At 63.2% G+C, this 56,295-nt stretch carries 54 protein-coding genes and 1 tRNA gene (1 of these 55 only partly in view); 21 read left to right on the top strand and 34 right to left on the bottom strand.

The genetic code is table 11. The annotated features are described in order from the left end of the window. The 3 genes in view from BJ122_RS10615 to BJ122_RS10605 are tightly spaced (each overlapping or abutting the next) and all read left to right on the top strand, a layout consistent with a single transcriptional unit that may run on beyond the window. A protein-coding gene (locus tag BJ122_RS10615; RefSeq protein WP_110781005.1) for a type I restriction-modification system subunit M crosses the window boundary here: on the top strand, positions 1 to 582 show its final stretch. It extends 876 nt beyond the left edge of the window; the window shows 582 of its 1,458 coding nt (coding positions 877-1,458); its start codon lies beyond the left edge, outside the window; the stop codon is at positions 580 to 582. Then, positions 579 to 2,288, top strand: coding sequence for a restriction endonuclease subunit S (locus tag BJ122_RS10610; protein ID WP_110781004.1), 1,710 nt, complete (start codon positions 579 to 581; stop codon positions 2,286 to 2,288). Before BJ122_RS10615 ends, BJ122_RS10610 begins: the two co-directional genes overlap by 4 nt. Next, entirely contained in the window at positions 2,285 to 3,235 is a 951-nt protein-coding gene (locus tag BJ122_RS10605) for a GIY-YIG nuclease family protein (protein ID WP_110781003.1), read from the top strand. The genes BJ122_RS10610 and BJ122_RS10605 overlap by 4 nt, the downstream gene beginning before the upstream one ends. Before the next feature lie 197 nt (positions 3,236 to 3,432). On the opposite strand, the gene BJ122_RS19610 is transcribed toward BJ122_RS10605, so the two are convergent. From BJ122_RS19610 to BJ122_RS10575, 9 genes are all read right to left on the bottom strand, one after another. Beyond that, on the bottom strand, positions 3,433 to 3,936 hold the full coding sequence (locus BJ122_RS19610; RefSeq protein ID WP_245407693.1) for a hypothetical protein: 504 nt from the start codon (positions 3,934 to 3,936) through the stop codon (positions 3,433 to 3,435). Between the two features lie 295 nt (positions 3,937 to 4,231). Continuing rightward, the gene (locus tag BJ122_RS19265; RefSeq protein ID WP_181418929.1) at positions 4,232 to 4,408 is read right to left on the bottom strand and encodes a hypothetical protein; all 177 of its coding nucleotides are present in this window, start codon (positions 4,406 to 4,408) and stop codon (positions 4,232 to 4,234) included. A gap of 29 nt (positions 4,409 to 4,437) precedes the next feature. Continuing rightward, the gene (locus tag BJ122_RS10595; RefSeq protein ID WP_110781002.1) at positions 4,438 to 7,731 is read right to left on the bottom strand and encodes a bifunctional DNA primase/polymerase; all 3,294 of its coding nucleotides are present in this window, start codon (positions 7,729 to 7,731) and stop codon (positions 4,438 to 4,440) included. Beyond that, positions 7,724 to 8,161 carry a hypothetical protein gene (locus BJ122_RS19015; RefSeq protein WP_146227181.1) on the bottom strand — a complete coding sequence of 146 codons (438 nt, stop codon included), beginning with the start codon at positions 8,159 to 8,161 and terminating at the stop codon, positions 7,724 to 7,726. Before BJ122_RS19015 ends, BJ122_RS10595 begins: the two co-directional genes overlap by 8 nt. Before the next feature lie 70 nt (positions 8,162 to 8,231). Then, complete coding sequence (locus BJ122_RS19890) at positions 8,232 to 8,432, bottom strand: helix-turn-helix transcriptional regulator (RefSeq protein WP_103011107.1); 201 nt, start codon at positions 8,430 to 8,432, stop codon at positions 8,232 to 8,234. Between the two features lie 357 nt (positions 8,433 to 8,789). Next, the gene (locus BJ122_RS19260) at positions 8,790 to 8,948 is read right to left on the bottom strand and encodes a hypothetical protein (RefSeq protein ID WP_181418928.1); all 159 of its coding nucleotides are present in this window, start codon (positions 8,946 to 8,948) and stop codon (positions 8,790 to 8,792) included. Next, positions 8,935 to 9,159, bottom strand: a complete 225-nt coding sequence (locus BJ122_RS19010) for a helix-turn-helix transcriptional regulator (protein WP_037267671.1) — start codon at positions 9,157 to 9,159, stop codon at positions 8,935 to 8,937. Before BJ122_RS19010 ends, BJ122_RS19260 begins: the two co-directional genes overlap by 14 nt. 121 nt (positions 9,160 to 9,280) lie before the next feature. Continuing rightward, a complete protein-coding gene (locus BJ122_RS10580; RefSeq protein WP_146031308.1) occupies positions 9,281 to 9,766 on the bottom strand; it encodes a hypothetical protein in 486 nt (161 codons plus the stop codon). Then, entirely contained in the window at positions 9,763 to 11,097 is a 1,335-nt protein-coding gene (locus BJ122_RS10575) for a tyrosine-type recombinase/integrase (protein WP_103011104.1), read from the bottom strand. Before BJ122_RS10575 ends, BJ122_RS10580 begins: the two co-directional genes overlap by 4 nt. 512 nt (positions 11,098 to 11,609) lie before the next feature. Here BJ122_RS10575 and BJ122_RS10570 point away from each other — a divergent pair. The 4 genes from BJ122_RS10570 to BJ122_RS10555 all read left to right on the top strand — a co-directional run bounded on the left by BJ122_RS10570 (position 11,610) and on the right by BJ122_RS10555 (position 15,327). Further along, positions 11,610 to 13,133, top strand: coding sequence for a helicase HerA domain-containing protein (locus BJ122_RS10570; protein WP_110781000.1), 1,524 nt, complete (start codon positions 11,610 to 11,612; stop codon positions 13,131 to 13,133). Positions 13,134 to 13,500: 367 nt separating this feature from the next. Then, complete coding sequence (locus BJ122_RS10565; RefSeq protein ID WP_146227180.1) at positions 13,501 to 13,908, top strand: hypothetical protein; 408 nt, start codon at positions 13,501 to 13,503, stop codon at positions 13,906 to 13,908. Between the two features lie 248 nt (positions 13,909 to 14,156). Further along, positions 14,157 to 14,555 (top strand): hypothetical protein, encoded by a 399-nt coding sequence (locus tag BJ122_RS10560; protein ID WP_245407692.1) that lies wholly within the window; start codon positions 14,157 to 14,159, stop codon positions 14,553 to 14,555. Positions 14,556 to 14,646: 91 nt separating this feature from the next. Continuing rightward, on the top strand, positions 14,647 to 15,327 hold the full coding sequence (locus BJ122_RS10555) for a ParA family protein (RefSeq protein ID WP_110780998.1): 681 nt from the start codon (positions 14,647 to 14,649) through the stop codon (positions 15,325 to 15,327). Positions 15,328 to 15,619: 292 nt separating this feature from the next. Here the strand turns inward: BJ122_RS10555 and BJ122_RS19885 are convergent, their stop codons facing one another. The 3 genes from BJ122_RS19885 to trxB all read right to left on the bottom strand — a co-directional run bounded on the left by BJ122_RS19885 (position 15,620) and on the right by trxB (position 17,712). Then, on the bottom strand, positions 15,620 to 15,754 hold the full coding sequence (locus BJ122_RS19885; protein WP_181418927.1) for a TilS substrate-binding domain-containing protein: 135 nt from the start codon (positions 15,752 to 15,754) through the stop codon (positions 15,620 to 15,622). Positions 15,755 to 15,820: 66 nt separating this feature from the next. Further along, positions 15,821 to 16,744: a LysR family transcriptional regulator gene (locus BJ122_RS10545; RefSeq protein ID WP_181418926.1), complete on the bottom strand. Its 924-nt coding sequence runs from the start codon at positions 16,742 to 16,744 to the stop codon at positions 15,821 to 15,823. 2 nt (positions 16,745 to 16,746) lie between these two features. Continuing rightward, positions 16,747 to 17,712, bottom strand: coding sequence for a thioredoxin-disulfide reductase (gene trxB, locus BJ122_RS10540; RefSeq protein WP_110780995.1), 966 nt, complete (start codon positions 17,710 to 17,712; stop codon positions 16,747 to 16,749). Positions 17,713 to 17,950: 238 nt separating this feature from the next. Between trxB and BJ122_RS10535 the strand changes: the two genes are divergently transcribed. Continuing rightward, positions 17,951 to 18,430: an Lrp/AsnC family transcriptional regulator gene (locus BJ122_RS10535; protein WP_110780994.1), complete on the top strand. Its 480-nt coding sequence runs from the start codon at positions 17,951 to 17,953 to the stop codon at positions 18,428 to 18,430. Positions 18,431 to 18,595: 165 nt separating this feature from the next. Here BJ122_RS10535 and greA read toward each other — a convergent pair whose 3' ends face one another. From greA to BJ122_RS10520, 3 genes are all read right to left on the bottom strand, one after another. Then, complete coding sequence (gene greA / locus BJ122_RS10530) at positions 18,596 to 19,069, bottom strand: transcription elongation factor GreA (RefSeq protein WP_110780993.1); 474 nt, start codon at positions 19,067 to 19,069, stop codon at positions 18,596 to 18,598. Positions 19,070 to 19,278: 209 nt separating this feature from the next. After that, entirely contained in the window at positions 19,279 to 22,608 is a 3,330-nt protein-coding gene (gene carB, locus BJ122_RS10525; RefSeq protein WP_110780992.1) for a carbamoyl-phosphate synthase large subunit, read from the bottom strand. 219 nt (positions 22,609 to 22,827) lie between these two features. Continuing rightward, positions 22,828 to 22,902 (bottom strand) — tRNA-OTHER (locus BJ122_RS10520). A 296-nt stretch (positions 22,903 to 23,198) separates the two neighbouring features. Here BJ122_RS10520 and msrA point away from each other — a divergent pair. Continuing rightward, entirely contained in the window at positions 23,199 to 23,912 is a 714-nt protein-coding gene (gene msrA, locus BJ122_RS10515; RefSeq protein WP_110780991.1) for a peptide-methionine (S)-S-oxide reductase MsrA, read from the top strand. Between the two features lie 66 nt (positions 23,913 to 23,978). Next, entirely contained in the window at positions 23,979 to 24,392 is a 414-nt protein-coding gene (gene msrB, locus BJ122_RS10510; RefSeq protein WP_110780990.1) for a peptide-methionine (R)-S-oxide reductase MsrB, read from the top strand. Positions 24,393 to 24,847: 455 nt separating this feature from the next. On the opposite strand, the gene BJ122_RS10505 is transcribed toward msrB, so the two are convergent. Next, entirely contained in the window at positions 24,848 to 25,444 is a 597-nt protein-coding gene (locus tag BJ122_RS10505; RefSeq protein ID WP_110781065.1) for a DUF4112 domain-containing protein, read from the bottom strand. Between the two features lie 84 nt (positions 25,445 to 25,528). Next, complete coding sequence (locus tag BJ122_RS10500; RefSeq protein WP_110780989.1) at positions 25,529 to 25,774, bottom strand: hypothetical protein; 246 nt, start codon at positions 25,772 to 25,774, stop codon at positions 25,529 to 25,531. Between the two features lie 221 nt (positions 25,775 to 25,995). On the opposite strand from BJ122_RS10500, the gene BJ122_RS10495 reads away from it, so the two are divergent. After that, positions 25,996 to 26,184 (top strand): hypothetical protein, encoded by a 189-nt coding sequence (locus BJ122_RS10495; RefSeq protein WP_146227179.1) that lies wholly within the window; start codon positions 25,996 to 25,998, stop codon positions 26,182 to 26,184. Here the strand turns inward: BJ122_RS10495 and BJ122_RS10490 are convergent. After that, entirely contained in the window at positions 26,158 to 27,132 is a 975-nt protein-coding gene (locus tag BJ122_RS10490) for an alpha/beta fold hydrolase (protein WP_110780987.1), read from the bottom strand. The genes BJ122_RS10495 and BJ122_RS10490 overlap by 27 nt on opposite strands. A 239-nt stretch (positions 27,133 to 27,371) precedes the next feature. Here BJ122_RS10490 and BJ122_RS10485 point away from each other — a divergent pair, with 239 nt between their 5' ends. The 3 genes from BJ122_RS10485 to BJ122_RS10475 are packed head-to-tail and all read left to right on the top strand — an operon-like array spanning position 27,372 to position 30,518. Continuing rightward, positions 27,372 to 28,625, top strand: a complete 1,254-nt coding sequence (locus tag BJ122_RS10485) for an efflux RND transporter periplasmic adaptor subunit (protein WP_245407700.1) — start codon at positions 27,372 to 27,374, stop codon at positions 28,623 to 28,625. Next, positions 28,622 to 29,848 carry an ABC transporter permease gene (locus tag BJ122_RS10480; protein WP_110780986.1) on the top strand — a complete coding sequence of 409 codons (1,227 nt, stop codon included), beginning with the start codon at positions 28,622 to 28,624 and terminating at the stop codon, positions 29,846 to 29,848. Before BJ122_RS10485 ends, BJ122_RS10480 begins: the two co-directional genes overlap by 4 nt. Next, complete coding sequence (locus BJ122_RS10475; protein ID WP_110780985.1) at positions 29,841 to 30,518, top strand: ABC transporter ATP-binding protein; 678 nt, start codon at positions 29,841 to 29,843, stop codon at positions 30,516 to 30,518. The genes BJ122_RS10480 and BJ122_RS10475 overlap by 8 nt, the downstream gene beginning before the upstream one ends. Before the next feature lie 146 nt (positions 30,519 to 30,664). On the opposite strand, the gene BJ122_RS10470 is transcribed toward BJ122_RS10475, so the two are convergent. From BJ122_RS10470 to BJ122_RS10440, 6 genes are all read right to left on the bottom strand, one after another. Continuing rightward, positions 30,665 to 31,045, bottom strand: a complete 381-nt coding sequence (locus BJ122_RS10470) for a NifB/NifX family molybdenum-iron cluster-binding protein (protein ID WP_110780984.1) — start codon at positions 31,043 to 31,045, stop codon at positions 30,665 to 30,667. Next, positions 31,042 to 31,938 (bottom strand): ATP-binding protein, encoded by an 897-nt coding sequence (locus BJ122_RS10465; protein WP_210205448.1) that lies wholly within the window; start codon positions 31,936 to 31,938, stop codon positions 31,042 to 31,044. The genes BJ122_RS10470 and BJ122_RS10465 overlap by 4 nt, the downstream gene beginning before the upstream one ends. Then, positions 31,935 to 32,828 (bottom strand): nucleotide-binding protein, encoded by an 894-nt coding sequence (locus tag BJ122_RS10460; RefSeq protein ID WP_110780983.1) that lies wholly within the window; start codon positions 32,826 to 32,828, stop codon positions 31,935 to 31,937. The genes BJ122_RS10465 and BJ122_RS10460 overlap by 4 nt, the downstream gene beginning before the upstream one ends. Then, the gene (locus BJ122_RS19450) at positions 32,825 to 33,571 is read right to left on the bottom strand and encodes a DUF134 domain-containing protein (protein WP_283808446.1); all 747 of its coding nucleotides are present in this window, start codon (positions 33,569 to 33,571) and stop codon (positions 32,825 to 32,827) included. The genes BJ122_RS10460 and BJ122_RS19450 overlap by 4 nt, the downstream gene beginning before the upstream one ends. A 544-nt stretch (positions 33,572 to 34,115) precedes the next feature. Next, positions 34,116 to 34,514 carry a translational machinery protein gene (locus BJ122_RS10445; RefSeq protein ID WP_110780982.1) on the bottom strand — a complete coding sequence of 133 codons (399 nt, stop codon included), beginning with the start codon at positions 34,512 to 34,514 and terminating at the stop codon, positions 34,116 to 34,118. A gap of 105 nt (positions 34,515 to 34,619) precedes the next feature. Beyond that, a complete protein-coding gene (locus tag BJ122_RS10440; RefSeq protein WP_110780981.1) occupies positions 34,620 to 35,897 on the bottom strand; it encodes a GGDEF domain-containing protein in 1,278 nt (425 codons plus the stop codon). Positions 35,898 to 36,234: 337 nt separating this feature from the next. On the opposite strand from BJ122_RS10440, the gene queD reads away from it, so the two are divergent. After that, positions 36,235 to 36,591: a 6-carboxytetrahydropterin synthase QueD gene (gene queD, locus BJ122_RS10435; RefSeq protein WP_110780980.1), complete on the top strand. Its 357-nt coding sequence runs from the start codon at positions 36,235 to 36,237 to the stop codon at positions 36,589 to 36,591. Positions 36,592 to 36,661: 70 nt separating this feature from the next. Here the strand turns inward: queD and BJ122_RS10430 are convergent, their stop codons facing one another. Then, on the bottom strand, positions 36,662 to 37,249 hold the full coding sequence (locus tag BJ122_RS10430) for a hemerythrin domain-containing protein (RefSeq protein ID WP_110780979.1): 588 nt from the start codon (positions 37,247 to 37,249) through the stop codon (positions 36,662 to 36,664). A gap of 181 nt (positions 37,250 to 37,430) precedes the next feature. Next, a complete protein-coding gene (locus BJ122_RS10425) occupies positions 37,431 to 40,202 on the bottom strand; it encodes a heavy metal translocating P-type ATPase (protein WP_110781061.1) in 2,772 nt (923 codons plus the stop codon). Between the two features lie 68 nt (positions 40,203 to 40,270). Between BJ122_RS10425 and BJ122_RS10420 the strand changes: the two genes are divergently transcribed. Then, a complete protein-coding gene (locus tag BJ122_RS10420; protein WP_027276543.1) occupies positions 40,271 to 40,546 on the top strand; it encodes a metal-sensitive transcriptional regulator in 276 nt (91 codons plus the stop codon). Here BJ122_RS10420 and BJ122_RS19880 read toward each other — a convergent pair. The 6 genes from BJ122_RS19880 to BJ122_RS10390 all read right to left on the bottom strand — a co-directional run bounded on the left by BJ122_RS19880 (position 40,527) and on the right by BJ122_RS10390 (position 46,513). After that, a complete protein-coding gene (locus tag BJ122_RS19880) occupies positions 40,527 to 41,300 on the bottom strand; it encodes a hypothetical protein (RefSeq protein ID WP_110780978.1) in 774 nt (257 codons plus the stop codon). The genes BJ122_RS10420 and BJ122_RS19880 overlap by 20 nt on opposite strands. A gap of 169 nt (positions 41,301 to 41,469) precedes the next feature. Then, positions 41,470 to 41,772, bottom strand: coding sequence for a preprotein translocase subunit YajC (locus BJ122_RS10410; RefSeq protein WP_110780977.1), 303 nt, complete (start codon positions 41,770 to 41,772; stop codon positions 41,470 to 41,472). A 248-nt stretch (positions 41,773 to 42,020) separates the two neighbouring features. Then, positions 42,021 to 43,370: an oxygen-independent coproporphyrinogen III oxidase gene (hemN, locus tag BJ122_RS10405; RefSeq protein ID WP_110780976.1), complete on the bottom strand. Its 1,350-nt coding sequence runs from the start codon at positions 43,368 to 43,370 to the stop codon at positions 42,021 to 42,023. 30 nt (positions 43,371 to 43,400) lie between these two features. Then, entirely contained in the window at positions 43,401 to 44,123 is a 723-nt protein-coding gene (gene bchJ / locus BJ122_RS10400) for a bacteriochlorophyll 4-vinyl reductase (RefSeq protein WP_110780975.1), read from the bottom strand. Between the two features lie 10 nt (positions 44,124 to 44,133). Continuing rightward, complete coding sequence (bchE, locus tag BJ122_RS10395) at positions 44,134 to 45,804, bottom strand: magnesium-protoporphyrin IX monomethyl ester anaerobic oxidative cyclase (RefSeq protein ID WP_110780974.1); 1,671 nt, start codon at positions 45,802 to 45,804, stop codon at positions 44,134 to 44,136. A 280-nt stretch (positions 45,805 to 46,084) separates the two neighbouring features. Then, positions 46,085 to 46,513, bottom strand: coding sequence for a hypothetical protein (locus tag BJ122_RS10390; RefSeq protein WP_110780973.1), 429 nt, complete (start codon positions 46,511 to 46,513; stop codon positions 46,085 to 46,087). A 289-nt stretch (positions 46,514 to 46,802) separates the two neighbouring features. Between BJ122_RS10390 and BJ122_RS10385 the strand changes: the two genes are divergently transcribed. Then, on the top strand, positions 46,803 to 47,543 hold the full coding sequence (locus BJ122_RS10385; RefSeq protein WP_110780972.1) for a metallophosphoesterase family protein: 741 nt from the start codon (positions 46,803 to 46,805) through the stop codon (positions 47,541 to 47,543). Positions 47,544 to 47,545: 2 nt separating this feature from the next. Next, the gene (locus tag BJ122_RS10380) at positions 47,546 to 48,997 is read left to right on the top strand and encodes a serine/threonine protein kinase (protein WP_110780971.1); all 1,452 of its coding nucleotides are present in this window, start codon (positions 47,546 to 47,548) and stop codon (positions 48,995 to 48,997) included. A gap of 60 nt (positions 48,998 to 49,057) precedes the next feature. On the opposite strand, the gene BJ122_RS10375 is transcribed toward BJ122_RS10380, so the two are convergent. Next, positions 49,058 to 49,708: a BON domain-containing protein gene (locus tag BJ122_RS10375; protein WP_110780970.1), complete on the bottom strand. Its 651-nt coding sequence runs from the start codon at positions 49,706 to 49,708 to the stop codon at positions 49,058 to 49,060. A gap of 666 nt (positions 49,709 to 50,374) precedes the next feature. Here BJ122_RS10375 and BJ122_RS10370 point away from each other — a divergent pair. After that, positions 50,375 to 50,848 (top strand): response regulator, encoded by a 474-nt coding sequence (locus BJ122_RS10370; RefSeq protein WP_245407698.1) that lies wholly within the window; start codon positions 50,375 to 50,377, stop codon positions 50,846 to 50,848. Positions 50,849 to 51,162: 314 nt separating this feature from the next. Here BJ122_RS10370 and BJ122_RS19600 read toward each other — a convergent pair whose 3' ends face one another. Beyond that, on the bottom strand, positions 51,163 to 51,315 hold the full coding sequence (locus BJ122_RS19600; protein WP_245407691.1) for a hypothetical protein: 153 nt from the start codon (positions 51,313 to 51,315) through the stop codon (positions 51,163 to 51,165). On the opposite strand from BJ122_RS19600, the gene BJ122_RS10365 reads away from it, so the two are divergent. Next, a complete protein-coding gene (locus BJ122_RS10365; RefSeq protein ID WP_245407690.1) occupies positions 51,316 to 53,115 on the top strand; it encodes a methyl-accepting chemotaxis protein in 1,800 nt (599 codons plus the stop codon). Positions 53,116 to 53,783: 668 nt separating this feature from the next. Beyond that, entirely contained in the window at positions 53,784 to 55,934 is a 2,151-nt protein-coding gene (locus BJ122_RS10360) for a methyl-accepting chemotaxis protein (RefSeq protein ID WP_110780967.1), read from the top strand. Positions 55,935 to 56,295 lie beyond the last annotated feature (361 nt).

Genomic DNA, 56,295 nt, shown 5'->3' with positions numbered 1-56,295 from the left:
ACCTTCCGGACCAAGGAGACCGCCGATCTGTTCCTGGCGCTGATTGTTCGGCTCTTGAAGCCCGGCGGACGTGCCGCCGTGGTTCTGCCAGATGGCACCCTGTTCGGCGAGGGCATCAAGACTCGGCTCAAGGAGCACCTGATCGAGGAGTGTAACCTCCACACCATCGTCCGGCTGCCCAATTCAGTATTCAAGCCCTATGCCTCCATTGGCACGAACTTATTGTTCTTCGAGAAAGGCGCGCCGACCAAGGACACCTGGTTTTACGAACACCGCGTGCCAGAGGGCCAGAAGGCCTATTCGATGACCAAGCCGATCCGGCTGGAGGATCTTCAGGGCTGCATCGATTGGTGGGGCGGCAAGGAGCGGAAGGGCCGCAAAGAGACTCCACAAGCTTGGCGTGTCACCGCTGCGGATGTGAAAGCCCGGGGTTACAACCTCGACATCAAGAACCCGCACACCGTGGCCGACGATCACGGCGACCCTGAAGCGCTGCTAGCCGACCTCACCGCCGCCGAGGCGGAGACCGCGCGTTTGCGAGACCAATTGAAAGCGATCCTTGCCGAGGCGCTGGCACGATGAATGCAGATCGTTTGATGGAGCGCTATGAGCAGATCGCCGATGCTCCCGATGCTATTGCACGGCTGCGCCGCTTCATTCTCGATCTGGCTGTGCGCGGAAAGCTGGTGCCGCAGGATGCGAACGACGAGCCGGCGTCGGAGCTACTAGAGCGCATCGCAAAAGAGAAGGCGCGGTTGGTAAGGGCGGGAGAGATCAGGAACGAGAAGCCGCTCGCGTCGGCAGAGGACGATGCTCCCTTCGATATTCCGGGGAGCTGGCGGTGGACGCGTTTAGGGATGGTGACGTCTTACATTCAGCGCGGAAAGTCGCCAAAATATGCGGCGTCAGATGGCTCTCTTGTCGTCTCGCAGAAGTGTGTTCAATGGCGCGGGCTCGACCTCTCCGTAGCGAAACAAGTCACCATAGAATCATTAGCCGACTACGAGGAAATCCGTTTTCTCCGCGACGGGGATCTGGTGTGGAACTCTACCGGAACGGGAACCATTGGCCGCGTTGTTAGGCTCGTTGATACGCCTGAAAAGCTCGTTTGTGATAGTCACGTCACCGTCGTCAGGTGTTTAGAGGTCGATCCCGAATACATTCGCACTTGGCTTCGGTCCGACCATGTATATGCGCTGATCGAAGAGCGCGCTGCCGGCTCAACTAATCAGGTTGAGCTAACGACAAAAATGGCTATTCATCAGGTCGTCCCCCTCCCGCCGTTTGCCGAGCAACACCGCATCGTCGCCAAGGTCGACGAACTGATGACGCTGTGCGACCGGCTGGAGGCGGCGCGGGCAAACCGCGAGGCCACGCGCGACCGGCTGACGGCGGCGAGCCTCGCGCGGCTCAACAAGCCGGATCCCGAGGCGTTCCAGTCCGATGCGCGCTTCGCCCTCGACGCGTTGCCGGCCCTCACGTCGCGGCCCGATCAGATCAAGCAATTGCGCCAGACCATCCTCAACCTCGCGGTGCGCGGTAAGCTCGTGGCACAGGACGCGAATGAAGAACCTGCATCGGAATTGCTGAACCGGATCGCGACAAAGTTCGAGCGAGCTGTTCGAGATGGCGTGCTGAATAAGCCTAAGCCCGTTAAGCCAATCTTTGACGACGACCAACTCTTCCCGCTTCCACCTAGGTGGGCGATTGCTCGCTTTAATCAGGTCGCGTCAATCCAATCGAACTTGGTTGATCCCAAACGGTATAGGGAAAAGCCTCACATTGCACCGGACAACATCGAAAGTTGGACTGCTAGGCTTCTGCCTTATGTCTCGATTGGCGAGGCGGGTGTCTTTAGCAGCAAGCATCTCTTTTCATCCGGTGCCATCCTGTATTCAAAAATACGTCCAAATCTGGCGAAGGTGACGAGGGTTGAATTTGATGGCCTTTGCAGCGCGGACATGTATCCCATCCATGCGCTGATCGACGCTGATTTCCTCGTGAAGTTCATGATTACTCAGGCATTTGTCTCGCAGGCCGTAAGTGAGGACAATCGCGTAGCCATGCCAAAAATTAATCAATCGGCATTGTCGGACATCCTTGTGCCCGTTCCACCACTCGCCGAACAACGCTGCATCGTCGCCAAGGTCGATGCGCTGATGGCGCTCTGCGACCAGCTGGAGGCGAGCCTCACCGCTGCTGCCGAAACCCGACGCCGCCTGCTCGACGCCCTGCTGGCTGAGGCGCTGACACCGGTCGAAGATCGCGAGATGGAGGCGGCGGAATGAGCGACCTGCCAGCCAAACCTCGTCGCATCTGGCTTCGCTCGTTCTACGGGTTCAGCCCTGAGGAAGATGGCTACATCGGCTGGACCGAGGAAGGCCCACGGGACCGGATGCTTGGTTTGATCGAGGACGACGATCTGTTCATGATCTACGGCGCATCGAGTGCCGAGACGGATAAGTCCCATCGCCACAAGGTGCTTGGCTTCCTTCAGGTTGAGGCGCGCGCGATCCGGGATAGGGATAAGGCCTCCAGCGTTGGGATGCAGCGAAAACGCGACAATGGCTGGCAGGATAAGTGGACCTACGCGATCCCAGTGAAACGAGCATGGCGGGTCGACGAGCAGATTCTCTTGGAGAGGATCGCGCCGACGACCTATCGGCCCGAGGCAGGACAGGCGATTGCAGTGTGGAATCCGCCCCTGGAAGCGGACGAAGTTGACCGGGCGTTAAAGATTAGGGTGACCGAAGTCGCCGTCTTCGGCGAGCCTCCATTGTCCGAAGGAGGTCTATTGAAAGGCATCTTGGCTCGAGTCTTCCACCCCTCCCGTGCTTTCCCCGGCAGCTTCGGCGAAAGAGTCGTCACGTACGAGGACGGACCGACGCGGCTTTACTTGGCGCATTTCGAGGGTGATGGCTTTGCGCTCCGAGGAAAGGCCAAGCCGCAATTCGACAAATCTGTGTTGCTTAAGATCGGGGTGTCGAACGATTTGGGGCGGCGGGTTTCCGAACTCAACGCCGGCTTCCCGCCCGCGGCCGTTGGCAAATGGTCAATGGTGCTCGAATCAGAACCGTACGTTGATCGGAAGTCGGCTGAAGCCGCCGAGCAGGCATTCAAAGACCGGGCATGTAGGGAAATGGAAAGCCTGGGTGGAGAGTTTTTCCAGGGCCAGATTTCGACTGCTCAAAGCATATTTGCGTCGATACCAGGTGTCTCACGATTTGGACGCTAAAAGAAAGATTGATGCCGTAGGATTTCCGCGTGGAGTGGTGAAGAGAATGAGCACGATTGATGCGTGCTAACGGAGGGCTTCCGAGCCCGGGGACAGAGTTGACGGCGCTCGTAGAAGCGACAGCCCATCACGATGGCTGCAACACTCGTCAGAGGAAGGAGTGATTAGAGACCTTTGGTGAGGCTATTTGATTAGTGCTAGTGCATGTTGCGAAGCGCTGGCTGTTCGGCAGCCTGCGCAACGCCTCCTTCGACGATCTCGGCGCGCGGATGCGCTGGAAACCGATCATGGATGCCGGTGACGATCTCGATTAGTGCGGCGACCGTCTGCGGCATGGTCAGACTGAGCTTGTCAGCGATCGGCTTCAGCTCGGCGACGACTTCCTCCGGCAGCGCCTTCGCGCGTGGCACGGCGATGAAATCCCAGCCGAGGAAGCCGAGCACGGCTTCCAAGCTTTCGAGCCCTGGCCGGTTCTTCTTTCGCCATGCCTTCATGCTGGCGCGACGAACGCCGCTGCCTTCTTCGACCTCATCATAGGTGAAGCGAAGCCGCGCCATTTCAGCGAAGACGAGCTTGACGTGCGGCCCGACGCGCTCCGGCATAGTGACGGTGCGCTTCTTGCGGTTCGGCCGTGCCGGGCGTGTGGGACGATACAGCGGGCCTCGGACAGGGTCGTGAAGGTAGTTTGAGGGATCGGGCATTGCGGCGGCCTTTGGTTTATCGGATGCCGCGATCTTCGGTTTTGGGGCTGCTATCTATGAGCCCATTGCAATCGCCCTTTGTGTTCGAGTTGCTCCCTACGATTGCGGAAACGCACACGCTGAAGGGGTGCGCAATAATGTGTTAAAAAACAACAATCTTTTGAAAGTTTGCATCTAGCGATATGTCGGGGTCGCGCGTCACCCGCTACCGCTACCCCGTTCACAGTACCTTTTTACCTAGATTGAATGGCCTTTTGCGAAAGAGTCTCGAATGGTGAAATGGCGGCGACTTCAATCATGCCGCGACGAACATCATGCCAGCGCCGAACAGCGCCGCGCCGGCAACCATGCCACCGACAGCAAACGGCCAAACATTGAGTGCTTTCGGCGCCCGCGCGCGCTGTTCGGCGACGAACGCGCGGGTCTCTTCCTGAGCGCGCTCGATCCGCGCAATCTGCTCTTGCTGATCCATGCTGCGGCCCCTCCGGCGGAGATCGTAGCTCAATCCACGGCGCGCTCAACGGTCGCGGCTGCGTCGTCTTTCTCGCTGGCGACCTCTTCGATCAGTCGCGCGGCGTTCGCAAAGATTGATCGGCCGTAAGCGGTATCCATCGCCCGGGCGCGCTCGATTTCGAGCACCGCAAGCTTGGTCCCGAGCTTGGTTTCCAACAGCTCCCGAACCGCCGCCGGTCCGCCGGTCATTACATGGGGCAGCAGCACGCCATTGTTGATCCGATTTCGCGCACCAGCCTTCCGGTATCGGATGCGGCACGTTTTTGGCCTTGATCGATTATCGGTCAGGTTTGTGTGAGCGGTATTCGGTGCAGATGTCCAGATTTCTCTATGGAGAACCCTCTTAGAGAAATCGGGACAACTGGAAGCCCCAGACGTGGCCGCTTGTTCCGCTTGATGCTTCTTCAAACCGAAGACCAACCCCACGTGCCGGCTGTTCTCCAATACCAGCCCCGCAGCCATCATGACGGCCAACGCACCCGGTGCTTTCCAATCGGCCGCGACGAGGCCGGGCAAATCGAGAGCCACGTCGTTGATGATCTCAAGCCAACACGGGGCGGCCCGGCGGTGCGGGCGCAGCCGGCCGACCGCTTGCAACAACCCGCCCTCAGTGATCAGCCATCGGAGCGCGTCAACGGTGGGATCACGGTGGCGATCAACCGAAACGTTGCGTTCGCCGATCTTCGCGCGGACCTTTTCAAAGCCGGTCGGTGCCACGGGGCGCCCGAGCCATACACCGGCATCGTACTCCATGGTGCTGTGCCATGGCATATTGCGGCCTACCACGATCAGGCCGGCCACGTCCTGCATGTTGTTCAGTCCGGCGAGTTTGCCGAAATGCAGGGGGCTGACGTTCGCCGGCAGATCGTCCCGGATGACGTCCAAAAGCGGCTTCTCCCCAATCAGCCCGATCCGATCGGGGGCGGCCTCAGCCGCCCGCATCTGAACGTGCCGGACGATGTCGCGAACATTTTGCTTTGCGAGCTTCTGACCGGGACGCAGTCCCAGTTTATTCTTTGAGACTGGCGCTCCCAGGTACTGCCGCACGGCAATGTGTTTAGGCCACTGTGCCAACACATCAGCCGCGATCTGCGCGGTGCCGTCCGGCGCTCCGAACGCCATATCGATCAGGCGCGTATCGGGTGGCGGGGTCGCGTCAAGCGCCAGCGTCGGAATGTGCCAGTCACGATGCACAGGCGTAAGACGGGTCAAGATGATCTCCGAACCGTCGATCCTGATGCGGCCCGAGGAGTCGTGATCCTCCAGGCGGAATAGCTCGATTTCGTTCCACAGGTCGGCCAGCATCCCCGCGAGTTTGTTCGCCACACCGCGCTTTTTGGCCGCGTTTCGCAAGGCTGCCGGCGTCATTCCCGGTGTCAGATCGCTATCGTCAATCCTGCGGCGCTCAAGCAAGGCGAGATAACCGGCGTGGTCGCCATCCAAAGCGCGGTGATTCAGCTCGGCGCGCAACAACCACCCGCCTTGCCGCTCGCTTTCAAGGCAAGCTTCAAGCAAATGCTGCCGACCGCGTTGCAGCGCCGCGCGTTCCGCAACGGAATAGCATGAGCCATCAACCGGGCCGACCAAATCGGCGAGTGGAATCTTGATCGTTTTGGCGACGCAATTTCCGATGAAGGACTCATCGATCACCAGCGCGTCAAACTCGGGAATGAAATCCGGCCGGGGGAGCGTCAACATCGCTGCCGGGAGGACCCAATGCCGGGGGCGTAGTTTGCGCTGTCGTTCCGCACCACATTCATCCGCAAGAGGGCAGCGACGCAAAATGCCTTCAATACGGCGCTCGCAAATGGTCGAACGGATGCTGACGCCCAACGCCCGCGCGGCTTCGTAGGCAGGGCCGTTGCGACACATCTTTTGGTCCGGCGACAGCGGGTCGCGCTGCTCAAAGCCACGGTAGACTTCAATGCTCACGCCCCGAGCGCGCAAACCCGCAGCGGTTTGTTCAGCCAAATCATGGCTTGGTACGAAAATCGCGGCGGGGCGCTCAAGCACAGAAACTACTTCCGCCAACTCGTGCGATTTACCGACACCGGTTTCGACCTTCAGCACACAAATAGGCATTGCCGGCACCCACAACGGAAAGCGCCCTTCACCCATACGTGCGAGGGTGCGTTCATTGTCGTAGCAGCGCCGGGCGGCAATCGCGGCCGGAACGGCATCAAAGAAATCTGCGATGACTGATCGGACCGCGCCACGTGCCTCCGGCAGCGGCTTGCGCGCATCCTTCGAGCCGTTGCGCAGGCTGATCGGCGCAGGCGGAGCGATACCGAGTCGGCTGCAAAGCCAATCGGATGCTTCCGGCCAGGATAGGCGAAGCGCGTATTTGACAACCTTGGTGGGTGTATAGCCTTCGTTTGCGCCGAAATCCTTGATGCCGCTCGGTGAGATTGAAAGGTTCGCGGCGCGCGCGGCGGTGTCGCGCCCCGAGCCAGAGTTGCGCCACCACGCGACGCCGCGAAATGCTTGCCCTTGCCAATGCCCCTTGGGCAGGTTGAGCCCTTCAACCCACGCCGGAAGATTGGCGAGCGCTGCCGCGTTCACTTCGTCGATGAATGCAAATTGGTCAGCTACGTCCGAATGCCAACTAGAACGCGCAGGTGCAGGCACTGGCGACGGTTGGTGCTTAGGCTTGTCCTGCCAACCGAACGTCTTCAGAACAGCTTCAATCGCGTCCTTGTCGGCTTGCGTGAGTGTCGGTAGCTGATCAATCGACGTGTCGAGCAGCGTCCGCTCAGTGATCCACTCGTAAGGCAGGCCGGTGTCTTTATGGACCGTGGGCGGTAGCACTGTCTGCGAGCCGCCTGCGAGGAAATCGAGCAATCTCCGCCCATCGGCGTCGTCGTATGCCTTCGTAGGCCACACCTCGGCACCCCGGTAGTAGGCGGCGAAGCCCTTCTTCCCGCGCCGAGCGACCATGAAGGTCGGCAGTACCTTACGGATCGGCTCAATCAATGCCTCATGGTCAACGTCGATGGCGATCAGATTGCGATACCCGCACGCCACGCCAATGCCGCCACCGTGCGCGTTGATCATCCGCCCCCAAGCGTGAGCTTTGTGAATGGACGCAGGCGCAGCGCAATAGTGCTGCCACTCTTTCAGCAGGAACCAGCGAACGGCGCCCGTCTCGGGATCGACGCCGCCATAAACGCCGGGGGCTTTGCCAAAACCAGGTCGGTCGGTTGGATATAGGTGGCGGGAAATCGGTAGCGGGCTGAAGCCGTTCGCAAGCAGTTGCTCGAAATACGTTTGACTGTCAGGCATGAAAGCGAAGCGAGCTAACGAGATCGGGAGCGTTACGAATTACGCGGTGACAATCGCGCAAGGCGAGGCGGCGGAGAGTTCGCCGCAACCGATTGATTGGTGTGGCGCTTCGAAACCATTGCACCGTATCGAAAAGGTCGTAGCTATCACCGCTCATTTCCCCACCGCCACGGCTGACGTAGCGCCAGTGGAAGTAATCGTGGCTGATCTGCTGGACGGTAAAGCGCCCCCGCGCATGGGGGTAACTGGCGAAGTATTCTGCGTCTGTATAGCCGGTAAAGATCAATCGCCATTGCCCTTGATGGCGAATAGCAATCGCCGCAGGCTCTCCGGGCTTCGGCGTGTAACGGCACAGTTTTCCATCGATAAGGATGAAGTATCGGCGGCTATCAGAATGAACCTGTTGGCGCGGCTTGTGAATGTTACGCATTAGCTACCATCTTCCTTCATCTAGACTTCGGCCCGACAGGCTTACTCCTGCCGGGTCTTTCCTTTTTTGGTCACGCTCTCGCGGTCGGGTCCACTCGGTTGGCTTGTAGCCACCGGCTGAAATCTTCGCGGGGATAGCGGGGCGTTCGCCCAATCCGTACAAACGCGGGTCCAGTGCCCTTACGTCGCCAATCGGCCAACGTGCTTTTGCTCCGCCGCGTGACGGCGGCAATGAAGTCCTCGTCGAGCAGTTCGTCCTCAAGTATGTGCATTTAAGGCTCGTCGGTTGCGCTCGGTTGTCGTTGAGGCAGATTGAGAGATACAGAGACCTTCAAACAGGTCATTTGAATCTCCCGTTACCTCGCCACCTACGCCGCCGCCTCCGCATGTACAGCCAAACCGGCCTCACAGCGAACAGACCGGAGAGGCTAGCAACGGCGGGATCAGAGATGCCGAACCCTTCGGCGGCTAGTTGAAGGATGGCCCAACGGTCGTTGAAATTGGCCTGCGCGACAGGGAACTGCCGCACATCTTCCATCCCGCCGCAGGATTGCCCGTGCCTTCTCTGACGCATCTGCGCTAGCTTGGCCTCGGGGCTTCCGGGGGGGCAGCGCCGTGGCGGCGCTGGATCAGGGCGTTACGTTGTCCAGAAGCGCCGCGTAATGGCGAAGGGTATTGGCGGCCAACCGACAGTCGGTCGGGTCGAGCGTCGTTTCGTCGGCACTCTCAAGAGCGGCAGCGAGGGCTGCGGCGTGATCGGCTTCGGTGGCAATCTCAAGCGGCGGCATAGTCGGCCTTCCGCGTGTTGTCGTTGGCGGCTGGAGAGGTCGTCGGTTGCGACGCCAACCATGCATCGATCTCATCCAAATCGAACCGGCGCATGCGTCCGACGTAGATCGGCCGGGGAAAGGTCGGGTCGTTGAGAACCCTGCGGTCCAATGTGGATCGGCTGATGTCGAGATACGTGAGAAGGGTGTTTGCCTTTGCGTAACGCGCCACGGTAACAGCTCCTTGATGCTTGGTGACGCATCAAAACTAGCGTGGATGGCGGAGGGCATCAGCCCATTTAAGTCCCCCACTTCGCCGGAAACCATCCGTCGCTGTCCGTCGCTTGGATCGCCTACAGGGCGTCCAGTTCGTCGGTCCCCATGTAGCGAATATCGGCGTGCAGCTTCATGGCATCTTGCACGGTGGTTTTGCTGACGCCATGCCGTTTGCAGATGATGGTAACGGCGTGAGACGCCGAAGAGCCGGCGCGTCTCAGCCGTTCCACCGCAACCGCGATGTCATAGTCCCGCCGCGCCCTAAAGGCCGCACCACCGGAATCTCGGTTCTTGTGATTTTTCCAAATTTTCCCGACCGTCTCGTTGTCGATCGTCGCTTTATGGTCGCCCTGGTGCGCTCGTTCGGCAATAGCCCCAACTGCCTCTGCAAAGCGATCGATTTCGGAATTGATGGATTCGGGAAGCTCACATCCGTACTTCCGCGCAAGTGAGAATGCGCGCCACGCCGCCGAAACATCGCCTTCGCGCTCGAAGATTTCCACCATAACTGCGATTTCACCGCGTGCGATTTCTTGTGCTGAAGGGAGTTTGCTCACTTTCACGCCTCAGTCTTGAACTGAACGACATTCGATTGCCTTGGGGCGGTTAAGCCCGAAAGGTGGTCTGCCCACAAGTTCAGGGCGTGGCGCTTCTCCGCAAAGAAATCATGCCGCTGGTAGACACCAACAATGCCGGCGAATGTGCCTGACACATGGTTCATCACCTTTTCTGCAACAGACACGCTGACCCCAAGTTCAGCCATTCCTGATGCTATTGAGCGGCGGAAATCGTGGAGGCGCCACGGTGCGATAACTAGCGGTCGGATGCCCAACTTCTCCGCTTCTTCGCAGGCAATTTTGCGCATATCTGCGTCCAACCGCTCCTTCGCGTTGGAAAAACCTGAGATTGGCGTTTTGCCTGTGGTCGTGAAAACGAAGGGGGACTCGAAAAGCTTTCCAGTCTTTGAGTCGAGCACATGAACGCGATCGATGCTGGACAGGATGGCTACAGCTTGCGGGGGGAGGGGGATGGCGTGTTCCCTGCCGTTTTTCGATCGCGTCGCAGGCAGCACCCACACAGGGTTAGTACTGGCTAGGTCGAGCTCCTCCCAGTTCATCCCGGCAACTTCATCTCGGCGCTGCCCGAGGATGAGCAGAAGCCGGAAGAACGGCCGCCACGGCCAATCCATCCGGTCAATTGCAAGCAGTAAAACCCGGAGTTCCGGATCAGAGAGGGTCCGGTCGCGCGGCGTTTCCGTAGCAACCGGCTTCGTGCGCTCAAACGGGTTCTCTTCAATAAGCGCTTTATCGATGCACCATCCGAAAAACGTCCGGGCTGCGGCGCGGGTCCGATTCGCCAGCACCGGTGTTCCTCGATCCTTTATGGCGTCGATCAGCCTGATCGCGTCTGCGCGCGAAATGTCGTCAACGCGCCGTTTCGACCAAACACCAAGCTCCTTAGACAAGAGGCGCTTCAATTCCCCGGCGGATTTCATGCCATTCACTTTATCGCGGTAGTAGCGATCTAGGACTAGTGCAACCACATTGTCTCGGCGGCGCGCCTCTTTTTCTTCGGCTTCGATCTGCGCCATTTTTGCTGCGCGCTCAGCCCGACGCGTCGCAGCTGGATCGTCGCCGGTGGCACGTTTTCGGCGCGCGTCGCTTGCCAAATCGCGCGCTTGGCTCAGGGTAATCGCGCCCGGTCCGGCGGCGGGGCCGAGTGTCAAGGTCACGTCCCGGCCAGTGTCGGGCCGTTTGTAGCGGAATGCGAACGACTTCTCGCCGCTCGGATAAACTAGCAACCTCAGTCCTGGATGCCCCACGTCTGTGATGGCATAGCGCTTCGGCTTCGGCTTCGCGCCGGTAATCGCAACCGCCGACAGCGGCTTTCTCATTATCTTGCACCTTCTCAAAGTCCCACTTCAAGTCCCACCTATATGTTGACTGGTGGTGATGTGCAATGAGGCGTTAAGAGGCGCGGAACTAAAATAAGTATCTGAAAAAAGACGATTTTGTTCTTTTGCTGAGTGCTTCTGATAGTGCCTGATTTGGTGGAGCGCCTGTCTGTGGAACAGGAGGTCGGTGGTTCGAACCCACCCAACTGTACCACCCTCATTCCACCCTCTTCACCTCACCGCCTTCATTCCGCCACCCGCCAAGACGATGCCCTCGCTCGCGTCAGCGATGCGCGGACATGCGTTGCGGTTTTGGGCCGACTCGGCGCTTGATGCAGCGCGCCGGCGCGAACAGCCCTTGATGCCAACAGGGCTCGCGGCCGCGGCGCAGCACTCGTGCACAGCAACATCACCGTACCCCCGCGCCGCACACAGCAACGTGCGCCGCGGGTGCTCGACGCACTGCGGCCGGGTTGATAAGCCCGCATCCCACAAGGAGATTTTGAGAGCAGATGACCGTTGCCATCGAGATGGGACAGACGACAGCAGGCGCTGCGGCGACGCTGGATCTTGAGGAACTGCTGGCAACCCGGCTTCTGGTGCAAGGCAATTCAGGCTCCGGCAAATCCCATCTGCTGCGCCGGTTGCTGGAACAGAGCGCCCCCTGGGTGCAGCAGGCCATCATCGATCCGGAAGGCGACTTCGTGACGCTCGCCGAGCGGTTCGGCCATCTGGTGATCGACGCCGAGGACCATACCGAGCGCGGCCTGCAGGTCGCCGGCGAGCGCGCCCGCATTCACCGGGTGTCGACGGTGCTCAATCTCGAAGGGCTGGACGCCGAGAACCAGATGCGGCGCGCCGCCGCCTTTCTGGGCGGGCTGTTCGACGTCGCCCGAGACCATTGGTACCCGATGCTGGTGGTGGTCGATGAAGCGCAATTGTTCGCGCCGGCGGTGGCGGGCGAAGTGTCGGACGAAGCGCGCAAGCTGTCGCTGAGCGCCATGACCAATCTGATGTGCCGCGGCCGCAAACGCGGCCTGGCCGGCATCGTGGCGACGCAGCGGCTCGCCAAGCTCGCCAAGAACGTCGCCGCCGAGGCCTCCAATTTTCTGATGGGCCGCACCTTTCTCGACATCGACATGGCGCGCGCCGCCGATCTGCTTGGCATGGAGCGCCGGCAGGCCGACGCGTTCCGCGATCTGGAACGCGGCCAGTTCATCGCGCTCGGGCCGGCGCTGTCGCGCCGCCCGCTTGCGCTGCGGATCGGCCCGACCGAGACCAAGCCGCGCAATGCCACGCCGCGGCTGATGCCGCTGCCGGAAGCCACGTTGGAAGACGCCCGCGCCGTGGTGCTGGCGGCGCCGCCGCCTGAGCCGGTTCGTGCGCCGCGCCGCACCGTGGCGCCAGACCTGCTCGGCCAGTTGATGGCGGCGAAATCCGCGGCCGCGGCGCTGGAGCCGGCGGCCGAGGCCCCTGAACAGCCGCAGCTCAGCGCTGAACAGATTGCCGAGCGGCGCGAGCGGATGGACAAGATTTTGGCGGCGGTGATGGCGCAGCCCGACGCCGGCTTTCAGGCGATCGGCGTGCTGTATCAGGAGTTTGGGGTGCGGTGCCGGATCGAGGGGCTGGCCGCCGCGGTGCCCGACCTCACCGAGTTCCGGCGCATGCTGACCCGGGCGCGCGCCGGGCTGGGTTCGGCCGACATGGCCGACAATGACGAATGGCAGGACGTGATGCTGCGCGCCTCGATTCTGCCCGAGGACATGCAGGGCCTGTTCCTGATGATCGCTCGCGCCGCCAAGGAGGGCTGGCCGTGCCCGAGCGATGCCACGCTGGCCCGCGCCTATGGCTCGCGCTCGCTGCGCCGCGCGCGGCGACTGCTGACCTATATCGAGGAACAGGGCCTGATCGTGTGCCAGCTCGACGGCGCCGGCCGGCGGATCGTGACGCTGGTGGAACTGGCCTGGGCGACCGCGCCCGGCGATCCGGACGCCGACGAGGCGCCGGTCGAGGAATGCAGCGACGTGCCTGCATGATCTGACCCGCGCAAGCCGGCTCGGCGGCCGGCAGCGCGCGGTGGAATCCGTTCAGCGTCGGCTTGCGCATCGGCTGGGTTCGGCGCAACCTGTTGGCATCTGCAGTGGACGGCTGCGGATCACGTTGTCATGGATGGGTGGGCTTTAGGTTCATCGCATGGGGTGTTGCGCCGCGGGGCTGCCGATGTGCGGTCCTGCCTCCTGGTTGGCTGCGGCCAAGCGGGGCGCATGGCGCAGCGTCCGTCGCCCAACACTATCCCGGCACGCCGCCACGGCGCGCGCCGGGACGCAGAGCAAAGGTCGGCCGGCCAGGCCGCATGGGGTGAAAGCAAACAGCAACGCGCGCAAGCGCATTTGGGGGACGGCCATGGGAAGGCGAGCGAATGCCGCGAAGTTCGGTCTGATGACGGCGGTGGTCTTGTTGGCGGTCGGCTCTGATCGCGCCGCGGCCTACACTCCCGAGCAGCAGGAAGCCTGCACCGACGACGCGATGCGGCTGTGCGGCAGTTTCGTTCCCAACGTCGACCAGATCACCGCCTGCATGATCCGCAACAAGACGCAGCTGTCGCAGCGCTGCGCGGTGTATTTCCAGCCGCCGCCGCGCGCCGCCTTCGCCAACAAGCCGCCGCGTCAAGCCAAGTCGCAGGATAAGTCGAAGGCCAAATCGCAGGCCAAGTCGCAAGCCAAGTCGCAAGCCAAGTCGCAAGCCAAGTCGCAAACCAAGTCGCAAACCAAGCCGCGCACCAATGGATCGACCGGCTCCACGGGATCGTAAAGCGCGCGCCACATCCTTCGGCATCAATGGAGATCATGTCCGCGCCTCGCGGGCATCGACGTTGAAGGCCCACCCGCGGCGATCGATTGGATGCAATGACCGCTGGTATCATGCGTTGCACCGTAACCAGTGGTGCTCGCTATTGCAGTTCTAGACCACGAAGTTGCCACACCTGATCACGGCGCGCTCAGGAACATCCAAGGCCTTGCCGCTTTGCTTCCCGATACAATGTTGTCGGGAGGAAACGAGTGTCGCATCCGAGCAAGGCGGACCTTGATCGCCATCTGGCGCAGTTGCAGCACAGATTGTTACCGAGGCCAGCACGTTTGGTCGGCTGGCTACGTCGTCCGTCATCACGATGGCTGCGATTTCCGCTGGCTATCGCACTGATCGTGGGCGGTGTGTTCAGTTTCTTGCCGATACTCGGGCTGTGGATGCTGCCGCTCGGCATGATCCTGATCGCGCAGGATGTCGCAGTGCTGCGCCGCCCGGTGATCCGTGGACTCTCATGGGCCGAGCGCAGAATGGCGCGCTGGCAGCATCGTCATGATCATGAACGGCATCGCGATCATGATCTGCATCGCGCCCCGCGCACGCACCGCATTCATCGTGTGACGCAAAAATCAGAACTGCTGTCGATCAAATAACGGCAACGCTGCTATCAAGCAGCAAAATTTGTCTTTCGCGAATCAAGCGTGTGATTCAACCTTCTGCCAAGTAGCCTTGGGAGGCCGTCGGATGAATGTCATCGTCTTTGCTTCGCGTAAAGGTGGGTCTGGAAAGAGCACCTTGGCCGCCCATCTGGCCGCACAGGCTCATAGGCCGAACCGTCCCTGCCTGTTGATCGATGCCGACCCTCAAGGGTCGCTGGCGCTGTGGCACAAGCTGCGCGACAGCAACGAGCCGCCGCTCAAGACCGCGACGCGCTCGGTCAACGATCTGATCGCCGCTGCCAAGCGCGAAGGCTATCAGTGGGTGTTCATCGATACCCCGCCCAACACCTCGCCGGTGGTCGAAGACGCGATCCGCGCCGCGACCATGGTGATCATTCCGGCACGTCCCGGCGTGTTCGACGTCAACTCGGTGCAGGAGACCATCCAGTGCTGCCGCACCGCACGCAAACCCTATGCGGTGGTGATCAACGGTGCGCCGGCGCGCCGCGACGATGTCGAAAGCCGGATCGTGGCGCTGGCGCGCGAGGAGCTTGGCAAGTTCCGCGCGCCGGTCTGGACTGGGCAGATCACCAATCGCGCCGATCTGGTGCTGGCGCTCGGCCATGGCGAAGGCGCCAAAGAATATTCATCGGAGGGCCGGGCCGCGTCGGAGATCAGCCGGCTGCTCGCCGCGATCGAGCGTTCGATCAAGGCGATCCGCGGCGCCGCCACCAACAACGGCACCATGCACAAGCAGGCGGCTTGATCGCCTGCTTGTAACGGGGCTGCTGCTCTTTGCTGAGGGCGGCAGGCCACCAGTTGAGCTGTGAGTGCGGTTCAAGCGTCGCCAAGACGCTGGCCGCGTTTTGCTATGCTTGGTGTGCTGTGCTTGCTGCGCCGTGCTTGTCGCTATGTCGCGTGAGAGATCATCATCCCAACAAGGGGGATCGGCGTTGGCCTTAGCCAAATGCTGGTGCTGCGCGATCACGTGCACGCAACGAAAAGATGACGTGCACGCAAAGAAAAACCGGGTTCGATGAACCCGGTCAAGGTAGGCCTTAAAGGCCGACACAATCACCTTCCAAGAGGGAACTGATCCGCCGCGCCGCTGGAGGAGGGGGACAATGCGCAGCGCGGAGCCAGTATCGAAGTAAGTATGACCTTCGCGATGGGTAGGCGGCAACTGCACACACCGCATGTCTGTCATGCGATGTGTAGTCATTAATCCGCCTGGCGATCGAGAGCGCGTTGCCAGCCGATCAAGACGGCCAGCGCTGCGCCTTGCTGACCACGAAGTCGCGGAACACTTGCACGCGCGCCACCGACTTCAGTTCCTCCGGATAGACGAAGTAGGTGTCGAGCTGGATCGAGTCGGATTCGCCGAACAGCTGCACCAGCTTGTTGTTCTCTTCGACCAGATAGTCGGGCAGCGCGGCGATGCCGAGCCCCTGCTGGCAGGCGCGGATCACGCCCAAAATGTTGTTGACCTTGAAATAGGGCTCGCGCGGGCCAAGGCCGTTGCGGCCGGCATCGATCAGCCAATTGCGGTTCTGCAGATGCGGCGGCACATGGGTGTCGCCGAGCACGATCAATCGGTGATGATCGAGTTCCTCGAGCGTGCGCGGCGTGCCGAAATGCTTGATGTATTCGGGCGAGCAATAAGCGTGGAAGCCGATCGAGAACAGCTTGCGCTGGATCAGGTCCGGCTGGGTCGGCTTGCGGGTGCGGATCGCGACGTCCGCTTCGCGCATCGACAGGTCGAGTTCTTCGTCGGTGACAATCAGCGAGATGCGGATTTCCGGATAGAGCGTGGTGAATTCGCCGAGCCGCGGCACCAGCCAATGAATGCCGAGCCCCGGCGTGGTGGTGACCTTGAGGTCGCCACTCGGCCGTTCGCGGCTGTCAGTCAGCTTGGCGCGCGCCGCCTGCAGTTGCATGAACACGTCATGCGCGGTGCGGAATAACAGGTCGCCCTGTTCTGTCAGGATCAGGCCGCGGGCGTGGCGATGAAACAGCGAGACTGACAGCTCCTGTTCCAGCGCGCTCACCTGGCGCGACACGGCCGATTGCGACAGGCCGAGCTGCTCACCCGCATGGGTGAAGCTGCCGGCTTCCGCCGCCGCATGGAAAACCTTCAGCTTGTCCCAGTCCATATCGGAAAATCCGTCGCGAGATCTGGCCATCGTCATTCCGCCGCGACTCGTTCGGTACTCTGCGCGGCCAGAAAACGTTCAACTTCGAGCGCAGCCATACAACCCATGCCGGCCGCGGTGACTGCCTGTCGATAGGTCTCGTCCGCGACGTCGCCGGCCGCGAACACGCCCGGCACCGAGGTCGCGGTCGAATTCGGCGCGACCTCGACATAGCCGGACGGCTTGAGTTTGACCTTGCCCTTCACCAGTTCGGTGGCAGGCGCATGGCCGATCGCGATGAACACGCCGTCGGCAGGCAACTCCGTCACCGCGCCGCTGTTGACGTCGCGGATTTTCAGGTGCGTGACCTTGTGCGGATTGTCAGTGCCGCCGATCTCATCGACCGCATGGTTCCAGATCACCTTGATCTTGGGATGCTTGAACAGCCGGTCCTGCAGGATGCGTTCAGCGCGGAAATGATCGCGGCGATGCACCACCGTCACTTGGGTGGCGAAATTGGTCAGAAACAGCGCTTCTTCGACCGCGCTGTTGCCGCCGCCGACCACCACGACTTCCTTGCCGCGATAGAAGAAGCCGTCGCAGGTCGCGCAGGCCGAAACGCCAAAGCCCTTGAACGTCTGTTCGGACGGCAGGCCGAGCCAGCGCGCCTGGGCGCCGGTGGCGAGGATCACGGTGTCGGCGAGATAGACCTCGCCGCTGTCGCAGGTCAGGCGGAACGGCCGCTGGCTGACGTCGAGATCGGTCACGAGGTCGGTGACGATCTTGGCGCCGACATGCAGAGCCTGCTTTTCCATCTGCTCCATCAGCCAGGGGCCCTGGATCGGCTCGGCGAAGCCGGGGTAGTTCTCGACCTCGGTGGTGATGGTGAGTTGCCCGCCGGGCTGCATGCCCTGAATGAGAATCGGTTCGAGCATGGCGCGCGCAGCGTAGATCGCCGCGGTGTAGCCAGCCGGTCCCGATCCGATGATGACGACTTTCGTCTGAACCGGATTAGCCATAGGTCGATGATCGCTTCCTGCAGGAACGGTGGATGCGGCTGATCATGCAAGCAAGCATCGCGTTCATTCCGAAATGTAGGTCATCTGGTAAGCTATGCAAGATTTGCAATCCATACCGGCAAATTTTCCCCTAACTTTGGTTCCTGTGCACGGTTTGCGAAATAAAATTACGCACGCGCCCCAACTGCGCTAAAAGGGTCCGATTTGCTTCGATGGGCTGCGACGGGACTGCGCGCGCGTGACCAAGAATCTTGATGATATTGACCTGAAGATTCTCAGTGAAATTCAGGCCGACGGCCGGATCACTAATGTCGAGTTGGCCAAACGAGTCGGAATATCGCCGCCGCCCTGTCTGCGGCGGGTGCGGACCCTGGAAGACGAAGGCTATATCCAAGGCTATCGCGGTTTGCTCGATCCGGGGCGGCTCGGTTTCGATGTCACGGTGTTTGCCTCGGTGCATCTTTCCAGCCAGGCCGAGGCCGATCTGCGCGGCTTTGAGGAATTCGTCCGCAATGAGCCGCTGGTCCGGGAATGCTGGATGCTGTCGGGCGAGGTCGATTTCATCCTGAAATGCGTGGCGCCGGATATGGCGACCTTTCAGCACTTCGTGGCCCATCTCACCGCGGCGCCGCATGTCCGCAACGTCCGCACCTCGCTGGTGCTGCGCAATTCCAAATATGATGCCGCGGTGCCGTTGGAATTGAAGGGCGAGGACTGAGCAGCCGCCGCGCTGTCGCCCATCTGCTTACGGCGTTCGCAGGCAGAACATTTTCGGGCGGAACGCCCGAAAAAGCGGCCGCCGCCAGGGCGCCCACAAAATGAAAAAGGCCGCAATCGCTGCGGCCTTTTTGAATTGTGTAGTGGTGGTGGAGGGCGTCGCCGCTCAGATCCACTCGACCTTGGTGATCTCGTAGGCCTTGGCGCCGCCCGGCGCCATCACTTCCACCGAAGCGCCGGTCTTCTTGCCGATCAGGGCACGCGCCAGCGGCGAGGTGATCGAGATTCGGCCCTTCTTGGCATCGGCTTCCGGCTCGCCGACGATCTGCCAGACCGCCTTCTTCTCGGTGTCTTCATCGATCAGCGTCACGGTGGCGCCGAACTTGATGGTGTCGCCGGACAGCTTGGAAATGTCGATCACGTCGGCGCGCGCCAGCTTGTCCTCGAGTTCGGCAATCCGACCCTCGTTGTGCGACTGCTCTTCCTTGGCCGCGTGGTATTCGGCATTTTCCGACAGGTCGCCATGAGACCGCGCCTCGGCGATGTGCTCGATGATGCGCGGACGATCCACGGATTGACGCTGCTTCAACTCCTGCTGAAGTGCGGCGTATCCGCCCGCTGTCATCGGTACCTTTTCCATAGCGATCTTCGTCCTTCAACGTGGTCGTCACGTGGTCCCGTGATGTGGCCCACACGAAACGGTTATCAAGTCAGTTGGAGCCGCTTGTGCGGCCGCTGATTGCGGCCGAAGCAGAACATCTCCGCGCATTACGAGTTCCTGGTCGCCGGCGTTTTCGCGGCGACCAATGCTCTCGCCGGGCCGCGTCCAGAGGGCGGCCCGGAATCTGCTCAAGCCTCGGAAAAATAGCTCTGCAGGGTGCGGACCTCAAGGTCACCCTCAAGATAGGCTCGGATTCCCTGTGCTGCGGCAACAGCGCCTGAGAGAGTGGTGTAATACGGAACTTTGTGCAAGAGGGCAGCGCGCCGCAGCGAACGGCTGTCGGCGAGCGCCTGCGGGCCTTCCGTGGTGTTGAACACCAGCTGGATGTCGCCATTGGTAATGGCGTCCACGATGTGCGGACGGCCTTCCAGCACCTTGTTGACCTTCTCGGTCGGCACGCCGTTGTCGGTCAGGAACCGCTGCGTGCCCGACGTCGCCATCACCTTGAAGCCGGCTTCATGCAGCAGCCGTACCGCTTCCAGGATGCGGTGCTTGTCGGATTCGCGCACCGACACGAACACCGTGCCCTTGCGCGGCACGCGGGTGCCGCCGCCGAGCTGGCTCTTGGCAAACGCGACCTCGAAGCTGCGGTCGAGACCCATCACTTCGCCGGTGGAGCGCATCTCCGGGCCCAGCACCGTGTCGACGCCGGGGAAGCGCGCGAACGGGAACACCGATTCCTTGACGCCGACATGCTGCAGCGCGCGGCGCTTCAGGCCGAAATCGGCGAGCTTTTCGCCGGCCATCAGCCGCGCCGCGATCTTGGCGACCGGGGTGCCGATCACCTTGGCGACGAACGGCACGGTGCGCGAGGCACGCGGATTGACTTCGAGCACGTAGATCTCGCCGTCCTTGATGGCGTACTGCACGTTCATGAGCCCGACCACGTCGAGGCCGAGCGCCAGATCGTGGGTCTGCCGCTCCAGCTCGCCGATCATCGCTGCGTCGAGCGAATGCGGCGGCAGCGAGCAGGCCGAGTCGCCGGAGTGAATGCCGGCTTCCTCAATGTGCTCCATGATGCCGACGATGAAGGTGTCCTTGCCGTCGCACAGGCAATCGACGTCGACCTCGATGGCGTCCGACAGATAGCGGTCGAACAGCAGCGGGTTGGTGCCGAGCACGGTGTTGATCTGCCCGGTCTTGTCGTTCGGATAGCGCGCCTTGACGTCGGCGGGCACCAGTTCCGGCAGCGTGCCGAGCAGATAGTCGCCAAGCTGCGCTTCCTCGCGGATGATCTGCATGGCGCGGCCGCCCAGCACGTAGGACGGGCGCACCACCAGCGGCAGGCCGAGCTCGGCCGCCACCAGCCGCGCCTGCTCGACCGAGTAGGCGATGCCGTTCTTGGGCTGCTTGAGCTTGAGCTTGTCGAGAATGCGCTTGAAGCGGTCGCGGTCCTCGGCGAGGTCGATCGCGTCCGGCGAGGTGCCGAGGATCGGCACTTCCGCGTCTTCCAGCGCGCGCGCCAGCTTGAGCGGGGTCTGGCCGCCGAACTGCACGATCACGCCATGCAGCGTGCCGTTCTTGCGTTCGGTGTCGATGATTTCCAGCACGTCTTCGGCGGTGAGCGGCTCGAAATACAGCCGGTCAGCGGTGTCGTAGTCGGTCGACACCGTTTCCGGGTTGCAGTTCACCATGATCGATTCATAGCCGGCGTCGTGCAGCGCGAAGCAGGCGTGACAGCAGCAATAGTCGAACTCGATGCCCTGGCCGATCCGGTTCGGGCCGCCGCCGAGGATGATCACCTTCTTCTTGTCGGAAGGCGCGCTTTCGTCGGCCAGCGCGCCGGCGAACGGCGCTTCATAGGTCGAGTACATATAGGCGGTCGGCGAGGCGAACTCCGCCGCGCAGGTGTCGATGCGCTTATAGACCGGGCGCACGCCGAACGATTGCCGCAGCTTGCGCACCTCGGCTTCGGTGGTGTTGGCCAGCACCGCGAGGCGGGCGTCCGAGAAGCCCATCATCTTGAGCGAACGCAGGCCGAAGGCATGGGTCGGCAGACCGTCGGCCTTGACCTTGTTCTCCATGTCGATGATGCCGCGCATCTGCGCCAGGAACCACGGGTCGATCTTGCAGGAGGTGAAGATCTCCTCATCCGTCCAGCCAAGACGCATCGCCTGCGCCACCTGCAAGATGCGGTTCGGCGTCGGCGTGCCGAGCGCGGCGCGGATCGCGTTCTTGTCGTCGCCGCGGCCGAGGCCCTCGATCTCGATTTCGTCGAGGCCGGTCAGGCCGGTTTCGAGACCGCGCAGCGCCTTTTGCAGGCTTTCCTGGAAGGTGCGGCCGATCGCCATCACTTCGCCGACCGACTTCATGGCGGTGGTCAGGTTTGGGCTGGCGCCGGGGAATTTTTCGAAGGCGAAGCGCGGCACCTTGGTGACGACGTAATCGATGGTCGGCTCGAACGACGCCGGGGTCGCGCCACCGGTGATGTCGTTGGCGATCTCATCGAGCGAATAGCCGACCGCGAGCTTGGCCGCGACCTTGGCGATCGGGAAGCCGGTGGCCTTGGAGGCCAGTGCCGAGGAGCGCGACACGCGCGGGTTCATCTCGATCACGACCATGCGGCCGTCCGCAGGATTGACCGCGAACTGCACGTTGGAGCCGCCGGTCTCGACGCCGATCTCGCGCAGCACCGCCAGCGAGGCGTCGCGCATGATCTGGTATTCCTTGTCGGTCAGCGTCAGCGCCGGCGCCACCGTGATCGAGTCGCCGGTGTGCACGCCCATCGGATCGAGGTTTTCGATCGAGCAGACGATGATGCAGTTGTCGTGCTTATCGCGCACGACCTCCATCTCGTACTCCTTCCAGCCGAGGATCGACTCTTCGATCAGCACCTCGTTGGTCGGCGAGGCGTCGATGCCGCGCTCGACGATCTCGATGAACTCCGGCTTGGTGTAGGCAATGCCGCCGCCGGTGCCGCCCATGGTGAAGGACGGCCGGATCAAGGCCGGGAAGCCGATCTCATCCAGCGCGCGCAGCGCGTCGGGCAGGTTCTTGACCTGACGCGAGTTCGGCGTTTCCAGGCCGATCTTGGTCATCGCCTTGCGGAACCGCTCGCGGTCTTCCGCCTTGTCGATCGCGTCGGCAGTGGCGCCGATCATCTCGACGTCGAATTTCTCCAGCGTGCCGAGCTTGCGCAAGCTCAGCGCGCAGTTCAGCGCGGTTTGGCCGCCCATGGTCGGCAGCAGCGCAAAGCCGCCCGGAACGACATAGCGTTCCTTCTCGATGATCTTGGCGACGATCTCCGGGGTGATCGGCTCGATATAGGTCGCATCCGCCAATTCCGGGTCGGTCATGATGGTGGCCGGATTGGAATTGACCAGGACGATCCGGTAGCCCTCGGCTTTCAGCGTCTTCACCGCCTGGGTGCCGGAATAGTCGAATTCGCAGGCCTGTCCGATCACGATCGGGCCGGCGCCGATGATGAGAATCGTCGAAATGTCAGTACGTTTGGGCATGCGGTCTCGCTGGTGCGGCGGGCGGAAATCCGGGCACAAAAAAAGGGCGCGCAGCGGCGCGTCCCTTGACTGTCAGGCGCCAGGCTCACCTTGCGCGCCGGGCCTGTCTTTAGACCAGATTGCGCAGCCGGGGAAGGGCCTTAGCAGCGCATCAACCGCAAATGAGCGTTGCGGCGGTGCTGACCTTTCGGGAACCTGTGGGCAAGCGCTGCGGCAGCTTGGAGGCCCGGCCTGGACTTGAACCAGGAAAAGGAGCGTTGCACCGCTCCTGCGTTAATCTTCCGCCACCGGGCCGGAAACATCTATGACTCTTTGTCGCAGCAAGTTCCATGGTGATGTCTCGGTAACCCTAACTCTGCGGCTTTGGTTGAGCGCTGCAACAAGGTGGCCGGTAACTGATTGAAGTTGCGCGGCGCGAATGCTGGTCAGTTGCAATAATGGTCGGCGCGCGCTTGGCGGGTGAGCGCGGCGCGCGTCGCGATCAGCCGGCTTTTGGACGCGCTGCCGGCCGCTGCAACGATCGCCACCTCGCTCCGTATCTAGCTGCAAAGGTGGCCGACATCAGCCGCCGCCGCAGTGGAGATCGTCCGATGACCCGACCTCTGTTCCGATTGGCTTGCGGCGCGGCCGCCGCCGCTTTGGCGCTCTGGCTATGGCCGATGCCCGCTCTGCGCGCCGCCGAGCAAGCGGTGGTGCTGCCGGCGCCGGCGCTCGATCCGCCGGGGCCGGGCGATTTGCAGTCCGTTGTGCTGGCGGGCGGTTGCTTCTGGGGCGTGCAGGGCGTGTTCCAGCACACCGCGGGCGTGGTGTCCGCCGTCTCCGGTTACTCCGGCGGCAGCGCCAGCACCGCGAACTACACCGCGGTCACCACCGGAACCAGCGGCCATGCCGAAGCGGTCAAGGTCACCTATGATCCGCAGCGCATCAGCTATGGCCGGTTGCTGCAAATCTTCTTCTCGGTGGTGCACGATCCGACCGAACTCGACCGCCAGGGACCGGATGTCGGTTCGCAATATCGTTCGGCGATTTTCACCACCAGCGATGCGCAGCAGGCCGTCGCCAAGGCCTATATCGCGCAGCTCACCGCCGCGAAAGCTTACGGCAAGCCGATCGTTACCACGGTGGCGTCACTGCCCGGCTTTTTTGTCGCCGAGGACTATCATCAAAACTACCTGACATTGCACCCGCGGCAGCCCTATATTGTCTTCAATGATCTGCCGAAGATCGCCAACCTGAAGGAGCTGTTTGCTCAGGACTATCTCGACAAGCCGACTTTGGTGCGCCGCGACCAGATGGCGCACTAATGGGCCGATGATCGGGGTGACCCGGCGATGCGCGAGACTGGGCTGAGCAACAGTCACGGAGGAAACATGTCCGAGGCCTCGGAAGCGACAGGCAAAGTCGTGAAGACCGACAGCGAGTGGCGCAAGGAACTGACGCCGCTGCAATTTGCCATCCTGCGCGAGAAGGCCACGGAGCGGCCTTTCTCGGGCGAGTATGAACACGAGACCGCGCCGGGCACTTATGTCTGTGCCGGCTGCGGGCAGCCATTGTTCGAGTCCGATACCAAGTTCAATTCCGGCTGCGGCTGGCCGAGTTTTACTGCGCCGGTCGATGGCGATCGGATCGACGAACAGCGCGACCTCAGCCATGGCATGATCCGCACTGAAGTGCTGTGCTCGCGCTGCAGCGGTCATCTCGGCCACGTGTTTGACGACGGGCCGGGCCCGACCGGGCTGCGCTACTGCATCAATTCGGCGGCGCTGAAGCTGGAAAAGAAGTAGTTTGATTGTGTAGTTCCCCCGTGACCCGGCCTCGCGGAAACTTCACGGCGCGTTTGACTTCGCGGGCGGCATCTCACCGTCATTGCGAGGAGCGCAGCGACGAAGCAATCCACACTCAGTGTGCGGCGCTGGATTGCTTCGCTTCGCTCGCAATGACGGGTGGAGAGGGCGCGCCTTGATGGCATGGGCTGGGCCAGAATGACGAGGTGGATTGGCAGCGCTCCTAAGCGGCTTCCCCGTCGCAACGCCAGTTGCCACTACTCCTGCCTTTACTACGTCATTGCGAGGAGCGCAGCGACGAAGCAATCCAGGTGAAGCTATCCGGCGTGCTGTTCTGGATTGCTTCGTTTCGCTCGCAATGATGGGGAGTTGGTGTGCTCAACCGCTGCGAGCGGCTGCTCTCTCGTCTCCGGCCTCCGATCAGCTGCGCCGCCGATCCAGCAATCGCAGTACAATCAGCGCTGCCGCTCGATCCAGCGCCGCAGCAGCCGCAGATTGCGCAGGTTGGCGCGGAACACCACGTCGAACGCATCGCCCAGCACCGGCACCAGGCCGATCGCGCCATCGAGCGCGACATTGCCGACCATGCGCGCGGTGACGTGCCACGGCGCGCCGAGTTCGCGCGCCTCGCGCACGATCCACAGCGAGATCGCGGTGGTGATCACATCGCCGACCACCGGCACCAAGCCGATCAACCCGTCGAGACCGTAACGGACATTGGTTCCGGGAATCACGAACGCGGTATCGAGCAGACGGGCCAGCGCGTCGAGCCGCGCCAGCCGTTGTTCGCGGCTGAGCGGCGCGCTGCCGAACGCCGCATCGCCGAACGTCTGGAACGAGGCGCCTTGGAATGGCGCATCCTGGAACCGCGCCTCGCGGGCGTCGAACTCAGTGTCCTTGAACCGGGCCTGCCGCAACAATTCGGGCGGCAACTCGCGGCCGTCCTGATCGATGATCGGGCCTTCTGCGCGCGAATTTTTGGCGCGCGTGCGACCGGCGCCGGAATAAGCGCGAGAGTGGCGATGATAGGCGAAGCTGTCTGGGTTCAGCATGGCATCGAGATAACGCCGCAACGCCGCGACACAAGTTGCGTCACGCGGTCGCGGTCAGCGTCGCCCGGCCAGTTCCGCGGCAGCTCAGTTGCAGGGATGGCGCTTGCCGTCCTGGCCGCGATAGGCGGCCGCGCTCTGTTTGCACAGAGCCGAGGTCGGGCCGTCATAGGTCACCACCGTTCCCGGCCAGGGGCTCGGCCCAAAATTATGAGCGAACGGGTTGCGCGCGTTCATCAACGCCACCACCCGAGCCTCCTGGTTGGCGAGCGCGGGCGCGGCGGTGGTCAGCAGCAGGAGTACGGTGCAGCCGATGGCAGTGCGAGCGGTCATGGCGTTCTCCAGATGTTGGTCATTAAGCGAACGTGCTGGAGCTGGTTCCCTTGCCCGCGAAATGAGCAGGGGTACGCTCAGTGAGCTATGCGTCAGGCCTTGAGCCAAAAGCTGCCGCGACCTTGACGAAAAAGCGCGAATGCCCTGGAGTTTCGACAATCGGATTCAGTTTCATTTTAGCAATCGGCGCCACCCTCCCGACATAACTGATGGAGGGTGCTGTGTTTGTTGTGGCGTTTCTGCTCGCCGCTGCGGCGGCCGTATTCTTCAGCGCAGGCCATGGCGAGCTGCCATGGTCACACGATATCTGCCGCTATGGCGACGTGCTGTGTCAGCAGCCGTCATGGCTCGGCATCCCGGCGCTGCTATCGCTGATCTGGGCGCTATTTCTGCGCGTCGACCGGCTGTAGCGCCAATTGCTCGATGCCGCGCACGATGGCGCCAGCATGGGCATGGTGCGCCATGTGGCCGGCGCCTGGCAAGGGCCGCAATTGCGCATGCGGCAGCGCCCGCGCCAGCGCCTCGGCGTGCACGTTGGGCGGTACTACCGGATCGGCATTGCCGGCGAAAATCAGCGTCGGCGCGGCGATGCTGGGGTAGCTCGGCACGGTCTCGATCAGCTGATCGCGCAGCGCCGCATATTCCTGCAGGCTGGCGCTGAACCGCGCCGGCGTCAGCCCGAGCGTGAGCCGGCTGCGCGCGGCGTAGTCGGGCGGCGGCGCTTCGGGGCGGAACATGCGCGTCACCAGCCGATCGAGCATCGCCAGCGACATCGGCAATAGCAGCGTATGCACCATCAGCGGGCCGACCAGCACGCCGGCGACGCGCTGAAACCATGGCAAACCTTCCGGCCGCGGATGAGTGGTCGGATTGATCAGCACCAGGCCGGCGACGCGGTGCGGATCATCGAGCGCGTAGCGCAGCGCGATCAGTCCGCCAAACGAATGGCCGACCACGATCAGCGGCCCGGTGACGCCGAGCGCGCTGATCAGCCCTTGCAGCAGCTTGACCTGATACGCCGCGGATGCCAGCGGCCCGGGGCCGGGCTCGCTAAACCCCTGGCCGGGCCGATCGGGGATGATCACCCGCAGCCGCTGCGCCAGCGGCGCACCCAGCGACATTTGCAGGTCATCAAGGCAGAGATTGGCGCCGTGCAGCAGCAGCACGGTCGGGGCCGCGGGCGAGGGCTGCTGGGCCGGCAGATCGTGCACATGCAAGCGCACGCCATCGACGGTGACAAAACGGCCTTGCGGCGGCTGGCGCGTGTCGAGTGTGCGGCTGAGCCATTTTGAGCCGACAAAGCCAAGGGCCAGGCCAATCGCACCGAGCAGGATCAGCGTCAGCAGCACCGTCAGCATTGTAGCCCCTCACATTCCATTCTTTCGCCGCCAACGTCGCGCCACAACGTCGTCCGACACACATTTCACCACGATGCGCGCGGCATTGTCAGCCGATCAAGAGCATTACCGAAATTTCACAAAGCTGCTGTGCGATCAATCAATTGATCCTTCGCAAAGGCGTGCTGTGCTTTACGGTCTAAGCGGCATGATGGTAATCGAGCGATGTTCTCATGGATATGAAAACCAACCCGTCGATCATGAAACAGCCAGCTGCAGCGCCGCCGCGTCGCGCTGCGGCCCGCGCGCTGATCGCGCTGTGGCAGCACAAATGGTCGGTGGTGCTGATCGTACTGGCGCTGGGCGGCGCGGTGCTCGGCGTGCTGCGCTTGCTGTTCGGTCCGGAAGTGGTGGCGGCGCGCGTGGCGCGCGGCAATCTGGTGCAGAGCGTGGTGGCGAGCGGCCACATCGAAACGCCGTTCCGGGTTGAGATCGGCAGCCAGATCACCGGCACCGTCAAGGATGTGCTGGTCAAGGAAGGCGAGCAGGTTCGCGAAGGCCAGCAATTGATCGCGATCGAGGCCAACGAACTCGCCGCCAATGTCGTGCAGAGCCAGGGCGCGGTGGCGCAGGCCGAGGCGCGGGTGCGTCAACTGCGCGAGCTGGTGAAGCCGGCTGCCGAACAATCCTTGAAGCAGGCGCGCGCCAATCTGCTCAACGCCGAAGCGGCTTATGAGCGTGCGTCGAAACTCGCGGCCGGCGGCTTTGGCACCCGCGCCACGCTCGATGAAGCCACCAAGAATCTCGACGTCGCGCGCACCCAGGTGCGCACCGCGGAGCTGCAGGTGTTCACCTCCAGCCCCGAGGGCAGCGACTATGTGATGGCGGAGACGCAGCTGGCGCAGGCGCTGGCCACTCTATCGACGGCGCAGGCGCGGCTGGGCTACGCCACCATTGTCGCGCCGCGCGAGGGCGTGCTGATCACCCGCAATGTCGAGCGCGGCAGCGTGGTGCAGCCCGGCAAGACGCTGCTGGTGCTGGCGCCGGCTGGCGAAAGCCAGATCGTGGTGCAGATCGATGAGAAGAATCTCGGCCAGCTTGCGCTCGGGCAGAAGGCGGTGGCTTCCGCCGATGCCTATCCGGATCAGCGTTTCAACGCGGTGCTGAACTACATCAACCCGTCGGTCGACATCAATCGCGCCTCGGTCGAGGTCAAGCTGTCGGTGATCGATCCGCCGAAATATCTGCGCCAGGATATGACGGTGTCGGTCGATATCGCCACCGCGCAGCGTGACGATGTGGTGATCGTGCCGGCGCGCGCGGTGCACGATGCCATGACCGCGCCGTTCGTGCTCAAGGCCGTGAACGGCCGCTCCGTGGTGCAGAAGGTCAAGCTCGGGCTGCGCGGCGTCGGCTATTTCGAGGTGATCGAAGGATTGCAGCCCGGCGATCTGGTGATCCCGCTCAATGCCGGCGTCAAATCAGGGCAGCGGATCCGTGCGGTCGCATCATGAAGCGCTGGCTGCCGTTCGAGTGGATTGCCGCGGTCCGCTTCCTGCTTGACGGAGCGCTACAGACCCTGGTGATCGTCGGTGGCATTGCGATCGGCGTCGGCGTGATCGTGTTCATGTCGGCGATGCTGAGCGGCCTGCAGGCCAATTTCATCAAGCGCGTGCTGACGTCGCAAGCGCATATCCAGCTGGTGCCGCCCGATCAGGTGGCGCGGCCGCTGCGCGATGACGATGGAACGTTCGAGGCCGCCACCGTACAGCGCCCGACCCAGCGGCTGATCTCCATCAATCAATGGCCGAAGATCCGCGCCGAAATGCAGACCCGGCCCGATGTCATCAACGCCGCCGCCACCGCGTCAGGCTCGGCGCTGGCGCTGCGCGGCGACGCCAGCCGCGCCATCACCCTCAATGGCATTGAGCCCGACATCTATTTCAAGATCGTCAAGGTGCCGGACTACATGGTCGCCGGCGATTCCCAGATCACCACCGAGGGCATTCTGATCGGCACCGAGCTGGCGCGCGATCTCGGTGCGGTGCTCGGCGACAAGATCATCGTCAACACCCCGATCGCCGGCAGCCGCATCCTGACCATCAACGGCATCTTCGATCTCGGCAACAAGGGCGCCAACCAGCGCACCACCTTTGTCCGGCTGCGCAACGCCCAGAGCATGCTCGGCCTGATCGGCGGCGTCACCTCGATCGATCTCACCGTGAACGACATCTACAATGCCGACGTGATCGCCAAGGAAATTCAGGCGATGCTGCCGGTGAAGGCCGAGAGCTGGATCAGCACCAATGCGCAATTCTTCACGGCGGTGCGGGCCCAGCAGAATTCCAACACCTTGATCCGGCTGTTCGTCGGCCTGTCGGTGGCGTTCGGCATTGCGGCGGTGCTGATCGTGTCGGTGATCCAGCGCTCCAAGGACATCGGCATTTTGCGTGCCATGGGCACGCGGCGCGAACAGATTTTGCGCATGTTCCTGATCCAAGGCGGGCTGCTGGCCTTTGTCGGCGCGTTGATCGGCTCGGCGCTCGGCGCCTTCGCGCTGATCATGTGGCATCGCTATGCGCGCCAGGTCGATGGCAGCGAGCTGTTTCCGCTGATCCTCGAAACGCGATTGTTCGTGATGGCGTCCGTGCTCGCCACCGCAACCGGCATCGCCGCGGCGATCGCGCCGGCGCTGCGGGCGGCGCGGCTTGATCCGGTGGTGGCGATCCGTGGCTGAGGTTCTGCGCCTGGAAGGAATCCGCAAATCCTACAATGTCGGCACGCCGGTCGAGACCGAGGTGCTGCATGGCATCGATCTGTCGATCCAGTCGGGAGACTTCCTGGCGCTGATGGGGCCGTCGGGCTCAGGCAAATCAACGCTGCTCAACATTATCGGCCTGCTTGACCGGCCGACCGCGGGAAGGCTGGTGATCGATGGTCACGACACCGGGGAGCTTGGCGATGCGGCGCTGACCAAGCTGCGCGGCCAGACCATCGGCTTTGTGTTTCAGTATCACTATCTGATCTCGGCCTTTACGGCGCTTGAGAACGTCATGATGCCGATGCTGGTCGATCGCGGCCACCCGGATGACGAGATGCAGGCGCGCGCCGCGGCGCTGATCGACCGGGTTGGCCTTAGCCGCTGGGCCAACAACAGCGCCAGCAACATGTCGGGCGGTCAGCAGCAGCGCGTCGCGATCGCCCGCGCGCTGGCGATGAATCCCAATCTGGTGCTGGCCGACGAGCCGACCGGCAATCTCGATACCCATTCGGCCGAAGCGGTGTTCGCCTTGATGCGCGAGATCAATCGCGAGCGCGGCACCACCTTTTTGATGGTGACGCATAATCCTGGGCTCGCGGAGCGCTGCGACCGCATTATCGAAGTGGTGGACGGCAAGGTGGCGTGAGGCAAGTCGGTCGTGGCGTGCGGTGCCTTGACCGCCGCCGAGTGCAACTCATCACCCAGATGAGGGCGACCGGCCGCCGCCTCATTATTGTGCGAGTTCACGTACCGGCCGCAATCCATCGCTCGGGTGGCGATGGCATGATCCGCTCAGTGGCTGTCGTCGCCGCAGCAGCATGAATCCTGGCCGAACTGCTGAAGTCCGCCGGCGATGAACGCAGAGACGACTTCGGCGACGCTCCCGTGGGCGCCGGTGAAGTAAGGCTTGATTCCGACCTGCAGGAATCCCAGCAGCGGCCGTTGCCCCATGCCGCCCGCGGCGATCGCCGTGACGCCGTGCGATGCGAGCAGGTTGACTGGTACCATGCAGCCGCCCTTGCTGTGCTCCGGCACCGGCACCACCGAGGTGTTTTCGATCTTGCCATCGTGCAACGCCACCAGGGTGAAGGCGTCGCAGTGACCAAAATGCGCCGACGGTGAAGCGTCGAGCCCACCGGGGGCCTTCGAGGGAATTGCAAGTAGCGTATTCATGAGGTCACTCGATCTGTTGAATTGTGAAAGTGGGCCACCACGGCCTGCCAGGCTTGTCGAACGGAACTGCCGATGCCGCCGTCCTCGATCTCGTCCATCGTGCGGCCTTCGGTCAGTGCCCTGACGACCGAAGGCAGATAGGGGATGCTGGCGAGCAAGGCGTAGCCGCGTTCGGCGCAGAATGTTTCGATGAATACCGCGAGGTCGGAGTTGAGGTCGGCCTTGTTGAGAACGACGCCGACCGGCCGTTTGAAATGATCGCACAGGTCGCAAATGCGAACGAGATCGTGCACCCCGGACACTGTTGGCTCGGTCACCGCCACGACGAAACTGGTGCCGGTGACGGCGCCGATGACGGGGCAGCCGATTCCGGGCGGGCCATCGGCAATGATGTATTCGAATGCGCCGGCGCGGCACGCCTCGTGCGCCTCCTCGCGTAGTCGCGTTACGAGAAGGCCGGAGTTCTCCTGGCCGGGATAGAGTTCTCCATGCAGCATGGCGCCGATCGCAGTGCGCGAGCGGAACCAGCGGCCGGACAGGCGCGGCTGCATCGCGATCGCTTCGAACGGACAGAAATACGCGCACACGCCGCAACCTTCGCAACGGCTCGCATCAATCGTGGTGCCCTGTGCGCTCGACACGATGGCGTCGAAGCGGCAATAGCTTGCGCACGCCCGGCAGTTTGTGCACGATTCCGCGTGGAGGACGGCCGTCTGGCCGGCGTAGAACTCATGGGAGTCGAGCACCTGCGGATGCAACAGGATGTGCAGATCGGCGGCGTCGACGTCGAGGTCGCAGACGACCGATCGGCCGGCTAATTTAGCGAAGGCGGCGGTGACCGAGGTCTTGCCGGTGCCGCCCTTGCCGCTCACGACGGTGATCTCCCGAATCATGCCGCGTCACTCCGTTTTGCGAGCGCGCGCACCGAGCCGGCCAGCGCCGTGATGCGGTGGCGCAGGTCCGCTGCCATCAATTCGAGCGGTTCACCGCGGGCGCAGCCTTCGGCGATGTCTCGTTGGAACGGAATTTCCGCCAGCACCGGCAACGCATGCCGGCGGCAATAGTCGTGGATGAGTTCGTCGTCGCCGAGGCCCGCGCGATTGATGACAACCCCGACGGGAACGTTGTCGGAATGGAAAGCCCTCGCAGCGAGACCGAGATCGTGCAGACCAAACGGGGTCGGCTCCGCCACCAGCAGCACGACGTCGACGTCGCGCAGCGCGGTCAGCGCTGGGCAGTTGGTGCCGGGAGGCGCGTCGATGATGACGTCGCCGGGGCTCTCGCGCAGCATGGCGTCGACCCGCGCGCGGAGCTGACGGATCAGCGGCGGACAGGTGTTCTCGCAGACCCGCATTCGTCCGCCGACGACGCGCAGATCGGCCGAGACGCCGTCGCGGGTGCTTGCCCGCCCCCAGGAAATCACCCCGAGGTCACGTTGGCCGCGACCAAATACGCCGCGCTGGCACACCTGCAAGCAACCGTCGCACCCGTGGCAAAGCTCGGAGAACACGACCGGGCTGCCACTCCCCATGAAGATGGCATTGAAGGCGCAGATGTCGCTGCAGGCGCCGCAGCTGTTGCATTTTTCCGGATGAAGAACGACCGGCACGTCGAGCGTGGCCTGCTGCTCCCCGTCGACCGTCGGCGACAGAAGCAGGTGTAGGTTCGGCGCCTCGACATCCATATCGACGGCGAGGCGCGGCGCGTCCCAAATGCGGGTTAGGGCGGCAGCGATCGTCGTCTTGCCGGTGCCACCCTTGCCGCTGGCGATGGCGAGGATCATGACGTCCGCGCGCCGCTTGCCTCGGGGATCAGGCCGAGTGATTCACGCACGGTCCTGCCCTGCGCCCCCTCGATGGCGGCAATGCCGGCGGCGCTCAGCGCCCGTGCTGCCTTCGGACCGATCGAGCCCGTGACCACTTTCACGACATGGGCCTTCGCCAGTCGCTCGACGACGGCGGGGCCGGCCCCCTGCGCCTGGGCCTGAGCGTCGCGATTGGAGAGGCAGCTCCAGCGCTGCGCCGCGGGGTCGAACAGAACGAACCATTCCGCCCGGCCGAAGCGCGGGTCGATCTCGGCATCCGGCGTCGAATCTCTCGCGCTGACAGCAATCCAACCCATCTTTGATTCTCCTGCTTCACTATTTGTCGCCTCCGCTATCGGTGCGGTGGCGGGACGTGTGTCGAGCCGGCGGCGGGCTCGTCGCCGACCGCATCCGCTCTCTGGTGCTGCGATGGCGGTTTCAACGGGGCCACCATCGATCCTGATGGCCCAGCCTTGCGATAGCGCCGTTGCCACCGCTGTGCGCGCCTCGGCCAAGAGCCGCGAGAAGGTCGAGCGCGAAATGCCCATTCGGGATGCCGCTTCGACCTGCTCAAGACCCTCCACGTCGGCGAGCCGCAACGCCTCGAGACCATCGAGAGGAAGCACGGTCTCGACGAGGTTGGACAGCGGGACGCCCTGAGGCTTGTAGTAACCGATCAGGGCGGCGTTCTGGATCAACCGGAGTTTTCGTGGTCGCGGCATCGTGTGTCCGTTTCGGGTGTGTGTTCATAATACGAGGGGTGACGCTGTCAACCGAATTTTGCACATATGTGCATATTGAGAGCGGGGGCTGACTGTTACCGACAAGCACAGGGCGCAGATCGCCGCAGATCCAGCCGACGCTCCAAGGACCGGAAAGGGACGGCGAGAGCATCATCAAGGTGGTCGTCGGCGGTGGCGTGAGGGGAAGTTGGATAGTCGTGCCGGGCCATTGCCGGTGCAACAAAGCACGTCCGGAGTTGTCATCCTGAGGTGCTTTCCCGCGGCTCAATAGCGCTGCGGGAAAGTCTCGAAGGATGACGCGGCGAAGAAGGCGTATCGGCGGTGGGCTTGCGGCTCATCCTTCGCGGCTCGTGCGCGCTGCATTCGATTCAGGCCCAATGCGCATGATGCCCTAGCGCCTATAGGATGACGGAGCATGCGCGGAGCGACTGGGCGCCGCGCGCGACGTGCCCAACTCAGCGGGGCTTAACGGCGCTGCGCGCCGCCGTCGAGCTTGCGCAATGGTTGGCGGGGGGCGTGCGCGTCAGCGCACTTGCGGCGTTTGCCTGTCCTCGGCCTTAAAATATTTGCGGGCGTGCGCGACGATCTGACCATCGGAGGGATGATCGACGTTTTCGACCGCCGCGATCTTCTGCTTGAGCGACGGATTGTGCTTCTCGATGTATTTTTCCAGCGCGTGCTTGGTGTTGGCGGGGCCGACGATCAGCACCGCGCCGGCATCGGCGATCGCTTCCATTGCCGATTGCAGAAAGTGCTGATCCTCGGGTTCGTGGCCGCTGCCGATCGTGCGCTTGTGATGGATGTGGCGGTCGGCATGATCGGAATGCACCACGAACTTGTCGGCTTCGCTGGGGTTGAAATGAAACACCCGAGCTTCCTTGTGATCGATCCAGATCACCGCGTGGAAGTGGCTCATGATCATGTCCTTTCAAGAGGCAAAGAGCCCCCGAATTGCCGTGAGCGTCGCCCCATTAATTGAATGCTAGCACCGCTAGGCAAGATGTCACGCGCCGGCGTTGATGCACCGCTAGCGGACAGAGGGCGCGGTGCGAAATGACGAGGCGTCCGGCAGGCACAGATCACCATCGCCCGGGCCGGTGATTTCTGGCGACTGTAGCAAGGTCGTCGTGGCCGCGGCAGCAAGAGTGGACGGCGTGGGCTCGTAGATGGCGTAGCGGTTCTTGCCGTTCTTCTTGGCGACGTACAACGCCTGATCGGCCGCATCGATCAGCCGTTCGGGATCGCTGCCGATGTCGCAGGTCCATTGCGCGACGCCGATTGATGCTGAAATCGCGTCAAATGGCTGGCCGCGCTGCACCTGACAGGCTTCCACCACGCTGCGCGCGATCAGCGCGCCATCGCGCGTGGTGCTGCGCGGCATCAAAATTGAGAACTCGTCGCCGCCCACCCGTGCCAGCAGATAGTCGGGGCGCAGCCGCTCTTGCGCGGCGCGGGCGAAGGCGCGCAGGCAATCATCGCCGGCGCCATGACCGTAACGGTCATTGACGCCCTTGAAGCCATCGAGGTCGATCGCCAGCACGGTGAACGGCATGCCGGACAGCTGCGCTTCGGTGCACAATTCGTTCAGGCGTTGCAATGCCTGGCGGCGATTGGCGACGCCGGTCAGTTCGTCCACCAATGCCAGGCTGGCCATCTCATTTCGATGCCGGTCGAACGACAGCAGCAGGAAGCTGATGCCCCACAGCATCGACAGGAACGACAGCAGCACCACCAGGCAGGCCTGGACGACGTTGAAATGCAGCGTCTGCAGCTCGCCGCCGATGCCCAGCAGTGCCGCCACGGAACGGATCGCCAATACGGCCAGGATCAGCGCCGAGACCAGCGCGGTCAGCCAGATGCCCGGCTGGGTGCGCCGATCGGAACGCGACAGCAGATAGCGCAGCGTCAGTGCGATCGGGATGGCGTGAGCAATGGAGTAGACCACGATCCGCATCGCCATGTTCTCGGCGACATAGGTGAAGATCGCGATCGCGACCGCGCTTACGCCCGTCACCACGGCGGTGACCAGCCAGCCGCTCGGCAGGCGGAAGAAGCGGAAAAGGCCCATCATGCCAAGGCAGTTGGCGAGCACCATCAGCGTGCTGCCGAGCACCAGCGGCATCGGCGAGTCGACCACGCCGCGGAGCAGCGCAACGGCGGCGCCGAGCGCCGCACAGCCGGTCGCTGCACCCCAATACCGGGCTGGCAAAAAGTTCGGATGACCGCGCAGCACATAGGCCCACACCAGTCCGAGGGCCGAGAAATTAACCACGAACAGCAGCCAAACCGTAGGAATGCTTAGCATCGTTCGCCCCCTCCGCCTTTGGCGGTCGACCAGTTGCTGGCTCGCGACATCTGCAGGCAATGCTCCCGTAGGCGCGGGAAGGTGGCCGGTCAGCGATTAAGGGAATCTGACCATCCTGGTGAAAACCCTAGCGTGGTTGTGAAACCATGAACGAATGCACGCTGAAGGCGAGTGGGTTTTTAACCGTGATTTCGCGAGTGCGGCACGAAAGCGGCAGGGTCCGGCACCGGCTATGCAGCCGTGACGGTCGGTTCGGGCTTCAAATACCGCACCGGCTCCGCTAGGGTCCGCGCCGCCGCGGCGCCCGCTCCGAAGGGCGCCCATCTCCCGGACGACCATGAAGATCACACAAGCTTTCAGGTTCGAAGCCGCGCATCGGCTGCCGAACGTGCCACCGACCCATCGCTGCCACCGCATGCACGGCCACTCCTATCGCGTGGAGCTGCAGTTGCAGGGCGATGTCGATGCGACCACAGGTTTCGTGGTGGATTTCTTTGAGATCGAGGCGGCGTTTGGCGGGCTGCTGGCGCAGCTCGATCATCATTGCCTCAACGACATCGAAGGGCTGGAAAATCCGACCGCGGAAAACATCGCGATCTGGATCTGGCAGCGCACCAAGCCGGCCTTGCCGCAATTGGCCCAGGTGCGGGTGTTCGAGACCCCCGATTGCTGGGCGGAATATGACGGCGCGTAACGCCTGAAAACGACAACGCCCAGCTTGCGGCCGGGCGTCATGGATCGCAGGAGAGACGAGGGAAGGTCGCTCAGGAGGCTGAGCCGACCTTGCCGCGCTGTTCTTCGGTCTGCTTTTCCCAGCGCAGAATGGTGTCGTGCAGCGTGCGGAACCGCTCCTCGACGGCGCCGTCAAACATCGGGTCCTTGCGCTCATCGATGCGGGCGTCGATCTGCGCCCAGTCCTCAGGGGTGAGCACGTCGAGCGCGGCCGGAAACAGCATGCTCTCTTCCTTGATCATGTGGCGGCGCTGATGGTCGATGAAATCCTCAGCGGCGATGTGGAATGAGGCGCGCGGAATTTCCTGATCGGCGAGGATGTCCTCGACCATCTGCGAGAAGCGCCGCAGCCGCTCGGCTTCCAGCCGGTGATCGGCTTCGATGTCGCCGACGGCGCCAGCCACTTCAGGGCTGCGCTGTTTGAGGATCTGAAACACCACGTCCTCTTTGGGGTGGTGACACTTGTCGGGAAAATCCTCGAAATATTCGATGATCGCCTGGAAGATCTCGTAGTCGGGACGTTCCCGGCGATCGAACACTTTGAGCTCTTGCTCGAGCACGTTGAGCAGCTTCGCGATATTGCGGTGCTCTTCCTGCAGCATTTCGATCATACGGGACATTGAGGAACCCCTGTTCGCAGCCAAATTCATTCTGGCCATGCTGCTACGCCAATGACACGGCACTAGGCAAGGCCGTCACTGAGCGCTTGCAACATATTGCAGGGTGAGGGCTGATCCTTGCGTTGAATCAAACCCCAGCCGCGGCGTCAGCGGCCACGGCTGCGCAAGCTGCCATTGCTACTCACAATCGCACGGTGCGCAGCCGCAGCGCATTGCCGATCACGCTCACCGAGGACAGCGACATCGCGGCCGCGGCAATGATCGGCGACAGCAGCAAGCCCAGGCTCGGATAGAGGATGCCGGCCGCGATCGGGATGCCGGCGCCGTTGTAGATGAAGGCGAAGAACAGGTTTTGCCGGATGTTGCGCATGGTGGCCTGCGACAGTTTGCGCGCCCGCACGATGCCGCGCAGATCGCCCTTCACCAGCGTCACGCCGGCGCTTTCCATCGCGACGTCGGTGCCGGTGCCCATCGCGATGCCGACATCGGCCGCGGCCAGTGCCGGCGCGTCGTTGACGCCATCGCCGGCCATCGCGACGATCCGACCGCTCTGCCGCAGCTTTTCCACCACCGCGCTTTTCTGGTCGGGCAGCACCTCGGCCTCGACCTCGGCGATGCCGAGCTTGCGCGCCACCGCCTGCGCCGTGGTGCGGTTGTCGCCGGTCAGCATGATCACTTTGATGCCGGCCGCGGCGATCGCCTGCAGCGCCGCCGGCGTCGAGGATTTGATCGGATCGGCGATCGCAAACAGCCCGGCCAGCCGGTCCTCCACGGCGATCGCGATCACCGTGGCGCCGTCCTGGCGCAGCGTTTCGGCGCGGCTTGCCAGTGCGGTCAGATCGATGCCTGCGGCCGTCAGGAACGCGGTGCTGCCGATCAGCACGCGCCGTCCATCGACCTCGCCGCTGGCGCCCTTGCCGGTCGGGGCCTCGAACTTGGCGACCTCGCTGAGCGCCAGCGCGCGCTGCTGCGCGGCGCGCACGATGGCATCGGCCAAAGGATGCTCGCTGGCGCGCTCGACGCTGGCGGCCAGGCGCACCAGCCGCGCTTCATCAAACCCGTCGGCCGGCACAATCTCCACCACATCAGGCTTGCCCGCGGTCAGGGTGCCGGTCTTGTCGACCACCAGCGTGTCGATCTTCTCCATGCGCTCGAGCGCTTCGGCGTTGCGCACCAGCACGCCGGCCTGCGCGCCGCGGCCGACGCCGACCATGATCGACATCGGCGTGGCGAGCCCGACTGCGCACGGGCAGGCGATGATCAGCACGCTGACCGCGGCGATCAGCGCAAAGGTGAAACGCGGCTCCGGCCCAAAACTGGCCCAGGCGGCGAACGCGATCAGCGCCACCGCAATCACGGTCGGCACGAACCAGCCGGCGACCTGATCGGCGATGCGCTGGATCGGCGCGCGCGAGCGCTGCGCCTGCGCCACCATCTGCACGATGCGCGACAGCATGGTGTCGCGGCCGACCTGCTCGGCGCGCATCACAAAGCCGCCGGACTGGTTCAGCGTGCCGGCGATCACCTTGTCGCCGATTTCGCGCGACACCGGCAGCGACTCGCCGGTGACCAGCGCTTCGTCGAGCGTGGCGCTGCCTTCCAGAATGACGCCATCGACCGGCACTTTTTCGCCGGGGCGGACGCGAATTCGGTCGCCGGCCTGCAACGCATCGATCGGCACTTCGTGATCGGCGCCGCTGTCATCGATGCGGCGCGCGGTGCGCGGCGCCAGCCCGAGCAGCGCCTTGATGGCGCCGGAGGTGGCCTCGCGGGCGCGTAGTTCCAGCACCTGGCCGAGCAGCACCAGCACGGTGATCACCGCCGCGGCCTCGAAATACACCGGCACCACGCCGCCATGGCCGCGGAACTCGGCCGGGAACAATTGCGGCGCCAGCGTGCCGACCACGCTGTAGCCGAACGCCACCGCAGTGCCGATCGCAATCAGCGTGAACATGTTGAGATGGCGCGTTCGCACCGATTGCACACCACGCACGAAGAACGGCCAGCCGGCCCACAGCACCACCGGGGTGGCGAGCGCGAATTGCAGCCAGTTGGACAGCCACGGATCGACCCAGTTATGCGCGCCGGCGAGATGGCCGCCCATTTCCAGCACCACCACCGGCAGCGTCAGCGCCAGCCCGATCCAGAACCGACGCGACATGTCGAGCAGTTCGGGATTGGGGGCGTCGTCGAGCGTCACCAGTTCCGGTTCCAGCGCCATGCCGCAGATCGGGCAGGTGCCAGGGCCGATCTGGCGGATTTCCGGGTCCATCGGGCAGGTGAAGATCGTGCCTTCCGGCACCTCGGGCGCGGGCTTGCGCTTGGCGGGATCGAGATAGCTTTCCGGGTCGGCGGCGAATTTGCCGCGGCAGCTGGCCGCGCAGAAATGATAGCTTTGCCCGTGATACTCAAAATGATGCGGCGTGGTGGCGGGATCGACGCGCATGCCGCACACGGGATCGATCACTTCGCCCGCTGCGGGCGTCGTGGTCGCGTGGTGATGGTCGTGATGATGGTCAGCTGCGCCATGACCGCCGCAGCAGGCGCGCGGCGCGGCCTGTGCCGCCATGGGCGCCGCAGCTGTTGCCGGCTTGGAGGCTGCTGGCTTGGCCTGAGCGCCGCCGCAGCATGAGCCGGAAGTGGGAGCAGATGGTTGCAGATAACGCGCTGGATCGGCGCTGAACGCGCTGCGGCAGCCAGCGCAGCAGAAATGATAGGTGATGCCTTGATGGTCGAAGCGATGCGGGCTGTTCGCGGTGGCGACGCTCATGCCGCATACCGGGTCGATCGCGCTCGCCGCGCCGGCCGTGCTGCGCGGTGGCAGCTCGGTGAGCTGCACGAGCTCTGGTTTGGCAGACGCTTCGGTGGCGGTCTTGCCTGCCGGTGCCGAGTCGGCCTTGTTGCCACAACAGCCGCCCGCGTGAGGTGTATGGGAATGGTCGGATGCAGTCATGACGGCCTCCATCGAGGAATCGGCGCTGTGGGCTTGTAACCCATACCCGGTAGGGGTATATAAACGAGATGCGAAAAGATATCAAGGCGTCGTGCCAGAAGCGGCTGAGCCGGATCGAAGGACAGGTCCGTGGGCTGTCAAAGATGGTCGATGAGGATCGCTACTGCATCGACATCGTCACGCAGATCGCGGCGGTGCGCGCGGCGCTGCGCCGGCTCGAGGAGGAGATCCTCAAGGATCACGTCGGGCACTGCGTCGAGCACGCCATCACCAGCGGCGACAAGGACGATCAGCGCCAGAAGATCGCCGAGCTGATGGCGGTGATCAGCCGCGCGGACCGCTAGCCTCGGCCTGGCTCTTGGCGGGCCGGAACAGGCTGCGGGTCATGTCGGAAACACCGTCGGTGAAGCGCGACCAGTTGCACGACAGCGACGGCTCCTTGCAGCGATTCTGCTTCGGCTTGGCTGGCGGTTTTGGCCGCTGTACCGTGGCGCGCGGCACGGCTGCCACCGGCCGCGGCGGCGCTGCGGCGCTGGCGTGCGGGTTGGCAGCGGACGGGCCCGGCAGATGGGCGACCACGGTGCGCGGCGCGCTCGGCACAGGTTTGTCCGTCTGCTTGTTCGTTTGCTTGTTCGTTTGCTTGGGCGGTTGTTTGGCGGCCTGTTGCTGAGCAGAGGCTGGGCGGGGTGCTTGCGCCGGTTTGGCGGCGCGGGTCTGGCCGGTGGTGTGCGGCCCCTTGGCCGCATCGGCGCTGGCTTTGGCCTCGGTTAGTTCGCGCTGCCGGCGCGCGAAGGCCGCGGCGATCAGGCTGCGCCGGTGCTGATCGAGAAACTCGGTGTAATGGCGGTCGATCTCGCGCTGCTCCTCCGCCGTCGGATTCGGTCCGGCGATGTCGAAGTGCTTGTCCTGCATGAAGTCGTAATAGGTGTAGCCGCCGCCAGGCTTGCGCCTTCCGGCGAATTTCGCCTCGCAGCCGGCGATCAGCGCTTCGCGTTGTTTGGCTTCGGTGGTCTTTTCGGCGCGCGCGGCGCAGTCCTCATAGTCGACCGGTTCGCGCGCCCACCACTGCGCTTGCGCGGGCCCGGGCAGCGCAACCATGGCTAACGCGATCGTCGCCAACAGGGAAAATGGTAAGCAGGACTGTTTCACAGGACGTCCCAGGCTGATCCAGCCGGGAGTGTGCGCAATATGCGGTCGTTGTCACCCCTGTTTCGGCGGGGTTCACCGCTTTTGGTCACAAAAGAGGTATAATCAAGCCGATCGGCTGTCAGTTGGTCGCGACCGGAATCGCCTCAGCGTCCTCGTCGGCGTGTTCCAGCGTCGACAGTTTTGCGGTGGATTTGCCCCGGCAAGACCAGGAGATCAGCGCTTCGTCGCCGACAATCGACAGGATCACGCCGGTGACGCAGCCGTGGACGCAGGTCACCTGATCACCCACCGAAAAGTGCTCCTGTTCCAGGGCGGCTTCCAGCGCCGCGCGGATGCAGGCATCGTCAGCGCCGCCGCTGGCGCGATACGCAGCCATCGCCTTGGCGATCATCTTGTCGGTGACTTTGATCTGAGTGGTCATGTCGAACCTCAATGGTCTAGTCCACGTCGCGAAAGCCTGCACTGTTTGCCTTAACGAAGCCCTGCAGATGATACCCCCTGCTGATCACACTAGGTTGGCGGCAAATGCTACCGGGAGAACTATCTCGCAACTGCGAAGATAACAGCTTGAGGTGAATCAAAAAGGGCCGCCGGAGGGGCAGCCCAGAACAAAAAAACGTGACGGCGCAGCCGAAGCTGCGCCGTTTGATCGTTAGACGAACTTTCTGATCACACAGCGATCGAGTGGCGAACCGAGGAGTTGCGCAGATAGGTGTCGAACACCGCAGCGACCACGCGCGCCAGCGGCTGGCCCACGGCGGTCAGCGCCAGCTGGCCGCTGGCATAGGTGATGACACCGTCGGTCTGCAGCTGCTCGATCGCCTCGCGCTCGTTCGCATACCAGTCGTCGGCGACGCCGAACTGGCGGCCAGCGGCGGTGAGATCGACCTTGCCGTCGCACATGATGCGCTCGATCACGTGCGCCCGCAGTTCATCCTGGTCCTTGAAGGCGTGGCCGCGGGCCACCGGCAGCTTGCCGGCGTCGACTGCGCGCATATAGGCGCCAGTCTCGCTGATGTTCTGCACATAGCCGTGCGGGGTGCGGCCGATCGAGGTGGCGCCGATGCCGATCAGGGTCGGCGAGGCATCCGGGGTGTAGCCCTGGAAGTTCCGGTGCAAAGCGCCGTTCTTGGCGGCTTCGGCGAGCTTATCGCCGGGCAGCGCAAAATGGTCGATGCCGATGCGCACATAGCCGCCCTTGACCAGCGCGTCAGCGGCCGCACGGGCCTGCTCAGCGCGCTGCGCCGGGGTCGGCAGCGCCTCGGTCGGGATCATCTTCTGGTTGCTGGCCACCCACGGCACGTGGGCATAGCCGAACAGCGCGACGCGATCCGGCTTCATCTCGATGCATTGTTCCACCGTGCGGCGCAGGTCCTCGGCGGTCTGATAGGGCAGGCCGTAGATCAGGTCGAAGTTCAATTTCTTAACGCCGACCGAACGGAACCGATCCATGGCGTTTTCCACCATTTCGGGCGGCTGGATGCGGTTGATCGCCTTCTGCACCTTGGGGTCGAATTCCTGCACGCCGAAGCTGGCGCGGGTGAAGCCGATCGCGCCGATCTTTTCGACCATCGCGTCGGTCAGGGTGCGCGGGTCGCTTTCGATCGCCAGTTCGGCGTCTTCGATGAGCCGGAAGCGATCGGCGATCACCGCCATCAAGGTGGCGAGGTCTTCTGGGTCAAGCACCGTTGGGGTGCCTCCGCCGAAATGCAGATGCCCCACCGGCATGCGCGCCGGCATCGCATCGGCCAGCATCTCGACCTCGTCGAGCATGTGCTTGAAATAGGTCGCCACCGGCTCATAGCGCGCGGCGAGCTTCATGTTGCAGCCGCAGTACCAGCACATCTGCTTGCAGAACGGCACGTGCAGATACAGCGAGATCGGCTTGTCCTGATCGAGCTGGGCCAGCCAGCCACGATAGACCGACTCCGGAAATTCCGAGACGAAATGCGGCGCGGTCGGATAGCTGGTGTAGCGCGGGACCGAGCTCGTGGCGTATTTTTCCAATGCTGAGGTCATTTGGTTCGGCCTTCGATTAATCCCTCGCGATCAGCGAGACGAAACTGCAGATGACGCGCTGTTGCGCGGTTGTCCGGCTTGGTCGCTGCAGCCACAGCCACAGCAGCCTTGCGTAGCGGTGGGGACGGCGCCGGCACAGCTGGGCTCGACGGCGGCGCGCCAATCTACCACGAAGCGGCAGCAGGGATCGCCATGGGCCGCACATGCAACTTCAACAGCGCGCGACTTCGGCGACACCAGCACCTGGAACAGCCGCTGAAACACCGCGGCGTGCCAGACGCACACCAAGCTCTCCGCGCGTTCGCCGGCGACGATCGGATTGCCGGCGATTTCGAAGACCACTTGGCGGCCGACTTGGCCGGAGAAGCGGCCCGAGCCGGCAAATGTCCAGGAATGGGCCGAGATGGCCTTGACCAGCATCCGCGCCGCCAGCGGTGCCGGCAGCAGCTTGAGGATCACCTGCGCAAACTTCGGGATGCGGTTGGCGAGGATGTAATCCCCGGTCCGCAGCCCGGCATCGTTCAAGATCGCCACAGCCTGATCGGGCGGCAGCAACTGCCGCACCGTCTGGTGGATCGCAGCCACCCGTCGTTCATCGACCATTTCAGCCGGCGGCTGCGCCAGCCAATCGCTGGCGCCTGCCGTCGTGAAGATGGTCTTGGCTTGATCGTGGAGCCCGGCCGCGGTCAGCGCCTGAATAAGCTGAATGACCGCGTTCGGACCGATCTTCGCCGCGTGAGAGAGCTCAGTCACAGCCGCCGGATCAGTGGCGGCTGACCGAGTTCGCGCCGTCGGCCTTGTCCAGGACCTTGGCCTGCAGCGCCGCGCATTCCGCGTCTTCGGTCATCTGCTCGGTGCCGCCGCCGCAAGCGGAGACGATCGTGGGCTGAGCCTTGCGCGAACGGTCGGCGTTGGCCTCCCAATCGGCGGTGGTACCGACTGCACGCGACCGCGTGGTGTCGAACTTGAAGTCCACCTTCTTCTTGGACTGCGGACCCCAATAGCCGACCCGGCCGAGATCGTAGAACTTGCGCTCGAAACCAGCCTTCAGGAACGCCTTCAAGCAGCCGAGCAGGTAACGCCGGCGCCGGCCGGTGCCCGACCACGGATAGGAGAAGAACGCCTTCGACATGTAGAACCGGCGATAGTTGTTCATCACCCGGTCGAGCAGTTCGCCGCGCTCCATCGCCGCCGGCTTAATGATCGGCGTGACGAAGTTGTACTTGTCGAAGTCGAACACCTCGACCTTGTCGCTGAGTTCCTTGAACAGCGGCGTGAACGGCCAGGGCGTGTACATCGACCAGTTGGCGAGGTCGGGCGCCCAGTCCTTGGCCATGCGGTAGGTTTCTTCCAAGGTCTCCGGGGTCTCGCTGTCGAGACCGACAATGAACTGCGCCTCGGTGACGATACCGGCTTCACGCAGCAACCGGATCGCCTTCTTGTTGTCGGCGATCTTGGTTTCCTTGTTGAACAGGTCGAGCTTCAGCTGAGCAGCGGCTTCGGTGCCGAGCGAGACGTGCATCAGGCCCGCCTCGTTGTAGAACTTCAGCAGCTTCTCGTCGCGCAGAATGTCGGTCACGCGGGTGTTGATGCCCCACTGCACCTTCTTGTTCAGGCCGCGCGCGATCAACTCTTCGCAGAACTGGATAAACTTCTTGCGATTGATGGAGGGTTCTTCGTCGGCGAGGATGAAGAAGCCGACCTGATACTTCTCGACCAACTCCTCGATCTCGTCGACCACCTTCTTCGGATCCCGCACGCGGTAGTCGCGCCAGAACTTCCACTGCGAGCAGAACGAGCAGGTGAACGGACAGCCGCGCGCCATGTTCGGAATCGCGACGCGGGTGTTCATCGGGATGTAGCGATACTTGTCCCAATCAAGGATGCCCCAGTCGGGCTTGATCGCATCAAGGTCCTTGATGGTGGGCGCCGCCGGCGTGGCGACGATCTTGGCGCCTTCGGCGGTCTGGTCGATATAGGCGATGCCCTTCACTTCCGCGCGATCACGCGGCCAGCGGCCTTGCTCAATGGTGCGGGCGAGATCGACGATGATCTCTTCGCCTTCGCCGCGCACGATCGCGTCGATCCACGGCGCTTCCGTCAGCACTTGCTGATACATGAAGGTGGCGTGCACGCCGCCGAGCACGGCGATGCAATTCGGATTGACCTGCTTGGCAATCTGCAGCGTGCGCTCGGCCTTATAGATCGACGGGGTGATCGAGGTGACGCCGACCATGTCGGGCTTCTGCGCAGCCAGATACTCCGCGAGCTTCTCCTCGGGGATATCATCCGTCATCGCGTCGATGAACTGAACGTCGGTGAAGCCGTTCGATCTCAGCGCGCCGGCGAGGTACGCCGCCCAAGCCGGCGGCCAGTTTCCCGCGATTTCGGCGCCGCCAGAATGGTAATTCGGATGAATGAGAATGATGCGCACTGACTCTCTCCCGTCATTGTCAAGTCAAAATGACATATCGCCTGTAGGTGAATGTTGACGCAGATCAAACGACTGGTGCAGGGGTATTCCCAGCCGGTTCTGCGGGTCGCTATCGCTCTGCTGTCTCCGTACTCAAACCTTCAAGCGACGCAGTGGTGCGGACGTGATCGTCGCGCGTGACAGCGACTGCACGCCCTGCCGTGAAACACAATCCGCCATTGGTCGCGATGCATCCACGCACCGTCGCGCGCGGCACAGAATCGTCTGGCTCGGCTTCATATCAGGAATCGAGATTGAACTTGGCTTCGCTCTGCAGCCAGTTGAGGATTTCGACGTTCAGGCAGTAGCGTTGATAGCTCGGCACCAGCGTGCCGGCGGCGATATCGTTGTCGCACTCTTGCTTGTGTTCACACATCGCGCAAGCCCGGCGCAGATCGTTGAGGAGCATCGGCTCCTTTTCTGCCAACGAGCGAATGCTGATCTTCAATGCTTCGAGCAAGCATGGCAGTTCCTTAGAGTTGCTGCCCTTGGTTGCGAGGGCGCGCAATTCGTTTGGCGACAAGCCGAAATCCTTGACCATGTTGGCCATGGCGCGGCCGAAGGCGGCGAGCTCCTCGGGGCTTGCGATGATCTCTTCCCATTCCCGGATAACATCGGCCACTTCGTTCGGAAGACGAGTGCCTCGTGAATGCTTGCCGGACGAGGTCATGGACGCCTCCAACCCATACTTGACAAGAATGCTGTCATGGGGGGCGGCTTTTCCACTTGCGCCAGATCAAGGAATGATATGCGCTGCGAATTGGGCCTCGGTGGCCGTGACGGCGTTGCTGGATCTGGTTGCCGATGTGTTAACAAGGCTTGGTCGGTGACCTGACGCTGCGCGCAGCGCTGTGTGTGGCAACAGGCGAGCGGTCGGCTGCGGCGCGGCCTTGAAGGCCGCCGACGCAACAATAATGAGGCCGGCGCCAGCCGGTGCCTGGACTGGGGGAGGAAGTGCGGTGCTGATTGCGCTGTTCGCCGATATTCACAGCAATCGTCAGGCTTTCGAGGCCTGCCTCGCCGACGCCCGCGCGCAGGGCGCCGAGCAAAACGTGCTGCTCGGCGATTATGTCGGCTATGGCGCCGATCCGGACTGGGTGGTGACCACCGTGATGGAGCTGGTCGACGCTGGCGCGTTGGCGGTGATGGGCAATCACGATTGCGCGGTCGGCAACACCAAGGTGCAGCTCAATCTCGAAGCGCAAGCGGCGATGGAATGGACCCGCGGCGAACTCGGCGTCGCGCAGCGCCGGTTTCTCGCCAACCTGCCGATGAAAGAGGAGCAGCACAGCCGACTGTACGTTCACGGCGAGGCCACACGGCCGGAGAACTGGATCTATGTCACCGATTCCAGCGTGGCCTCGCGCAGCATGCAGGCCACCTTTGCCCATGTGACGTTTTGCGGCCACATCCACCGCCCGGCGCTGTATTCGTTGTCGGTCACCGGCAAGATGACGTCCTTCGTGCCGACCAGCGGCGTGCCGGTGCAATTGCTGCCGGGGCGGCAATGGCTGGTGGTGGTCGGCTCGGTCGGCCAGCCGCGCGACGGCAACCCGGCGGCGGCCTATGCGCTGTTCGACACCGAGACCCGCGAGGTGCACTATTGCCGCGTCCCCTATGATATCGCCGCCGCGGCGGCCCGGATCCGCAACAACGGGCTGCCGATCTCGCTGGCGGAGCGGCTGTCGGTAGGGCGCTGACCATGATCTCCGTGACGCTGGAGCCGGGCGCCACCATTGACGGCTTTGTGATCGAAGAACCGATCCATCAGGGCGGCATGGCGACGCTGTTCATCGTGCGCCGTCCGGATTCCCCGACCCAGATGGTGATGAAACTGCCGCGGATCGGCGAGGGCGAGGACCCGGCGGCGATCGTCAGCTTCGAGATGGAGCAGATGATCATGCCGCGGCTGTCGGGCCCGCATGTCCCGGCCTATGTCGCGGCTGGCGGCTTTGACGTGCTGCCCTACATCGTGATGGAGCGGATCGCCGGCAAGGCGCTGCTGTCCCGGCTGCCCGAACTGCCGTTGCCCTATGACGACGCCGTGCAGATCGCAGCCAGGATCGGCACCGCGCTCGCCGATCTGCACCGCCAGCACGTCATTCACCACGACGTCAAGCCGAGCAACATCATGTTCCGGCCGAGCGGCGAGGCGGTGCTGCTCGACTATGGCTTGGCGTGCAGCGATGTGCTGCCCGATCTGATGCAGGAGGAATTCCGGCTGCCGTTCGGCACCGCGCCTTATATGGCGCCCGAGCGGCTGCTCGGCGTACGCGACGATCCGCGCAGCGATCTGTTCGCGCTCGGCGTGCTGCTCTACTTCTTCACCACCGGCGAGCGGCCGTTCGGCGAGACCGAGACCATGTATGGCATGCGCCGGCGGTTGTGGCGCGATCCGCCGCCGCCGCGCCAGTTGCGGCCTGACTATCCGCCGTGGCTGCAGGAAGTGGTGATGCGCTGCCTGGAGATCGAGCCGGCCTGGCGCCATCCGACCGCGGCGCAGCTGGTGTTCGACCTGACCCATCCCGATCAGGTCAAGCTCACCACCCGGTCGGAGAAGCTGAAGCGCGATCCGTTCACCACGGCGCTGCGCCGCCGCTTCAATCCGGAGCTGCGCCAACGGCGCGCCAGCGCCTCGCTGGCCGCGGAACTGTCGTCGGCGCCGATCCTGATGGTGGCGATCGATCTTGCCGAAGGCTCGACCGCGCTCAACGACGAATTGCGGCTGACCGCCGAGCGGATTCTGGCGACGTTGCCATCGGCGCGGCTGGCCTGCGTCAACGTGCTGAAACTCGGCCGCATCACGCTGGACAAGACGCTCGACGCCCATGGCCAGAACAAGCATGTCGACCGGCTGGTGCAACTGCGCCATTGGGCCGAGCCGCTCAAGCTTTCCGACGACCGGCTGACGGTGCATGTGCTGGAGGCCGTCGATCCCGCCGCGGCCATTCTCGACTTCGTCGAAGCAAGCCACGTCAATCACATCCTGATCGGGGCGCGGCGCACTTCGGCGCTGCGCAAGCTGCTCGGCAGCGTGTCGGCCAAGGTCACCGCCGAGGCGCCGTGCACCGTCACCGTGGTACGCAAGCCCGCGCCATCCCGATCCGGGCTGCGCACGCCGGAGTCCGACCCGGAGGCCGAGGCCTCGGCCTAGCGCCGATCGGCGTCGGATCGGGCGGCGAACCGGCCGCGGCCGGTGCGCCGTGAGCGCGCGTCAGCTGATCATCAGGCGGTCGTCGACCGACGCCACCCCCGGCGTCGACCAGGCGGCGTTTTGCACAGCGAGCCGTTCGTCCCAGGTCTCGACGCTGCCTTCCAGCACCACGGTATTGCCGTTCTGCACCGTGACCCGGATCGGCTTGCTGCCGATCTCGGCATGGCGTTTCAGCGCCGATTCGATATGGGCGCGGATACTGGAGGTGTCGACCTGCGGATTGTTGATTTCGATCAGATTGGTGACGCCCTGCACGCCGGCGAGCTTGCGCACGTCGTCCTCAGCCGCGCTGCGTTCATAGTGCCAGTCGACGGTGCCGGTCAGCGTGATCCAGCCGTCCTTGACGTGCACCTCGACGGCATTGGCCGGCACCAGCACATTCCAATCAAGAATATCGGTGGCGCGTTGCGCAATCTGGTCGTCCGCCGCGCGATCAAAGCGATAGCGCACTTCGATCGACTCGGACAGCGCCCGCACGCCCTTGACACGGCGCACAGCGGCGATCGCGGCAACCTTCTCGGCATAGCTGCTGACATGGCCGGTCAGCGTGACGGCCTTGTTCTGGACACTGACCTTGAGGTGGTCACTGTTGAAACGGGGGTCGAACTCGAACTCATCGAGGATGTGCAGACGCAACTCGGAGTCGGTCATGGGATGCCTCTAGACGGAACGGATCGGAATGCGGCGCATCATCGGCGCAAGAAGCGCAATGACATTGATCCGAATCAACAGCGCGCAGGCTGATACCGGCCGCGGCAGACTACCCGACAACGCGCCGGCGAGCGCGCCGTTCGTGGCGCCGGACAAGGCGGCAGGGGCGGGCCGGGCAGCGGAGGCCACAGCTCAGCCGTGCCGGTGCGCCACTCCGCGCTGACGCGTCGATGCAAGTCGAGAGCGGCGGGGATGAGTGCAGATCTAGTGTAGCGCTGCGAAACGTGCCGGCTCGGCACGTGTAGTCGTGATCAATTGCGGCATTGCTCACCGTCGCACAGCGCATGCCTCATGACAACTGTGCGTCATTGTTGCGCTTCGACTTGCAATGCGATCGATGCGTGTGGTTCGCGCGCGAAGCGTTTGTGTTCGCATCAAGCAGGGGCGTGGGCAGCATCTCGATCACAGATCGTCATGGAGAGGTCGCTGTTATCGTTCGTCATCGATGCTCGTAACCCCTTGTAAACTAATTGGGCGATCTGGGCGCTCCCCGCGTTCGGGATTGCCTTGTGTTAACTGCCAATTTCGCGCCAAACGATAAACCGAAATTCACAGATGAACTCGACGTCGAAGGAACGTGCCATGGGCGTTCAACACAAACACGACATGAAAGCGGCACCTGCCTTGGGCGACACCACTTTCGGTCTGTTGAGCCTGCTGGTGGTGGACGACGACGCGGTTCAGCGCGGCTTGATCGCCGGTGCGGCGGGCAAGGCCGGGTATGAAGTCACCGAGGCTGCGAGCTGCGCCGAAGGCATCGAGTTGCTGCGCACCAGGTCTTTTGCCTGCGTCACGCTCGACCTGATGCTGGACGACGGTGACGGTCAGGACGTCATGAAAGCGATGGCCGAGGCCAATTATCAGGGGCCGGTGATCGTGATCAGCGGGATGAGTTCGGAGCGCCGCCGCGCCGCGCGGCAATATGCGCGCTCGCTCGGCATGGATCTGCTGCAGAGCTTTCCAAAGCCGATCGATCTCGCCGCATTGCGCATCTCGCTCGCCAATCTGCGTAGCACCATGGCAGGACTGCCGATTGTGCACTCCTGGGGCGAAGTGTGTGGCCCGCGCTTTGAGCGCTAGGTGAGACGGCGTTTCGCGCCTCGTATCTAAATTGGTGTATCGCGATGGTATCAGTATCGATCGTCGCGGGCGTTGCCGTGGTTGTTGTCGTTTAGTTGTAAAACCGTTCGATTGTGACCATTGGTTAAGGGGCGCTGTGCCACCCTTACAACCGAGAGTCCGGGACGGCTTGTAGTTCAACTCCTCCCCTTAGCTTCTCATCCGTGTCCAATGTCGCGACCTCGTGATCCACGTGGCCGTGAAGCCCCGTCTTGCGGCCACGCGAGATCAGGTCGCGCCAGAATAGATGATGGTCTTTTATGTTTAGCTTGCGTCTATCCCACAAAATCAACTCGATCAGTGTGCTTGGCATCCTTGGTGTCCTGATGCTTGGCGCGCTGTTCTGGATGGGGGACGCCTCCCAGAGTGTCCATCGCCAGCTGGACGATCGCGCTCGCGCGATCGGCGAACTGCAGGATCGCATTCACATGACGATGCTGGAGATGCGGCGCGCCGAGAAGGATTTTCTGCTGCGCAAGGATGAGAGATACGTCGCCGATCATAACCGGCTGAGCCAGCAGCTGAGCGACAATCTCAAGGAGATGGAGCGCCGCATGGACGCCGCCGGCCGCGCCGATTTGCGCGTGCAGTTGCAGACCGTGCAGACCGGCAACGCCGACTATGTCGCGCATTTCGGCGCGCTGGTCGCCGCGCGCGTCAAGCTTGGCCTCAATGAGAATGCCGGCCTGGAAGGCAGCCTGCGCAAATCGGTGCACGAGGTTGAAGGCGCGCTCAAGACGATCGATCAGCCGTCGCTGGCGGTCTCGATGCTGATGATGCGTCGCCATGAGAAGGATTTCATGCTGCGCGGCGTCGCCAAATACGGCGAAGATCTGAAGCAGCGCGCCGACGAGCTGCGCGGCAAGATTGCCCAGACCGAGCTGCCGGCGCCGGTGAAGGCCGATCTGCGCGCCAAGATCGACGCCTATCAATCCGCGTTCGCGTCCTGGATGGAGACCTCGCAGCTGGTCGCTGCCGAGCAGAAGGCGATGTCGGCGAGCTATGCCCGGATCGAGCCGATCATGGCCGAGGTCGAGCGCGTCACCGCGCGCGATCGGGCCGAGGCGCAAAAGGCCGAGCAGGCGGCGCGCGCGGCCACCCAGCTGCGCATGCAGATCGGCATCGGCGTGATCATCGTGGCGGTCGGGCTGCTCGGCTTCCTGATCGGCCGTTCGGTGTCGCGTCCGCTCACGGCGATGAACAAGGCGATGCTGGAATTGGCGAACGGCAATTTCGCCGTGGTACTGCCCGGCCTCGGCCGCAAGGACGAAATCGGCGAGATCGCCAGCGCGGTCGAGACCTTCAAATCGAAGGCCGAGCAGAAGGCCCGCGATGAGCTCGAGGTCAAGGCGGCGGAAGATCAGCGCCAGGCGGAGCTGCGCCGCCTGGACATGATCCAGCTCGCCGACCACTTCGAGAGCGCGGTCGGGCAGATCATCGAAACCGTGTCGGCCGCGTCGTCCGAGCTGGAAGCGTCGGCCACCACGCTGACCGCGACCGCATTGCAGTCCCAGAACCTGGCGCGCGGCGTCGCGGTCGCCTCTCAGGAAGCTTCGACCAATGTCAATTCGGTGGCGAGCGCCACTGAGGAGATTTCGACGTCGGTCGGTGAGATCAGCCAGCAGGTGCAAAAATCGTCGCGGATCGCCGGCGAGGCAGTCGAACAGGCTCGCGCCACCAATGCCAGCGTCGGCGATCTGGCGTCGGCGGCGGCGCGGATCGGCGAGGTGGTCGAGCTGATCAACACCATCGCCGATCAGACCAACCTGCTGGCGCTGAACGCCACCATCGAGGCGGCGCGGGCCGGCGATGCCGGGCGCGGCTTTGCGGTGGTCGCCAGCGAAGTGAAGGCGCTCGCCGAACAGACCGCCAAGGCCACCGGCGAGATCAGCCAGCAGATCGCCGGCATTCAGACCGCGACCCAGGACTCGGTGTCGGCGATCCAGAAGATCGGCACCACGATCGCGCAGATGTCGGAAATCTCTTCGACCATTGCCGCGGCAGTGGAGCAGCAGGGCGCCGCGACCCAGGAAATTTCCCGCAACGTGCAGCTCGCCGCCAGCGGCACCCACGACGTCTCGGCCAATGTTGCCGAGGTCGAGCACGGCGCGACCGCCACCGGCTCGGCGTCCAGCCAGGTGCTGGCGGCGGCGCAGACGCTGTCACGCGACAGCGCTCGTCTGCAGAACGAGGTCAGCAAATTCCTGGCCACGGTCCGCGCGGCGTAAACTGTCACACGATCGATAGGTGAGGGGTGGCGGCCATCCAGCCCGGTGGCCGCCCTTATCATGCGCGTGCATCACGACGTGCGAACTGCCGCCTTCGATTGCCAAAGACATAGCCGAAATCTTAACGGCAAGTAACGGGGCGCCGCGGTCAGCGCGGCGTGCCCAAACTCACTGTACTATTATGAGTGTCGAGTGGCGATGTTTGAGCAATCTGACGGCGCCTGCGCGGCGTTTATGGCCCAACCTCATCATTCTATTGTCGAACTGAGATTAAGACCTGCCCTTTCGTAGATTTACGAAGACGATACAAATTTAATCGTATCGTCCCTGAGCGAGCAGGCAGCCGGCCATTTACTCGGCTGGCGTGCCAGAGCTCGTGCCGATGACTGTCTCCCTCTCCTGATTGCGCCTGAACTTGGCGTCGTCGCCGCGCGACGATGCGCAAGAACGGGCCAACATGCCCGGAGTTCGAAGCTTGAGCACCGATTGCTTCACGGTCCGCGCGGAGCGAACGGTCGTCGATCTTCAAAAGCAGGATTGGGCGCCAAGTGGTCGCGCTCGTCCCGTCACGCCGTCCCTGATTTTCAAAGCCATCAATGAACGGCGACCGCTGCGGCGGCGCCCGTGTCTTCAGTTGTTTCCGTAATCGTACCCGTGGAGCACTTTCAATGCGTAACAACCAGCCCGTCACCTCGAACGAATATGTCCTCGGTGATGACACGCTGATCGTTTCGAAGACCGATACCAAGGGACGGATCACCTATTTCAATCAGCAGTTTCTGGAAGCGTCGGGGTTTACGCATGAGGAGCTGATCGGTCAGCCGCATAATGTCGTGCGGCACCCGGACATGCCGGCCGAGGCGTTCGCGGATCTGTGGGACACGGTGAAGGAAGGCAAGCCGTGGGCTGGCGCAGTCAAGAACCGCCGCAAGAACGGCGATTTCTATTGGGTGCTGGCGAGCGTGACCCCGATCTGGGAAAACGGCGAGGTCACCGGCTTCATGTCGGTGCGCACCAAGCTGCCGGCCGATCAGCGCCAGGAAGCCGAGGACGTGTATCGGCTGTTCCGCGAAAAGAAGGCGCACAACTACCGGGTGGTGGCCGGCATCGTGCGGCGGCGGAGCTGGCGCGATGCGTTTGTGATGTTCTCGCGCACGTTGAAGGCGCGGCTGACCACGCTGGTGGCGGTGCAGGCCGCGTTGATGGTGCTGATCGGCGCCGCCGGTCTGTGGGCGACGCACGACACCAACATCCGGCTGCAATCGATCTTCGAGCAGCGCGCGGTGCCGCTGTCGCAGCTCTACACCATCAATGATCGCATGCTCGACAGCGCCATGGCGATCCGCGGCATCTTCATTCGCGCCAAGGTCGGCTCGCCGCTCAGCGACGTCTCGCAGCGCGTGGCAGACAACTCCAAGCTGATCGACAAGACCTTTGCTGACTATTCGGCGAAGGAGCGCACGATCGAGGAGAAGCGGCTCGGCGAATTGTTCGCGCAGCACAACCGCGCTTATTTCGAGCAGGCGATTCAGCCGGGCATGGCGATGATCGCCAGCGGCCGGTTCGACGAACTCGGGGTGTTGCTGACCGGCAAAGCGCGCGACCTGTACGACGCCGCCAAGGCCGACGTCGATGCGCTGGTCGAGCTGCAGATCAAGGAAGCCAATGGTCAGTACGAAGCGAGTCAGCACGAATACCATCTGGTGCTGAGCGTGTCGCTGGCACTCTTGGTGATCGGCCTCGTGCTCGGCACCCTGATGGGGCTGTTTGCGATCCGCGCCATCGTGCGTCCGGTCGGCCGGCTCAATGCCACCATGCAGGCGATCGCGCAGGGTCAGTTCAACAGCCGCGTGCTGGTCGAGCGTGACGACGAGGTTGGCGTGGCGCTGCGTAACATCCAGGCGATGCAGAACAAGCTCGGCTTCGACCGCGAGTCGCAGCGCGATGCCGCCGAACGTGCCGCGCATGACCGCAAGCTCGAGATGCATCAGCTCGCCAACAATTTCGAAGGCGCCGTCGGCGAGATCATCGAAACGGTGTCGTCTGCCGCGACCCAGCTGGAAGCCTCGGCTTCGACCCTGACGCAGACCGCGGATCGTTCCCAGGAGCTCAGCGCCTCGGTGGCTGCGGCGGCCGAGCAGGCCTCCGCCAATGTGCAGTCGGTGGCGTCGTCGGCTGAGGAAATGTCGTCATCGGTGAACGAAATCAGCCGTCAGGTTCAGGAATCGTCAACCATAGCAACGGTTGCCGTCGATCAGGCGCGGCGTACCAATGATCGCGTCGGCGAACTCGCCGAAGCGGCTTCGCGCATCGGCGACGTGGTGGAATTGATTAACACCATCGCCGGTCAGACCAACCTCTTGGCGCTCAACGCCACCATTGAAGCGGCGCGCGCCGGTGAAGCGGGACGCGGCTTTGCGGTGGTCGCGAGCGAAGTGAAGGCACTCGCCGAACAGACCGCCAAAGCGACCGGCGAGATCAGCCAGCAGATCAGCGGCATTCAGGGCGCAACCCGGGATTCTGTGGCTGCTATCAGGGAGATCGGCGACACGATCGGCCGCATGTCGGAGATCGCTGCCACCATCGCATCGGCGGTGGAGGAGCAGGGCGCGGCAACCCAGGAAATCGCGCGCAACGTGCAACAGGCCGCGATGGGCACCAGCGAAGTATCGTCCAATATCGTCGACGTGCAACGCGGCACCACCGAGACCGGCTCAGCGTCGGCGCAGGTGCTGTCGGCGGCGCAATTGCTGTCGCGCGACAGCTCTCGCCTGCAGCAGGAAGTCGTTCGATTTTTACGCAATGTGCGCGACGTTTAACGTCGCGCGCCACTTGTTGCGATTCACTCGTATTTGTACCGGCGAGAAAATTAACGCCTGCGTAGAGCTGCGCCCGCTACTGCTGCAGCAGAGTGGAACGTGCGTTCGATGAGTACACGAAATGTAAGGTGTTGCTCGCCCATGCTGCAGGCTCAACCAGACCGTGACGCCATCCGATGAGGCGCCAGACTGCAGCGTAAGCCGGCGAGGAAAATCGCTGGTGTGAGTAGCGAGCGAAGCTCGAAGAGTGACGGAGGCGTATCGCGATGGACGACTTGTTGCGCGAATTTCTCACTGAGACCAACGAGAGTCTGGACACTGTCGACAATCAGTTGGTTCGGTTTGAGCAAGATCCGAACAA

This window comes from Rhodopseudomonas faecalis (assembly GCF_003217325.1).
Taxonomy (GTDB): domain Bacteria; phylum Pseudomonadota; class Alphaproteobacteria; order Rhizobiales; family Xanthobacteraceae; genus Rhodopseudomonas; species Rhodopseudomonas faecalis.
The sequence above is the reverse complement of the archived record's forward strand: the minus strand, read 5'-3'. Positions and strand labels throughout refer to the sequence as shown.

Excerpts from the sequence above, each read along its gene's own strand:
- BJ122_RS10390 (WP_110780973.1), bottom strand. The coding sequence starts at position 46,513 with ATGACCTCGTCCGGCAAGCATTCACGAGGCACTCGTCTTCCGAACGAA.
- BJ122_RS10420 (WP_027276543.1), top strand. The coding sequence starts at position 40,271 with ATGCGAAAAGATATCAAGGCGTCGTGCCAGAAGCGGCTGAGCCGGATC.
- BJ122_RS10365 (WP_245407690.1), top strand. The coding sequence starts at position 51,316 with ATGACGATGCTGGAGATGCGGCGCGCCGAGAAGGATTTTCTGCTGCGC.
- BJ122_RS10595 (WP_110781002.1), bottom strand. The coding sequence starts at position 7,731 with ATGCCTGACAGTCAAACGTATTTCGAGCAACTGCTTGCGAACGGCTTC.
- BJ122_RS10445 (WP_110780982.1), bottom strand. The coding sequence starts at position 34,514 with ATGATCATGAGCCACTTCCACGCGGTGATCTGGATCGATCACAAGGAA.
- BJ122_RS10570 (WP_110781000.1), top strand. The coding sequence starts at position 11,610 with ATGACCGTTGCCATCGAGATGGGACAGACGACAGCAGGCGCTGCGGCG.
- BJ122_RS10360 (WP_110780967.1), top strand. The coding sequence starts at position 53,784 with ATGCGTAACAACCAGCCCGTCACCTCGAACGAATATGTCCTCGGTGAT.
- BJ122_RS10375 (WP_110780970.1), bottom strand. The coding sequence starts at position 49,708 with ATGACCGACTCCGAGTTGCGTCTGCACATCCTCGATGAGTTCGAGTTC.
- BJ122_RS10485 (WP_245407700.1), top strand. The coding sequence starts at position 27,372 with ATGAAACAGCCAGCTGCAGCGCCGCCGCGTCGCGCTGCGGCCCGCGCG.
- BJ122_RS10460 (WP_110780983.1), bottom strand. The coding sequence starts at position 32,828 with ATGATCCTCGCCATCGCCAGCGGCAAGGGTGGCACCGGCAAGACGACG.
- greA (WP_110780993.1), bottom strand. The coding sequence starts at position 19,069 with ATGGAAAAGGTACCGATGACAGCGGGCGGATACGCCGCACTTCAGCAG.
- BJ122_RS10370 (WP_245407698.1), top strand. The coding sequence starts at position 50,375 with ATGAAAGCGGCACCTGCCTTGGGCGACACCACTTTCGGTCTGTTGAGC.
- BJ122_RS10380 (WP_110780971.1), top strand. The coding sequence starts at position 47,546 with ATGATCTCCGTGACGCTGGAGCCGGGCGCCACCATTGACGGCTTTGTG.
- BJ122_RS10470 (WP_110780984.1), bottom strand. The coding sequence starts at position 31,045 with ATGAATACGCTACTTGCAATTCCCTCGAAGGCCCCCGGTGGGCTCGAC.
- msrB (WP_110780990.1), top strand. The coding sequence starts at position 23,979 with ATGTCCGAGGCCTCGGAAGCGACAGGCAAAGTCGTGAAGACCGACAGC.
- BJ122_RS10425 (WP_110781061.1), bottom strand. The coding sequence starts at position 40,202 with ATGACTGCATCCGACCATTCCCATACACCTCACGCGGGCGGCTGTTGT.
- BJ122_RS10440 (WP_110780981.1), bottom strand. The coding sequence starts at position 35,897 with ATGCTAAGCATTCCTACGGTTTGGCTGCTGTTCGTGGTTAATTTCTCG.
- BJ122_RS10465 (WP_210205448.1), bottom strand. The coding sequence starts at position 31,938 with ATGATTCGGGAGATCACCGTCGTGAGCGGCAAGGGCGGCACCGGCAAG.
- BJ122_RS10410 (WP_110780977.1), bottom strand. The coding sequence starts at position 41,772 with ATGACCACTCAGATCAAAGTCACCGACAAGATGATCGCCAAGGCGATG.
- BJ122_RS10480 (WP_110780986.1), top strand. The coding sequence starts at position 28,622 with ATGAAGCGCTGGCTGCCGTTCGAGTGGATTGCCGCGGTCCGCTTCCTG.
- BJ122_RS10555 (WP_110780998.1), top strand. The coding sequence starts at position 14,647 with ATGAATGTCATCGTCTTTGCTTCGCGTAAAGGTGGGTCTGGAAAGAGC.
- BJ122_RS10605 (WP_110781003.1), top strand. The coding sequence starts at position 2,285 with ATGAGCGACCTGCCAGCCAAACCTCGTCGCATCTGGCTTCGCTCGTTC.
- BJ122_RS19265 (WP_181418929.1), bottom strand. The coding sequence starts at position 4,408 with ATGGATCAGCAAGAGCAGATTGCGCGGATCGAGCGCGCTCAGGAAGAG.
- BJ122_RS10575 (WP_103011104.1), bottom strand. The coding sequence starts at position 11,097 with ATGAGAAAGCCGCTGTCGGCGGTTGCGATTACCGGCGCGAAGCCGAAG.
- BJ122_RS10610 (WP_110781004.1), top strand. The coding sequence starts at position 579 with ATGAATGCAGATCGTTTGATGGAGCGCTATGAGCAGATCGCCGATGCT.
- msrA (WP_110780991.1), top strand. The coding sequence starts at position 23,199 with ATGACCCGACCTCTGTTCCGATTGGCTTGCGGCGCGGCCGCCGCCGCT.
- BJ122_RS10500 (WP_110780989.1), bottom strand. The coding sequence starts at position 25,774 with ATGACCGCTCGCACTGCCATCGGCTGCACCGTACTCCTGCTGCTGACC.
- BJ122_RS10545 (WP_181418926.1), bottom strand. The coding sequence starts at position 16,744 with ATGGCCAGATCTCGCGACGGATTTTCCGATATGGACTGGGACAAGCTG.
- carB (WP_110780992.1), bottom strand. The coding sequence starts at position 22,608 with ATGCCCAAACGTACTGACATTTCGACGATTCTCATCATCGGCGCCGGC.
- BJ122_RS19450 (WP_283808446.1), bottom strand. The coding sequence starts at position 33,571 with ATGCCGCGACCACGAAAACTCCGGTTGATCCAGAACGCCGCCCTGATC.
- BJ122_RS19260 (WP_181418928.1), bottom strand. The coding sequence starts at position 8,948 with ATGCCGCCGCTTGAGATTGCCACCGAAGCCGATCACGCCGCAGCCCTC.
- BJ122_RS19890 (WP_103011107.1), bottom strand. The coding sequence starts at position 8,432 with ATGCACATACTTGAGGACGAACTGCTCGACGAGGACTTCATTGCCGCC.
- BJ122_RS19015 (WP_146227181.1), bottom strand. The coding sequence starts at position 8,161 with ATGCGTAACATTCACAAGCCGCGCCAACAGGTTCATTCTGATAGCCGC.
- BJ122_RS19610 (WP_245407693.1), bottom strand. The coding sequence starts at position 3,936 with ATGCCCGATCCCTCAAACTACCTTCACGACCCTGTCCGAGGCCCGCTG.
- queD (WP_110780980.1), top strand. The coding sequence starts at position 36,235 with ATGAAGATCACACAAGCTTTCAGGTTCGAAGCCGCGCATCGGCTGCCG.
- trxB (WP_110780995.1), bottom strand. The coding sequence starts at position 17,712 with ATGGCTAATCCGGTTCAGACGAAAGTCGTCATCATCGGATCGGGACCG.
- BJ122_RS10490 (WP_110780987.1), bottom strand. The coding sequence starts at position 27,132 with ATGCTGACGGTGCTGCTGACGCTGATCCTGCTCGGTGCGATTGGCCTG.
- BJ122_RS19880 (WP_110780978.1), bottom strand. The coding sequence starts at position 41,300 with ATGGTTGCGCTGCCCGGGCCCGCGCAAGCGCAGTGGTGGGCGCGCGAA.
- BJ122_RS10565 (WP_146227180.1), top strand. The coding sequence starts at position 13,501 with ATGGGAAGGCGAGCGAATGCCGCGAAGTTCGGTCTGATGACGGCGGTG.
- BJ122_RS10430 (WP_110780979.1), bottom strand. The coding sequence starts at position 37,249 with ATGTCCCGTATGATCGAAATGCTGCAGGAAGAGCACCGCAATATCGCG.
- BJ122_RS10505 (WP_110781065.1), bottom strand. The coding sequence starts at position 25,444 with ATGCTGAACCCAGACAGCTTCGCCTATCATCGCCACTCTCGCGCTTAT.
- hemN (WP_110780976.1), bottom strand. The coding sequence starts at position 43,370 with ATGACCTCAGCATTGGAAAAATACGCCACGAGCTCGGTCCCGCGCTAC.